General features: G+C 70.6%; 50 protein-coding genes and 1 pseudogene (1 of these 51 cut by a window edge). 22 read left to right on the top strand and 29 right to left on the bottom strand.

The window, feature by feature from the left end; genetic code table 11:
- The 6 genes from ACIQUR_RS25660 to dnaA form a co-directional block, all read right to left on the bottom strand.
- Positions 1 to 1,155: ATP-binding protein (locus ACIQUR_RS25660; RefSeq protein ID WP_403668539.1), on the bottom strand; the 1,155-nt coding region annotated here is incomplete at its 3' end.
- Between the two features lie 314 nt (positions 1,156 to 1,469).
- Positions 1,470 to 2,030 carry a DUF721 domain-containing protein gene (locus ACIQUR_RS25655; protein ID WP_403668536.1) on the bottom strand — a complete coding sequence of 187 codons (561 nt, stop codon included), beginning with the start codon at positions 2,028 to 2,030 and terminating at the stop codon, positions 1,470 to 1,472.
- Positions 2,027 to 3,163 (bottom strand): DNA replication/repair protein RecF, encoded by a 1,137-nt coding sequence (gene recF / locus ACIQUR_RS25650; RefSeq protein ID WP_403668533.1) that lies wholly within the window; start codon positions 3,161 to 3,163, stop codon positions 2,027 to 2,029. Before recF ends, ACIQUR_RS25655 begins: the two co-directional genes overlap by 4 nt.
- 62 nt (positions 3,164 to 3,225) lie before the next feature.
- Positions 3,226 to 4,104, bottom strand: coding sequence for a phosphogluconate dehydrogenase (NAD(+)-dependent, decarboxylating) (gene gnd / locus ACIQUR_RS25645; RefSeq protein WP_403668530.1), 879 nt, complete (start codon positions 4,102 to 4,104; stop codon positions 3,226 to 3,228).
- 103 nt (positions 4,105 to 4,207) lie between these two features.
- Positions 4,208 to 5,338 (bottom strand): DNA polymerase III subunit beta, encoded by a 1,131-nt coding sequence (dnaN, locus tag ACIQUR_RS25640; RefSeq protein WP_399944052.1) that lies wholly within the window; start codon positions 5,336 to 5,338, stop codon positions 4,208 to 4,210.
- Between the two features lie 958 nt (positions 5,339 to 6,296).
- Positions 6,297 to 7,781, bottom strand: a complete 1,485-nt coding sequence (gene dnaA, locus ACIQUR_RS25635) for a chromosomal replication initiator protein DnaA (RefSeq protein ID WP_403668567.1) — start codon at positions 7,779 to 7,781, stop codon at positions 6,297 to 6,299.
- Between the two features lie 614 nt (positions 7,782 to 8,395).
- Between dnaA and rpmH the strand changes: the two genes are divergently transcribed.
- The 9 genes from rpmH (at position 8,396) to ACIQUR_RS25590 (ending at position 14,907) form a co-directional block, all read left to right on the top strand.
- The gene (gene rpmH / locus ACIQUR_RS25630; protein ID WP_030457638.1) at positions 8,396 to 8,533 is read left to right on the top strand and encodes a 50S ribosomal protein L34; all 138 of its coding nucleotides are present in this window, start codon (positions 8,396 to 8,398) and stop codon (positions 8,531 to 8,533) included.
- Between the two features lie 21 nt (positions 8,534 to 8,554).
- On the top strand, positions 8,555 to 8,929 hold the full coding sequence (rnpA, locus tag ACIQUR_RS25625) for a ribonuclease P protein component (RefSeq protein WP_403668525.1): 375 nt from the start codon (positions 8,555 to 8,557) through the stop codon (positions 8,927 to 8,929).
- The gene (gene yidD, locus ACIQUR_RS25620) at positions 8,926 to 9,207 is read left to right on the top strand and encodes a membrane protein insertion efficiency factor YidD (protein ID WP_399944060.1); all 282 of its coding nucleotides are present in this window, start codon (positions 8,926 to 8,928) and stop codon (positions 9,205 to 9,207) included. Before rnpA ends, yidD begins: the two co-directional genes overlap by 4 nt.
- Before the next feature lie 3 nt (positions 9,208 to 9,210).
- Positions 9,211 to 10,311, top strand: a complete 1,101-nt coding sequence (gene yidC, locus ACIQUR_RS25615; RefSeq protein WP_403668522.1) for a membrane protein insertase YidC — start codon at positions 9,211 to 9,213, stop codon at positions 10,309 to 10,311.
- Between the two features lie 15 nt (positions 10,312 to 10,326).
- Complete coding sequence (locus tag ACIQUR_RS25610; RefSeq protein ID WP_403668519.1) at positions 10,327 to 10,839, top strand: protein jag; 513 nt, start codon at positions 10,327 to 10,329, stop codon at positions 10,837 to 10,839.
- A 118-nt stretch (positions 10,840 to 10,957) separates the two neighbouring features.
- A complete protein-coding gene (gene rsmG, locus ACIQUR_RS25605; RefSeq protein WP_403668517.1) occupies positions 10,958 to 11,677 on the top strand; it encodes a 16S rRNA (guanine(527)-N(7))-methyltransferase RsmG in 720 nt (239 codons plus the stop codon).
- 221 nt (positions 11,678 to 11,898) lie between these two features.
- A complete protein-coding gene (locus ACIQUR_RS25600; protein WP_403668514.1) occupies positions 11,899 to 13,005 on the top strand; it encodes an AAA family ATPase in 1,107 nt (368 codons plus the stop codon).
- On the top strand, positions 13,002 to 14,078 hold the full coding sequence (locus ACIQUR_RS25595) for a ParB/RepB/Spo0J family partition protein (RefSeq protein WP_403668511.1): 1,077 nt from the start codon (positions 13,002 to 13,004) through the stop codon (positions 14,076 to 14,078). Before ACIQUR_RS25600 ends, ACIQUR_RS25595 begins: the two co-directional genes overlap by 4 nt.
- Before the next feature lie 211 nt (positions 14,079 to 14,289).
- Positions 14,290 to 14,907, top strand: a complete 618-nt coding sequence (locus ACIQUR_RS25590) for a GNAT family N-acetyltransferase (RefSeq protein WP_403668509.1) — start codon at positions 14,290 to 14,292, stop codon at positions 14,905 to 14,907.
- Positions 14,908 to 15,020: 113 nt separating this feature from the next.
- On the opposite strand, the gene trxA is transcribed toward ACIQUR_RS25590, so the two are convergent.
- From trxA to ACIQUR_RS25555, 7 genes are all read right to left on the bottom strand, one after another.
- Positions 15,021 to 15,356 (bottom strand): thioredoxin, encoded by a 336-nt coding sequence (trxA, locus tag ACIQUR_RS25585; RefSeq protein WP_403668506.1) that lies wholly within the window; start codon positions 15,354 to 15,356, stop codon positions 15,021 to 15,023.
- A 46-nt stretch (positions 15,357 to 15,402) separates the two neighbouring features.
- Positions 15,403 to 16,362, bottom strand: coding sequence for a thioredoxin-disulfide reductase (gene trxB, locus ACIQUR_RS25580; protein ID WP_403668499.1), 960 nt, complete (start codon positions 16,360 to 16,362; stop codon positions 15,403 to 15,405).
- Between the two features lie 125 nt (positions 16,363 to 16,487).
- The gene (locus tag ACIQUR_RS25575) at positions 16,488 to 17,417 is read right to left on the bottom strand and encodes a hypothetical protein (RefSeq protein WP_403668496.1); all 930 of its coding nucleotides are present in this window, start codon (positions 17,415 to 17,417) and stop codon (positions 16,488 to 16,490) included.
- A complete protein-coding gene (sigM, locus tag ACIQUR_RS25570) occupies positions 17,414 to 18,103 on the bottom strand; it encodes an RNA polymerase sigma factor SigM (RefSeq protein WP_403668493.1) in 690 nt (229 codons plus the stop codon). Before sigM ends, ACIQUR_RS25575 begins: the two co-directional genes overlap by 4 nt.
- A 28-nt stretch (positions 18,104 to 18,131) precedes the next feature.
- A complete protein-coding gene (locus tag ACIQUR_RS25565; protein ID WP_403668489.1) occupies positions 18,132 to 19,853 on the bottom strand; it encodes a protein kinase family protein in 1,722 nt (573 codons plus the stop codon).
- 173 nt (positions 19,854 to 20,026) lie between these two features.
- Complete coding sequence (gene murJ, locus ACIQUR_RS25560; protein ID WP_403668487.1) at positions 20,027 to 22,189, bottom strand: murein biosynthesis integral membrane protein MurJ; 2,163 nt, start codon at positions 22,187 to 22,189, stop codon at positions 20,027 to 20,029.
- A 47-nt stretch (positions 22,190 to 22,236) separates the two neighbouring features.
- Positions 22,237 to 24,510 carry a DUF6049 family protein gene (locus ACIQUR_RS25555; RefSeq protein WP_403668484.1) on the bottom strand — a complete coding sequence of 758 codons (2,274 nt, stop codon included), beginning with the start codon at positions 24,508 to 24,510 and terminating at the stop codon, positions 22,237 to 22,239.
- A 184-nt stretch (positions 24,511 to 24,694) separates the two neighbouring features.
- Here ACIQUR_RS25555 and ACIQUR_RS25550 point away from each other — a divergent pair, with 184 nt between their 5' ends.
- Positions 24,695 to 26,137: a CCA tRNA nucleotidyltransferase gene (locus tag ACIQUR_RS25550; protein WP_403668481.1), complete on the top strand. Its 1,443-nt coding sequence runs from the start codon at positions 24,695 to 24,697 to the stop codon at positions 26,135 to 26,137.
- Positions 26,138 to 26,174: 37 nt separating this feature from the next.
- On the opposite strand, the gene ACIQUR_RS25545 is transcribed toward ACIQUR_RS25550, so the two are convergent.
- The 3 genes and pseudogenes from ACIQUR_RS25545 to ACIQUR_RS25535 form a co-directional block, all read right to left on the bottom strand.
- Positions 26,175 to 27,455, bottom strand: coding sequence for an MFS transporter (locus ACIQUR_RS25545; protein ID WP_403668478.1), 1,281 nt, complete (start codon positions 27,453 to 27,455; stop codon positions 26,175 to 26,177).
- Positions 27,456 to 27,561: 106 nt separating this feature from the next.
- On the bottom strand, positions 27,562 to 28,644 hold the full coding sequence (locus ACIQUR_RS25540; protein WP_403668475.1) for an inositol-3-phosphate synthase: 1,083 nt from the start codon (positions 28,642 to 28,644) through the stop codon (positions 27,562 to 27,564).
- Between the two features lie 52 nt (positions 28,645 to 28,696).
- Positions 28,697 to 29,296: pseudogene (locus tag ACIQUR_RS25535) on the bottom strand (helix-turn-helix transcriptional regulator); the annotation flags it as partial.
- A gap of 275 nt (positions 29,297 to 29,571) precedes the next feature.
- On the opposite strand from ACIQUR_RS25535, the gene ACIQUR_RS25530 reads away from it, so the two are divergent.
- Both ACIQUR_RS25530 and ACIQUR_RS25525 read left to right on the top strand, forming a co-directional pair.
- A complete protein-coding gene (locus ACIQUR_RS25530; RefSeq protein ID WP_403668472.1) occupies positions 29,572 to 32,205 on the top strand; it encodes a transglycosylase domain-containing protein in 2,634 nt (877 codons plus the stop codon).
- Positions 32,206 to 32,310: 105 nt separating this feature from the next.
- The gene (locus ACIQUR_RS25525; protein ID WP_403668469.1) at positions 32,311 to 33,771 is read left to right on the top strand and encodes a glycosyltransferase family 87 protein; all 1,461 of its coding nucleotides are present in this window, start codon (positions 32,311 to 32,313) and stop codon (positions 33,769 to 33,771) included.
- A gap of 25 nt (positions 33,772 to 33,796) precedes the next feature.
- Here ACIQUR_RS25525 and ACIQUR_RS25520 read toward each other — a convergent pair whose 3' ends face one another.
- From ACIQUR_RS25520 to ACIQUR_RS25510, 3 genes are all read right to left on the bottom strand, one after another.
- The gene (locus tag ACIQUR_RS25520) at positions 33,797 to 34,828 is read right to left on the bottom strand and encodes an alanine racemase (RefSeq protein ID WP_403668466.1); all 1,032 of its coding nucleotides are present in this window, start codon (positions 34,826 to 34,828) and stop codon (positions 33,797 to 33,799) included.
- Positions 34,829 to 34,875: 47 nt separating this feature from the next.
- On the bottom strand, positions 34,876 to 35,994 hold the full coding sequence (locus ACIQUR_RS25515; protein ID WP_403668464.1) for a lipid II:glycine glycyltransferase FemX: 1,119 nt from the start codon (positions 35,992 to 35,994) through the stop codon (positions 34,876 to 34,878).
- Between the two features lie 131 nt (positions 35,995 to 36,125).
- The gene (locus ACIQUR_RS25510; RefSeq protein WP_403668461.1) at positions 36,126 to 36,440 is read right to left on the bottom strand and encodes a hypothetical protein; all 315 of its coding nucleotides are present in this window, start codon (positions 36,438 to 36,440) and stop codon (positions 36,126 to 36,128) included.
- Between the two features lie 263 nt (positions 36,441 to 36,703).
- On the opposite strand from ACIQUR_RS25510, the gene rpsF reads away from it, so the two are divergent.
- The 4 genes from rpsF to rplI all read left to right on the top strand — a co-directional run bounded on the left by rpsF (position 36,704) and on the right by rplI (position 38,402).
- A complete protein-coding gene (gene rpsF, locus ACIQUR_RS25505) occupies positions 36,704 to 36,994 on the top strand; it encodes a 30S ribosomal protein S6 (RefSeq protein WP_004950685.1) in 291 nt (96 codons plus the stop codon).
- Between the two features lie 72 nt (positions 36,995 to 37,066).
- Entirely contained in the window at positions 37,067 to 37,657 is a 591-nt protein-coding gene (locus tag ACIQUR_RS25500; RefSeq protein WP_403668459.1) for a single-stranded DNA-binding protein, read from the top strand.
- A gap of 43 nt (positions 37,658 to 37,700) precedes the next feature.
- Positions 37,701 to 37,937 carry a 30S ribosomal protein S18 gene (gene rpsR, locus ACIQUR_RS25495; protein WP_005315025.1) on the top strand — a complete coding sequence of 79 codons (237 nt, stop codon included), beginning with the start codon at positions 37,701 to 37,703 and terminating at the stop codon, positions 37,935 to 37,937.
- Between the two features lie 18 nt (positions 37,938 to 37,955).
- Positions 37,956 to 38,402 (top strand): 50S ribosomal protein L9, encoded by a 447-nt coding sequence (gene rplI / locus ACIQUR_RS25490; RefSeq protein ID WP_403668456.1) that lies wholly within the window; start codon positions 37,956 to 37,958, stop codon positions 38,400 to 38,402.
- Positions 38,403 to 38,554: 152 nt separating this feature from the next.
- Here rplI and ACIQUR_RS25485 read toward each other — a convergent pair whose 3' ends face one another.
- Positions 38,555 to 39,892 (bottom strand): MATE family efflux transporter, encoded by a 1,338-nt coding sequence (locus ACIQUR_RS25485; RefSeq protein ID WP_403668453.1) that lies wholly within the window; start codon positions 39,890 to 39,892, stop codon positions 38,555 to 38,557.
- A 500-nt stretch (positions 39,893 to 40,392) separates the two neighbouring features.
- On the opposite strand from ACIQUR_RS25485, the gene dnaB reads away from it, so the two are divergent.
- Positions 40,393 to 41,856, top strand: coding sequence for a replicative DNA helicase (dnaB, locus tag ACIQUR_RS25480; protein ID WP_403668564.1), 1,464 nt, complete (start codon positions 40,393 to 40,395; stop codon positions 41,854 to 41,856).
- A gap of 59 nt (positions 41,857 to 41,915) precedes the next feature.
- Here the strand turns inward: dnaB and ACIQUR_RS25475 are convergent, their stop codons facing one another.
- From ACIQUR_RS25475 to ACIQUR_RS25465, 3 genes are all read right to left on the bottom strand, one after another.
- Positions 41,916 to 42,368 (bottom strand): pyridoxamine 5'-phosphate oxidase family protein, encoded by a 453-nt coding sequence (locus ACIQUR_RS25475; RefSeq protein WP_403668450.1) that lies wholly within the window; start codon positions 42,366 to 42,368, stop codon positions 41,916 to 41,918.
- 110 nt (positions 42,369 to 42,478) lie between these two features.
- Positions 42,479 to 43,045 (bottom strand): dihydrofolate reductase family protein, encoded by a 567-nt coding sequence (locus tag ACIQUR_RS25470; protein ID WP_403668447.1) that lies wholly within the window; start codon positions 43,043 to 43,045, stop codon positions 42,479 to 42,481.
- Positions 43,046 to 43,115: 70 nt separating this feature from the next.
- Positions 43,116 to 43,328: a hypothetical protein gene (locus ACIQUR_RS25465; RefSeq protein WP_403668444.1), complete on the bottom strand. Its 213-nt coding sequence runs from the start codon at positions 43,326 to 43,328 to the stop codon at positions 43,116 to 43,118.
- A 156-nt stretch (positions 43,329 to 43,484) separates the two neighbouring features.
- Here ACIQUR_RS25465 and ACIQUR_RS25460 point away from each other — a divergent pair, with 156 nt between their 5' ends.
- Genes ACIQUR_RS25460 through ACIQUR_RS25450 form a run of 3 tightly spaced genes read left to right on the top strand, consistent with a single transcriptional unit; the run spans position 43,485 to position 46,712 of the window.
- Positions 43,485 to 44,642: a sensor histidine kinase gene (locus ACIQUR_RS25460; protein ID WP_403668441.1), complete on the top strand. Its 1,158-nt coding sequence runs from the start codon at positions 43,485 to 43,487 to the stop codon at positions 44,640 to 44,642.
- Positions 44,639 to 45,307 (top strand): response regulator, encoded by a 669-nt coding sequence (locus ACIQUR_RS25455; RefSeq protein ID WP_403668439.1) that lies wholly within the window; start codon positions 44,639 to 44,641, stop codon positions 45,305 to 45,307. Before ACIQUR_RS25460 ends, ACIQUR_RS25455 begins: the two co-directional genes overlap by 4 nt.
- Before the next feature lie 16 nt (positions 45,308 to 45,323).
- Complete coding sequence (locus ACIQUR_RS25450) at positions 45,324 to 46,712, top strand: serine hydrolase domain-containing protein (RefSeq protein ID WP_403668436.1); 1,389 nt, start codon at positions 45,324 to 45,326, stop codon at positions 46,710 to 46,712.
- A gap of 18 nt (positions 46,713 to 46,730) precedes the next feature.
- Here the strand turns inward: ACIQUR_RS25450 and ACIQUR_RS25445 are convergent, their stop codons facing one another.
- From ACIQUR_RS25445 to ACIQUR_RS25435, 3 genes are read right to left on the bottom strand one after another with little or no spacing between them, the layout of a single operon-like run.
- The gene (locus tag ACIQUR_RS25445) at positions 46,731 to 47,906 is read right to left on the bottom strand and encodes a winged helix DNA-binding domain-containing protein (protein WP_403668434.1); all 1,176 of its coding nucleotides are present in this window, start codon (positions 47,904 to 47,906) and stop codon (positions 46,731 to 46,733) included.
- Positions 47,907 to 47,935: 29 nt separating this feature from the next.
- A complete protein-coding gene (locus ACIQUR_RS25440; RefSeq protein ID WP_403668431.1) occupies positions 47,936 to 48,397 on the bottom strand; it encodes a GNAT family N-acetyltransferase in 462 nt (153 codons plus the stop codon).
- 16 nt (positions 48,398 to 48,413) lie between these two features.
- Positions 48,414 to 49,310 carry a GNAT family N-acetyltransferase gene (locus ACIQUR_RS25435; protein WP_403668429.1) on the bottom strand — a complete coding sequence of 299 codons (897 nt, stop codon included), beginning with the start codon at positions 49,308 to 49,310 and terminating at the stop codon, positions 48,414 to 48,416.
- Between the two features lie 126 nt (positions 49,311 to 49,436).
- Between ACIQUR_RS25435 and ACIQUR_RS25430 the strand changes: the two genes are divergently transcribed.
- Positions 49,437 to 50,087, top strand: coding sequence for an HAD family hydrolase (locus ACIQUR_RS25430; RefSeq protein WP_403668427.1), 651 nt, complete (start codon positions 49,437 to 49,439; stop codon positions 50,085 to 50,087).
- Positions 50,088 to 50,150: 63 nt separating this feature from the next.
- Positions 50,151 to 51,566 (top strand): globin domain-containing protein, encoded by a 1,416-nt coding sequence (locus ACIQUR_RS25425; protein ID WP_403668424.1) that lies wholly within the window; start codon positions 50,151 to 50,153, stop codon positions 51,564 to 51,566.
- Between the two features lie 62 nt (positions 51,567 to 51,628).
- Here ACIQUR_RS25425 and ACIQUR_RS25420 read toward each other — a convergent pair whose 3' ends face one another.
- The 3 genes from ACIQUR_RS25420 to ACIQUR_RS25410 all read right to left on the bottom strand — a co-directional run.
- The gene (locus ACIQUR_RS25420) at positions 51,629 to 52,108 is read right to left on the bottom strand and encodes an NUDIX domain-containing protein (protein WP_403668421.1); all 480 of its coding nucleotides are present in this window, start codon (positions 52,106 to 52,108) and stop codon (positions 51,629 to 51,631) included.
- Between the two features lie 35 nt (positions 52,109 to 52,143).
- Positions 52,144 to 53,043: a LysR family transcriptional regulator gene (locus ACIQUR_RS25415; RefSeq protein WP_403668418.1), complete on the bottom strand. Its 900-nt coding sequence runs from the start codon at positions 53,041 to 53,043 to the stop codon at positions 52,144 to 52,146.
- A gap of 221 nt (positions 53,044 to 53,264) precedes the next feature.
- Positions 53,265 to 54,043, bottom strand: partial view of a cystathionine gamma-lyase gene (locus tag ACIQUR_RS25410; RefSeq protein ID WP_403668415.1) — the 3' portion only. It continues 361 nt past the right edge of the window; 779 of the gene's 1,140 nt are visible here — the last part of the coding sequence; its start codon lies off the right edge, out of view; it ends in the stop codon at positions 53,265 to 53,267.

Here is a 54,043-nt window from a genome sequence, read left to right as displayed (position 1 = left end):
CGTCTTCGTCTGGCCCTCGAACTGCGGCTCGCTCAGCTTCACCGAGATGATCGCCGTCAGACCCTCGCGGATGTCCTCACCCGTGAGGTTGTCGTCCTTCTCCCGCAGCAGCTTCTTGTCCCGCGCGTACTTGTTGACCAGAGACGTCAGCGCCGCACGGAAACCCTCCTCGTGCGTACCGCCCTCATGCGTGTGGATGATGTTGGCGAACGAGTACACACCCTCGGTGTAACCGTTGTTCCACTGCATCGCGATCTCGACCGAGAGCATGCGCTCCCGGTCCTCGGCCGCCACGTCGATGACGGTCGGGTGGATCAGCTCGCCCTTGCGCGAGTTGAGGTACTTCACGAAGTCGACGATGCCGCCCTCGTAGCAGTACGAGACCGTGCGCGCGACGTTGTCGTCGGCCTCCTCGGCCGTGTCGGCGCCGACGGTGGCCTTCGCGGACTCGCGCTCGTCCGTCAGCTTCAGGGTGAGGCCCTTGTTGAGGAAGGCCATCTCCTGGAAGCGGCGCGAGAGCGTCTCGAAGGAGTACTCGGTGGTCTCGAAGATGTCCGGGTCGGCCCAGAACGTCACCGAGGTCCCGGAGTCCGAGACCTCCTCGTGCTTGGCCAGCGGAGCGGTCGGGGCACCGAGCTTGTAGTCCTGGGTCCAGCGGTGGCCGTCGCGCTTGATCTCGACGGAGACGCGGCTGGACAGGGCGTTCACGACGGAGACGCCGACGCCGTGCAGACCGCCGGAGACGGCGTAGCCGCCGCCTCCGAACTTGCCGCCCGCGTGCAGGACGGTCAGGACGACCTCGACGGCCGGCTTCTTCTCCACGGGGTGGATGTCGACCGGGATGCCTCGGCCGTTGTCGATCACGCGCACGCCACCGTCGGCGAGGATGGTGACGTCGATGGTGTCCGCGTGGCCGGCCAGGGCCTCGTCGACGGAGTTGTCGACGACCTCGTAGACGAGGTGGTGCAGTCCTCGTTCACCGGTCGAGCCGATGTACATGCCGGGTCGCTTGCGGACGGCGTCCAGGCCCTCGAGGACTGTGATCGCGCTGGCGTCGTACGAGGTGGTGACCTCGCCGTTCTCGCCGGCTGTGGACGGAGTGTTCTCGTTGGGGTTGCCGGAATCGGCCACGAAGCGCCCTTTCTGGCACAGCACAGGCCAGACTCCGAGCAAGCACCGGTGCGAGCAGGAGCGGCTGCGTCGATCTGCGTTGTCAGCGTTTTCAGCGGGATCCCGCGAGCAGGGCGGGATTATCTACCAGTCTACCGGTAGCGCTGACATGAATGGGGGTTTGCCGGTACCTGAGTCCGCATGTGCCGCCCTGAACCTCCGTCGTCCGACTCCCCATATCCGGGAAGGGGCTCAAAGAGGCTCACACGGGCTTTCAGCGCTTCGGGCTGTCAACCTCCGGCTACCGTGAGGGACACCTCACTCCACAGGGGTCCCTCAGGTGTCCTGACGGGCTGGGTTCAGCCCCGGTTCCCGTCGTTCCGGGTGGTTCCGGGGGCCCTCAGCCGGCCCGAGTACGAGGGCCTGCCGGTGTTCGGCGACAGCACCTTGATCAGCCGTACCGTGCCCTGCCCGAGGTCCTCGTTCAGCCGCGCGACCAGCTGCGCGCTCAGCATCCTCAGCTGGGCCGCCCAGGCGTCCGAGTCGCACTGCACGTGCAGCTCGCGCTTGTCCGGGTCGTCCTCGTACTTCAGCGGTACGCAGTGCCGGGCCAGCTCCGGGCCCACCAGCTCCGGCCAGCGGCGCATCACGCCGGCCACCGCGAGGGGGTTCTCCCAGCCGTGCTCGGTCTGGAGCCGGGACAGCGCGGTGCCCAGCCGCATCGGGTCGCGGCCGTCCGCCCGGGCGCCCGAGCGCAGCCCGCCCCGCTGCTTCTTCCCGTCCCTGCCGACGGCCTGGCCGCGGGCCCGCGCCGCCTCCTTCGCGGCCGCCAGCGCCTGGCGCGCCAGGTCCACCCCGGAGGGCTCCGGGACCTTGCGGGGCTCCTCGCCGCCGCCCGCCGTGCCTTCCCCGTCCGTCACAGCCGGGTCACCTCGCCGTTCGAGACTGCGTACCGGGCGCCCACCAGGACGTCCGGCACGTCGTCGTCCACCGCCGCCGTCACCAGGACCTGCTCGCCCGGCGCCACCAGCTCCGCCAGCCGCTCGCGGCGCCGGGCGTCGAGCTCGGCGAAGACGTCGTCCAGCACCAGCACCGGCTCGTTCCCCTCGGAACGGAGCAGGTCGTACGAGGCGAGCCGGAGCGCCAGCGCGTACGACCAGGACTCGCCATGGCTCGCGTACCCCTTGGCCGGCAGGTCGCCCAGCCGCAGCAGCAGCTCGTCACGGTGCGGGCCGACCAGGGTGACGCCCCGCTCGATCTCCTGCTTGCGGGCCTCGCCGAGGGCGGCGACCAGGGCCTCGTACAGCTCCTCGCGGGTGCGGTGGACGGCCGCGTCCACCGGCTCGCCCACCGAGCTGCGGTACGTGAGCCCGAGCGGGCCGCCACCGGGGGCGAGCTGCTCGTACGCCTTGTCGGCGAGCGGCTGGAGGGTGGCGATCAGGTCGAGCCGCTGGGCCAGGAGCTCGGCCCCGGCCCGCGCCAGGTGCTGGTCCCACACGTCGAGCGTGGACAGGTCCATGGAGCGGCCGCCGTGCCGGCGGGCCATGGCCGCCGACTTCAGGAGGGTGTTGCGCTGCTTGAGGACCCGCTCGTAGTCGGAGCGGACGGCGGCCATCCGCGGGGAGCGCGCGGTGATCAGCTCGTCGAGGAAGCGGCGGCGCTCGCCGGGGTCGCCCTTCACCAGGGCCAGGTCCTCGGGGGCGAAGAGCACGGTGCGGACGATCCCCAGCACGTCCCGCGGCCTGACCTGCGAGGACCTGTTGATGCGGGCGCGGTTGGCGCGGCCCGGGTTCAGCTCCAGCTCGACCAGCTGCTGCCGTTCCCCCTGGGTGACGGCGGCGCGGATGACGGCGCGGTCGGCGCCCATCCGCACCAGCGGTGCGTCGGAGGAGACGCGGTGGCTGCCGAGCGTGGCGAGGTAGCCCACCGCCTCGACCAGGTTGGTCTTGCCCTGGCCGTTCGGGCCCACGAAAGCGGTGACGCCCGGGTCGAGGGGGACCTCGGCCCGGGCGTACGAGCGGAAGTCGGCCAGCGACAGGTGCGAGACGTGCATGGTGCGGCCGACCTCCCCCGGCTCCTGCTGTTCGTCCCCAGCCTGTGGACGGGGACGGCGTACTACTTCTTGGTCTCGACCGCGTGGCCGCCGAACTGGTTGCGCAGCGCGGCGATCATCTTCATCTGCGGGGAGTCGTCCTGGCGCGAGGCGAAGCGCGCGAACAGCGACGCGGTGATCGCGGGCAGCGGCACCGCGTTGTCGATCGCCGCCTCGACCGTCCAGCGGCCCTCGCCGGAGTCCTGGGCGAAGCCCTTGAGCTTGTCGAGGTGCTCGTCCTCGTCCAGGGCGTTGACCGCCAGGTCGAGCAGCCAGGAACGGATGACCGTGCCCTCCTGCCAGGAGCGGAAGACCTCGCGGACGTCGGTGACCGAGTCCACCTTCTCCAGCAGCTCCCAGCCCTCGGCGTAGGCCTGCATCATGGCGTACTCGATGCCGTTGTGGACCATCTTGGCGAAGTGGCCGGCGCCGACCTTGCCGGCGTGGACCGCGCCGAACTCGCCCTCGGGCTTGAGGGCGTCGAAGACCGGCTGCACCCGGGCGACGTGCTCCTTGTCGCCGCCGTACATCAGCGCGTAGCCGTTCTCCAGGCCCCAGACACCGCCGGAGACACCGCAGTCGACGAAGCCGATGCCCTTCTCGGCCAGCTCGGCGGCGTGCTTCTCGTCGTCCGTCCAGCGGGAGTTGCCGCCGTCCACGACGATGTCGCCCGGCGAGAGCAGGCCGGCCAGCTCGTCGACGGTCGACTGGGTCGCCTCGCCGGCGGGGACCATCACCCACACGACGCGCGGGGCCTGGAGACCGTCCACAAGCTCCTGGAGGCTGTGGACATCCGCGAGGTCCGGGTTGCGGTCGTATCCGATGACGGTGTGGCCTGCGCGGCGGATGCGCTCGCGCATGTTGCCGCCCATCTTGCCGAGACCGACGAGACCGAGCTCCATCAGGTGGTTCCTTAACTGTGTGTGCGGTTTCGTACCCGCGTCCGAGCCTACGCCCGGACGCGGATCCACACCTTCCCCCGGGCGCCGCCCGGGGTGCCCCGCGTCAGCCGGACAGACGCACCGGCATGATCAGGTACTTGTACGCCTCGTCCGCCTCGGCGTCGACGGCCGGGCGGCCGCTCAGCAGCGCGGGCTTCGTGGAGGTCGTGAAGGACAGCTGGGCGACCGGGGAGTCGATGGCGCTCAGGCCGTCGAGCAGGAAGGTCGGGTTGAAGGCGATCGAGATGTCGTCGCCCTCCAGCTGTGCGTCCACGCGCTCCACAGCCTGTGCGTCGTCGCTGGAGCCGGCCTCCAGGATCAGCACGCCCTGCTCGAAGCTCAGCCGGACCGGGGTGTTGCGCTCGGCGACCAGCGCCACGCGCTTGACGGCCTCGACGAACGGGGCGGTCTCGATCACGGCGACGGAGTTGAACTCGGTCGGGAAGAGCGTGCGGTACTTCGGCAGGTCGCCCTCGAGCAGGCGGGTGGTGGTGCGGCGGCCCGCGCCCTCGAAACCGATCAGGCCCTCACCGGCGCCGGAGCCGGAGAGCGCCAGCGTGACCGTGTCACCGCTGGTCAGGGACTTGGCGGTGTCCAGCAGGGTCTTGGCGGGCACCAGGGCGACGGCGGAGGCGTCCGGGCTCTCGGGCTTCCACAGGAACTCGCGGACGGCGAAGCGGTAGCGGTCGGTGGAGGCCAGGGTGACCCGGTCGCCCTCGATCTCGATGCGCACACCGGTGAGCACGGGCAGCGTGTCGTCGCGGCCGGCGGCGATGGCCACCTGGGCGGCGGCCGACGCGAAGACCTCGCCGGGGACGGTGCCGGTGGCGGTGGGCATCTGCGGCAGAGCCGGGTACTCCTCCACAGGCAGGGTGTGGAGTGTGAACCGCGAGGAGCCGCAGACCACGGTCGCCCGTACACCGTCTGTGGAAATCTCCACCGGGCGGTTGGGGAGGGCGCGGCAGATGTCGGCGAGCAGCCGGCCGGAGACCAGGACGGTGCCGTCCTCCTCCACGTCCGCCTCGACCGAGACGCGGGCCGAGACCTCGTAGTCGAAGCCCGAGAGGCTCAGCGAGCCCTCCTCGGCCTTCAGGAGAAGGCCCGCGAGAACGGGCACCGGCGGCCGGGCCGGGAGGCTACGGGCCGCCCACGCCACCGCCTCCGCGAGTACATCGCGCTCCACCCGGATCTTCACCGGAACCGCCTCCTGCTGTTGCTGGCTCGCCCTGCTGGCCTTCGTCGTCGGCTGAATGCCGGAGACCAGTCTGACGTACGGCGCCGACAGTCGGTGCTGCTGCCCGTCAAGTCGAGCCGAAGTCGTCGGGAGAGCCGAGAGGCGAGTTGTGCACAGGCCCTGCTTGAAAACCGATCCAGGCCTAACTGTCTATGGGGGTAGTAGTAGGGCCTGTGGATTCCGTGGATAACCGCGTCCGCGCAGGTCAGCAACCGTTTTTTGTCCACCGGTCCTGTGGGCGGCGGCGGTGGACAACAGGGGTCTCCTGTGGAGAAGCGAAAGTTCTGCACAGTCCGTCCCCAGGTGACCCGGGGTACTCCACAGCTCTGTCCCCAGCTTTACCCCGTTTCCCCACAGGCAAACCATCCACATCGGTGTGACGCCTTTCACTCGGGGCGGTGAGAGGGGCGGTGTGGTTGCCGAACAGTGGACAACCGTGTGGAGAAGCTGGGGAAAGCTGGGGACAACCGGCCCCGGGCTGTGGGCCACCGGTGGACAACCATGGGGACGGCCCTGTGGACGGCATGATCGTCCACAGCCTGTGGACTGTCGTCGCGCACAATTCCACAGCCCCCTGACCAGCCCTGATGCTCCATCAACAGGGCTGCCTGTGGACGGAATGTGGGTGGCGGAGCGAGTCCCCAGGGTGTGGACGGGAAAAAGTCCAAGATCTGTGGAGGACACCCGTAACCAGGCGGTTAATCGAACAGATCCTGCTGTTCACGCGAACGGCCTAGCGAATCGCCGAGGCCCGTGGGGAGGCCGGATCGGGCTCCGAAGGCCGCCCAGAGACCGCCCAGAGACCTCCCACGGACCGCTCAGAGACCTCGGCACGGCCCCCGGACGACCCCGCAGGGCCCCCGGGAACGGCGAAGGGCGCTCCGGGAGCGAGTCCCGGAGCGCCCCTGAGGCGGTGCGGTCAGCCGTTCTTGATGCGGTTGGTCAGCTCGGTGACCTGGTTGTAGATGGAGCGCCGCTCGGCCATCAGCGCGCGGATCTTCCGGTCGGCGTGCATCACGGTCGTGTGGTCGCGGCCGCCGAACTGCGCGCCGATCTTCGGCAGCGACAGGTCGGTGAGCTCCCGGCACAGGTACATCGCGATCTGCCGGGCGGTGACCAGCACGCGGCTCCGGGAAGAGCCGCAGAGGTCGTCCACCGTCAGCCCGAAGTAGTCGGCGGTGGCCGCCATGATGGCGCCGGCGGTGATCTCGGGTGCGGTGTCCTCGCCGCCCGGGATCAGGTTCTTGAGCACGTCCTCGGTCAGGCCGAGGTCGACTGGCTGCCGGTTCAGGCTGGCGAACGCCGTGACGCGGATCAGCGCGCCCTCCAGCTCGCGGATGTTCCGCGAGATCCGGGAGGCGATGAACTCGAGCACCTCCGGCGGTGCGTTCAGCTGCTCCTGCACCGCCTTCTTGCGGAGGATCGCGATCCGGGTCTCCAGCTCGGGCGGCTGGACGTCCGTGATCAGCCCCCACTCGAAGCGGTTGCGCAGCCGGTCCTCCAGGGTCACCAGCTGCTTGGGCGGCCGGTCCGAGGACAGCACGATCTGCTTGTTCGCGTTGTGGAGCGTGTTGAAGGTGTGGAAGAACTCCTCCTGCGTCGACTCCTTGCTCGCCAGGAACTGGATGTCGTCGACCAGCAGGATGTCCATCTCGCGGTACCGCTTGCGGAAGGCGTCGCCCTTGCCGTCGCGGATGGAGTTGATGAACTCGTTCGTGAACTCCTCCGAGCTCACGTACCGCACCCGGGTGCCCGGGTACAGGCTCCGCGCGTAGTGCCCGATCGCGTGGAGCAGGTGCGTCTTGCCCAGACCGGACTCGCCGTAGATGAAGAGCGGGTTGTACGCCTTGGCCGGCGCCTCGGCGACGGCCACCGCGGCGGCGTGCGCGAAGCGGTTCGACGCCCCGATGACGAAGGTGTCGAAGAGGTACTTGGGGTTCAGCCGCGCCGTCGGCTCGACCGGGCCCGAGGAGGAGCCGGACGAGGGCGGGGGCGGAGCGGCCTTCGGCTCGGCGCGCTGCTGCTCGTACGGCTTGGGCTCGTACGAGGGCTGCTCGAAGGACGGCTGCTCGTACGCGGGCTGCTCGTACTGCTGGGGCTCGTACGGCTTCGGCTCGTACGGGCGGGGCTCGTAGGACGGTCCCGGCTGCTCGTACCCGCCGGACCCGGAGGGCGACGCGTACGGGTCCCGCTCCTGGAAGCCGCCCAGGCGCGGCTGCTGCCAGCCGTACTCCTCCTGCTGGGAGGGGCGCGGCCAGGCGCCGGGCTCGGGGCGCTGCTGCTGGTAGTCCGGGTAGGCGGGACGGGCCGTGGGCAGCTGGTCGTAGCCGTCGTCGTAGCGCGGACGGTCCTGCGGGGCGGGCGGCGCGGGCGCCGGTGCCGGCTCGCCGACGGAGTCGTCCACCGTGATGGCGATCCGGATCGGGCGGCCGCACTCGCGGCTGAGGGTCTCGCTGATCAGCGGGGCCAGCCGGCCCTCCAGCACGCGCTTGCCCCATTCGTTGGGGACGGCCAGGAGGGCGGTGTCGGCGACCAGCGCGAGCGGCTGGCAGCGCTCGATCCACTGCTTGTCCTTGGCCTCGATGCCCTGCTGTCCCTCTCCCAGGAGCTGCTCGAGAACCCTCGGCCACACTGCGGCAAGATCGGCAGGTACGTCAGCCACAGGGCACGCTCTCTCACAGGTCCCACGAATGTGTGGTTCTTTGGGACGGTCGGGACAAAAAAATGCGGGGTCAAGCCAAGGTAGTCAGCGCGACCCGTGCGGTTCAAGTTGTTGTCCACAGGCTGTGCACAGTGCGGGTCGGGCTCGGCTCGGTTTGACCGGATGGACTAGTCCCGCGTACCGTAACCAGGTCGAGTTGTCGATGGCTGCTGCCGCCTGCCTACCGATGGGCGAAGATCACGGATTGTGATCGTTTAGCGGTGTCCACTCGGGCGATCACGCGATAGTTCCTCGTGGGCGCACGGTGACAGCCAGGCGATGTACCGCCACAACGATTCATTTTCTGGAGCCCCCGAGTGAGCAAGCGCACCTTCCAGCCGAACAACCGCCGTCGCGCCAAGACCCACGGCTTCCGTCTGCGTATGCGTACCCGTGCCGGCCGCGCGATCCTCGCGAACCGCCGCGCCAAGGGTCGCAGCGCCCTGTCCGCGTAATCGCGCACAGGTCATGACGTCGTGCTGCCTACCGAAAATCGGCTGAGGCGGCGCGAGGACTTCGCGACCGCGGTACGACGAGGCCGCCGGGCCGGCCGCCCGCTCCTCGTCGTCCACCTACGTACCAGCGGTGCAACGGACCCGCACGAGCCGGGGGACTCAGCTTCCCCGACGCGTGCGGGTTTCGTCGTCAGCAAGGCAGTCGGCGGCGCGGTCGTCCGCAACCAGGTCAAGCGCAGACTGCGCCACCTGGTGCGCGACCGGCTCGCCGAGCTGCCCCCCGGTAGCCTGGTGGTGGTACGTGCGCTGCCCGGATCGGGCGACGCCGACCACGAACAACTGGCCCGGGACCTGGATGCCGCCCTGCTGCGGCTGCTGGGAGGCGTGGCTCGATGAAGTACCCGCTGCTCGCTTTGATCAAGCTGTACCAGTGGACGATCAGTCCGCTGCTCGGGCCGGTGTGCCGCTACTACCCGTCGTGTTCGCACTACGGGTACACGGCCATCGACCGGCATGGTGCGGTGAAAGGGACGCTTCTGACCGCCTGGCGGATCCTGCGGTGCAATCCGTGGTCCCCCGGCGGAGTCGATCACGTCCCACCTCGCAAACGCCCGCGTTGGCACGAACAACTGCGCAGTGCGTTGCGTAGACCTCGCAATGCTCAAGGAGCCTGATTAGTGGACACGATTGCCAGTCTGTTCAGCTTTATCACCACGCCCGTGTCGTGGGTCATCGTCCAGTTCCACAGTCTGTACGGGGCGATTTTCGGTCCTGACACCGGTTGGGCCTGGGGACTGTCCATCGTTTCCCTGGTGATCCTGATCCGCATCTGCCTGATCCCGCTCTTCGTGAAGCAGATCAAGGCCACGCGGAACATGCAGGCGATCCAGCCGAAGATGAAGGCCATCCAGGAGCGCTACAAGAACGACAAGCAGCGCCAGTCCGAAGAGATGATGAAGCTGTACAAGGAGACGGGTACCAACCCGCTCTCCTCGTGCCTTCCCATCCTGGCGCAGTCGCCGTTCTTCTTCGCCCTGTACCACGTACTCAGCAACATCGCGAACAACAAGCCGATCGGCGTCATCGACCAGTCGCTGCTCGACAGCGCCCGTCAGGCGCACATCTTCGGCGCCCCGCTCGCCGCGAAGTTCACCGACAGCGCCGAGAAGGTCGAGGCCCTGGGCGCCTCGCTGACCGACGTGCGCATCGTGACCGCGGTCATGATCGTGCTGATGTCGCTGTCGCAGTTCTACACGCAGCGCCAGCTGATGCAGAAGAACGTCGACCTCACGGTCAAGACCCCCTTCATGCAGCAGCAGAAGATGCTGATGTACATCTTCCCGCTGATCTTCGCGGGCATGGGCATCAACTTCCCCGTCGGTGTCCTCGTCTACTGGCTGACCACCAACGTGTGGACCATGGGCCAGCAGATGTACGTGATCAACCAGAACCCCACCCCGGGTTCGAAGGCTCAGGACCAGTACCTCCAGCGCCTGCTCAAGCACGTCGCCTCGCACGGGAACGTCAAGGGTCGTCGTCGCAAGAACGTCGTCGCCGCGATCGTGGCCAAGGGCCCGGACCGCAACGACAACGAGCGGAAGTTCGTCTCCGCCCTGGCCAAGCAGGGCCTGGCCGCCCAGGCGGACGGCACGGTCTCCAAGAGCACCGTGGCCACCGCCGACGCGGACTCCGCCAGCAGCTCCGCCGCCAGGCGGCAGCAGCCCAAGCGGCAGAGCAAGTCGCAGCGCCAGACCCCCAAGACCTCTCCCAAGAAGTAAGAAGGAGTCCATCCCGTGACGGAAGGCACCACCTCCGCCGCCGCCGAGGGTGGCGACACCCTCACCCGCCTCGAGCAGGAGGGTGAGATCGCGGCCGACTACCTCGAGGGTCTGCTCGACATCGCCGACCTCGACGGTGACATCGACATGGACGTCGAGGCCGATCGTGCCGCTGTGTCGATCATCAGCGACTCGGGCAGCCGCGACCTGCAGAAGCTGGTCGGGCGCGACGGAGAGGTCCTGGAGGCGCTCCAGGAGCTGACCCGGCTCGCGGTCCACCGCGAGACCGGTGACCGCAGCCGTCTGATGCTGGACATCGCCGGCTTCCGCGCCAAGAAGCGCGAGGAGCTGACGGCGATCGGCGTCAAGGCCGCGGACGAGGCGAAGAGCTCCGGCGAGCCGGTGAAGCTCCAGCCCATGACGCCGTTCGAGCGCAAGGTCGTGCACGACGCGGTCGCGGCCGCGGGCCTGCGCAGCGAGTCCGAGGGCGAGGAGCCCGAGCGCTTCGTCGTTGTGCTCCCGGCCTGACCGGAATAGTGGAGTGGTCGGCCCCGTCTGTATCGCAGACGGGGCCGAAGTTTGTCAGCCTGGCATTTCAACCAGCACATGTGAGTCGACCGCAGTGCGTACGGAAGGACGGTCCCCCGTGACGGAGGCAGCAGCTGAGCTTCCCCCGGCGCCCGAAGAGGCGCGGACGGTGTTCGGTGAGTATTTCCCGGAAGCTGTCCGCTACGCGGAGCTGCTGGCGGACGCGGGGGTCAAGCGCGGCCTGATCGGTCCGCGTGAGGTGCCCCGCCTCTGGGAGCGGCACCTGCTGAACTGCGCCGTGCTGGCCGAGGTGGTGCCCGAGGGCGTCACCGTCTGCGACGTCGGCTCGGGCGCGGGACTGCCGGGCATTCCGCTCGCCCTGGTGCGGCCGGACCTGAAGATCACCCTCCTTGAGCCGCTGCTGCGGCGGACGAACTTCCTGCAGGAGGCCGTGGAGCTGCTGGGCCTGGACCACGTGACCGTGGTGCGGGGCCGTGCCGAGGAGATGCTGGGCAAGCTGCCGCAGGTGCACGTGGTGACCGCTCGTGCCGTGGCTCCGCTGGACCGACTGGCCGGCTGGGGTGTGCCGCTGCTGCGTCCGTACGGAGAAATGCTCCTGCTGAAGGGCGACACCGCTGACGAGGAGCTGCTCGCCGCGAAGACGGCGCTCTCCAAGCTCGGTGTGGTGAAGACCTCGGTGCTCCAGGTCGGTGAGGGCGTGGTGGATCCGATGTCCACCGTGGTCCGGGTCGAGGTGGGTGAGAGCCCCGGTGGCGTGCGGTTCGCGGCGAAGCGGGCCAAGGCCGCGCGCGTGGGGCGGTCCCGCAGGCGCCGTTGAGGTCCCGACGGTATGGATTTCGGAGTGTCGTAGCGGGATGAAGTGCCCGCGCGTGCATCGTGTTTCACGTGAAACGTCGCTCTCTGCTGCACGGAATCATCAGCCGCGGCCGAGCGGTTGCGTCCCCCCGCAACCGCCAGGAGACGGGGGTCGCGGAGTTGTCCACATCTGTGGATTCATCCACAGGAGTACGGGCCCCGCTGGTTCGCACCCCCGTAGACATGGGAGGCTCTGTTCATTCCGAGCCTGAAGTCGAGGAGAGTGAATCCGTGCGGTCCGACGCCAACCTCGCGGGGCCGGTGGCCGACCCGGTCCCCGGACCCCGCACCGAGTCCCCGGGGATGGGGGCATCCCCAGCGGACGCGGCGGGAGATGTTTCACGTGAAACACCGCCTCCGATGGACGACACCCCCATCGGCCGTGCGGCCCAGCTGGCGGTCGAGGCCCTGGGCCGTGCGGGTGAAGGACTTCCCCGTCCGGAGCAGACGCGGGTCATCGTGGTCGCCAACCAGAAGGGTGGCGTGGGCAAGACCACCACCACGGTGAACCTGGCGGCCTCGCTGGCGCTGCACGGAGCCCGGGTGCTGGTCATCGACCTGGACCCGCAGGGCAACGCCTCGACCGCGCTGGGCATCGACCACCACGCCGAGGTCCCCTCGATCTACGACGTGCTCGTCGAGAGCCGGCCGCTGCTGGAGGTCGTCCAGCCGGTGCCGGACGTCGAGGGCCTCTTCTGCGCGCCCGCCACCATCGACCTGGCGGGCGCCGAGATCGAGCTGGTGTCCCTGGTGGCTCGGGAGAGCCGACTGCAGCGGGCCATCCAGGCGTACGAGCAGCCGTTGGACTACATCCTCATCGACTGCCCGCCCTCCCTGGGCCTGCTCACGGTCAACGCCCTGGTGGCGGGGGCCGAGGTGCTGATCCCGATCCAGTGCGAGTACTACGCGCTGGAGGGCCTGGGGCAGCTGCTGCGGAACGTCGACCTGGTGCGGGCCCACCTCAATCCGGCCCTGCACGTCTCGACGATTCTGCTCACCATGTACGACGGCAGGACCCGGCTGGCCTCGCAGGTCGCCGAAGAGGTGCGCAGCCACTTCGGCAACGAGGTCCTGCGGACGAGCATCCCGCGCTCGGTCCGTATCTCGGAGGCGCCGAGCTACGGCCAGACGGTGCTCACCTATGATCCGGGCTCCAGTGGCTCCCTCTCCTACCTGGAAGCTGCGCGCGAGATCGCGCTGCGCGGAGTGGGGATCCAGTACGACGCCCAGCACGCCCATCTGGGCGGTGGCAGTAACAGCACGCAGAACATCTCGGAGGGGATCCAGTGAGTGAGCGACGTAGAGGGCTTGGGAGGGGGCTCGGCGCTCTGATCCCTGCGGCTCCGCAGGAACAGTCGGGTCCGGTGGTGGGTGCGGGGTCGACCTCGCCCGCGGCCGTACCGGTGCTGACGGCGGAGCGCGGAGTGGCGGCCGCCAAGGTGGCGACCCTGCCGCACGCGACTGTTTCACGTGAAACGGAGGTGCCGGAGCCGGCGGCCGTCGAGCCCGAGGCCGCTGCGGTGGCCGGTGCGACCTTCGCGGAGCTGGAGCTCGACTCCATCACCCCGAACCCGCGCCAGCCGCGTGAGGTGTTCGACGAGGACGCCCTGGCAGAGCTGGTCACCTCCATCCAGGAGGTCGGCCTGCTCCAGCCCGTCGTCGTGCGCCAGCTCGGCCCGGAGCGCTACGAGCTCATCATGGGTGAGCGCCGTTGGCGTGCCTGCCGTGAGGCCGGCCTGGAGCGGATCCCCGCGATCATCCGCGCGACGGACGACGAGAAGCTCCTCCTGGACGCGCTCCTGGAGAACCTCCACCGGGCGCAGCTCAACCCCCTGGAAGAGGCGGCCGCGTACGACCAGCTCCTCCAGGATTTCAACTGCACCCACGACCAGCTCGCGGACCGCATCGGGCGGTCCCGTCCGCAGGTGTCCAACACGCTGCGTCTGCTGCGGCTGTCTCCCCCGGTGCAGCGCCGTGTCGCCGCGGGCGTCCTGTCCGCGGGCCACGCCCGTGCGCTCCTGTCCGTCGAGGACTCGGAGGAGCAGGACCGCCTCGCGCACCGCATCGTCGCCGAGGGCCTCTCGGTCCGCGCGGTCGAGGAGATCGTCACGCTGATGGGGTCGCAGCCGACCAGCTCGGTGAAGCCGAAGGGTCCCCGCGCGGGGACCCGGGTCTCTCCCGCGCTGACGGAGCTCGCCTCGCGGCTCTCCGACCGCTTCGAGACCCGGGTCAAGGTGGACCTCGGGCAGAAGAAGGGCAAGATCACCGTCGAGTTCGCCTCCATGGACGACCTGGAGCGGATCCTGAGCACGCTGGCTCCTGGTGAGGGGCGTGTGCTCGCGCAGGGCGACAGCGAGAGCTGAGCCGCGGACGGATCAAAGGGCGGGCTGAGGCCCGCCCTTTGCTTTTCGTCGGTGTCGGCGCCAGGGCTCCGTGGCTACGATGCAATCAGCTATGGCGTATCCACTCGGAGACACCTCATGAAGAGGGGGCGGGGGCCATGCGATCGGTGAGACGCACCGGCCTGCTGACGGCGGGCCTGGGACTCGGAGCCGTAGGAGGGTTTGTCGGATCATGGGTCGTCGGCTTGTACCGCTCACGCTGGACAACCTCCAGGACCTCCCCAAGCGTTGCCGGGCTTGTGTCTTCTGGGAGCTCGACCCGGTCAGCGGCGAAGCCGCGATAAAGGCCGGCACCCCGGAGCTGGAGAAGGAGGCGTGGATCTCCGCCGTCCTGCTGGAGTGGGGCTCCTGCGGGCGGGTGGTCTACGTCGACGACGTGCCGGTGGGCTTCGTGCTCTACGCGCCGCCCGCCTATGTCCCGCGGGCCATCGCCTTCCCCACGAGCCCGGTCTCGCCCGATGCCGTCCAGCTGATGACGGGCTGGATCATGCCGGGCTACCAGGGACAGGGGCTCGGCAGGGTGATGGTGCAGACGGTCGCCAAGGATCTCCTGCGGCGGGGCTTCAAGGCCATCGAGGCATTCGGGGACGCCCGGTGGGATGGTCCGGCGTGCATGCTGCCGGCCGACCACCTTCTGGCGGTGGGGTTCAAGACGGTGCGCCCGCACCCCGTGCACCCGAGGCTGCGGCTGGAACTGCGCTCCACGCTGTCCTGGAAGGAGGACGTGGAGCTCGCCCTGGACCGTCTCCTGGGAGCGGCCCGCAAGGAGCCGGTGCTGCGTCCGCTCTGAAGGCTTCGGGGAGCGGGAGCCCCGGGCTCGGAACGCGAAAGGGGGCCGCCCTGGTGGGCGGCCCCCTTTCGATGTTTCACGTGAAACATGGCTCCACGTGAAACAGGAGGGTCTTACTTGGCCTCGATGAAGCCGTCCAGGTCGCGGAGAAGAGCGGCCTTCGGCTTGGCGCCGACGATCGTCTTGGCGATCTCGCCACCCTGGTACACGTTCAGCGTCGGGATGGACATGACGCCGTACTTCGCGGCCGTCGCCGGGTTCTGGTCGATGTTGAGCTTGACGATCTCGATCTGGTCGCCGTGCTCGGCCGCGATGGCCTCAAGGGACGGAGCGATCTGGCGGCACGGGCCGCACCACTCCGCCCAGAAGTCGACCAGGACGGGCTTCTCGCTCTTGAGCACAACCTCGTCGAAGTCCGCGTCGGTCACGTTCTTCAGGGTGCCGGCCACTGGGGCCTCCTTCTTCTTTACTGCGGTGGGGTGTGGGGGAAGGCGGTCAGACGGTCGCGGCCGCGTGCTCCGAGTCGGAGAGGGCCGCGAGGAAGCGCTCCGCGTCCAGCGCGGCGGAGCAGCCGGTGCCGGCGGCCGTGATGGCCTGGCGGTAGGTGTGGTCCACGACGTCACCGGCACCGAAGACACCGGTGAGGTTGGTGCGGGTCGAGGGGGCGTCCACCTTGAGGTAGCCCTCCTCGTCCAGGTCCAGCTGGCCCTTGAACAGCTCGGTGCGCGGGTCGTGGCCCACGGCGATGAAGAGACCGGTCACCGCGAGCTCGGAGGTCTCGCCGGTCTTGGTGTTGCGCAGCGTCAGACCCGACAGCTTCTGCTCGCCGTGGATCTCGGCGACCTCGCTGTCCCAGGCGAACTTGATCTTCGGGTCGGCGAACGCGCGCTCCTGCATGGCCTTCGAGGCGCGCAGGCTGTCACGGCGGTGGACGATGGTGACCGACTTGGCGAAGCGCGAGAGGAAGGTCGCCTCCTCCATCGCGGTGTCGCCGCCGCCGACGACGGCGATGTCCTGGTCCTTGAAGAAGAAGCCGTCGCAGGTCGCGCACCACGAAACGCCGCGGCCGGACAGGGCGTCCTCGTTCGGAAGGCCGAGCTTGCGGTGCTGCGAGCCGGTGGTGACGATCACGGCCTTGGCGCGGTGGACGGTGCCCGCGGTGTCGGTGACGGTCTTGATCTCACCGGTGAGGTCCACGGCGACGACGTCGTCCGGCACCAGCTCGGCGCCGAAGCGCTCGGCCTGGGCACGCATGTTGTCCATGAGGTCCGGGCCCATGATGCCGTCACGGAAGCCGGGGAAGTTCTCGACCTCGGTGGTGTTCATCAGCGCGCCACCGGCGGTGACGGCACCCTCGAAGACGAGCGGCTTGAGCGATGCGCGTGCGGTGTACAGGGCGGCGGTGTAACCGGCCGGCCCGGAGCCGATGATGATCACGTTACGGACGTCGCTCACGGGTGCTTTCCTCGTCTCTGCGGACTGCCTGCTGACTACCGGGGGGCCGGTCTCTGGTCTCACCCCACCCAACGGATCCTACGGCGCCCGCATTCCCCGGTTGTCCGCCCCGTGGACCGGGGCTGTCAGGTCCGGGGGTAGGTACCGGTCAGCAGGACCTGTCCGCGGCCGGTGGGATCGGAGACCGTGCAGGCCGAATCCACCACGTAGGCATCGGCACGAGAGGCGTCACCGCGGTGGGGGAGGAGCACCAGATAGGCGTCGTGCCCCTGGAAGATCCCCCGTTCGGCGGCGAGGGGCGGGTCCGTCCGGCCCGTGCCCGCGACCACACACGCCGGCAGCGTCCCGGCCATGGGCTTGCCGGTCTCCATGAGCTCGGGCTTCGGGGCCGTCCGCTCGTCGAAGGTGCTCGCGGTGCCGGAGGGTGCCTGGGCGTTCCGGTCGCCGCCCAGCAGCCGCTCGACGTCGGCGGGCAGGCGTGCGGCGCTGTACTCGCCCGGACCGTCCGCGGAGCTGACCGCGGTGGCGTCCTTCTTGGTGTCCGAGGCGCCGTTCATGCCGAGGTTCTGGAAGAGGAGGAGCCCGACGGCACAGGCCGCGGCGGTCGCGATGCCGGTGAGGACGGCCACCCTGCGACGGCTCCGAGCGCGGCCGGGCCCGGTCGCTCCTGCGGCGCGGCCTGCCGGACGGGTGGAGGGGGCCTTCTTCGGAGCCACGGGGGCGGCCGATGTTTCACGTGAAACATCCGCAGCGGTCCGCACGGGGGCGGAGGGCTCGTGGGCCGTGTCGCCGGGGGCGATGGTGTCCAGCAGCGCCTCGGCCGCCAGGGCGGCGTCGATGCGTCCGGCGATGTCCGCCGGCATGCGCTGTGGTCCCGGGAGGGTGCCCAGGAGGCCTCGGATCTCCTCCAGGGACGCCCGGACGTCCGCGCACAGCGGGCATGCGGTGAGGTGCGTGCGCACCTCGGTGGTCCTGGCCGGCGAAAGGAGGCCTTCGGTGAGATCGGAGATCTCCGAGACGTCCGGGTGCCGGATCGTGCCGGTCGTGGAAGTCACGCTCGCCCACCTCCGCCCTTCACAGCATCTGGGTCCCTGGATTCTGCTGCTGGTGGGACGGGTGTCCCCTGCGACCGGTTCCTTCCCCGGTCAGCGGCACTGTTATCCCCGGCATTCGAGCGCAGATGAGTGAGCAGGGGAAGAAGTCTTGCCCGGCCCCGGGCACAGCGGCTCTTCACGGTGCCGGTCGGGACGTCCAGCACCTGTGCCGCCTCGGCCACCGGGTAACCCTGCATGTCGACCAGGACCAGGGCGGCACGCTGCTCGGCGGGAAGGGTGTTGAGAGCGGCCAGCAGCTCACGGTGGAGGTCCTGGCGCTCGGCGGGCGCTTCGGCCGACTCATGGGGCTCCAGGAGCCTTTCGAAGGCCTCCGGATCGTCCACCGCGGAGGTCCTGCGCGAGGCCACCTTGCGGGCCCGGTCCAGGCACGCGTTCACGGTGATGCGGTGCAGCCAGGTGGTCACCGCCGACTGGCCCCGGAAGGTGTGCGCGGCGCGGTAGGCGGAGACGAGGGCGTCCTGCACGGCGTCCGCCGCCTCCTCACGGTCCCCGAGGGTGCGCAGGGCGACGGCCCAGAGCCGGTCGCGGTGACGGCGTACCAGCTCACCGAAGGCTTCGGGATCGCCGGCGACATGTCTGGCCAGGAGTTCCTGGTCGCCGATGCCCCCGGATGCGGCGTCGTCCAACGGTGAGCCCCCTCCCCCTGTCGTCCTGTCAGCCGGTGAACTTCACGTCGGTGATGCCCTGCTTGTAGCCGGACCGGCTGAACTCGTCGCTGCCGGACCTGGGCACGTCGGTCAGCCAGAGGACCACGTAGCGCGTCTTCTTCGGCTCCTTGGCCTTGAGTACCAGTTTGTCGCCCGACGTGGTACCCGATGCGATCTTCTTCTTCGGGTCGAGGGCGGCACTGGTGGACATCGAGTCGACCGCGTAGAGCGTGGCCGTGGTGTGGTCACCGCTGTAGCGGAGTGCTATCGACGCGGCGCTGACCTCCTTCTCGGAGCCCAGGTCGAAGACGAGGCCGACCCCCTCCTTGAAGGGGGCGAGCTTCGGTCCGTCGACGTAGCTCTTGGAGCGCCAGTAGGTGGAGGCGTCGCCGTCGTAGGCGTTGGCCACGCCGTCCCGGTTCTGTGACGTGCCGTCGGGGAAGTACTCGTCGGCACCCTTGACGGCGAGCGGGATGGGCTCCTTGTTCTTCGGGCCCTCCTCGCCCTCCTCCGTCTGGGACTGGGTGGTCCCTCCCCCGCTCTTGCGGTCGAGGATGGTGTCGGCCAGCTGCCAGCTGCCCAGGCCGAGCGCGGCGATCAGCAGCGCGGCCACGCCCCACTTGAGCACGCGGCCGGTGCCGCTCTGGAGCGGCGCGGGCGGCGGTGCCGTCGCGATGACCTGGGTGACGCCGCCGGGGCGGGCGGCGGCGCGCCCGTAGGTCCCCTGCTGGTAGGTGGTCTGCTGGTACTCGGGCGGGGCGGCGAAGGTCGGCTCCGGGGGGCGGATGCGCGGCATGGCGGCGACCGCCTTCGCCAGCTCCTCCGGGGTGGTGCAGGGCGGTTCCTGGCGAGAGGCGGTGGCGCCGTCGTTGGCGAGGGCCCGCATCGCGATCTCGGCCAGTCCCCGGTGCACCCCGGCCCGGACCTGGTCCGGGGGCAGCAGGCCGACGCCCTTGGGCAGGCCCGACAGGCCGTACGCGTCGTTCTCGTACGGCCAGCGCTGGGTGAGGGAGGCGTAGAGCAGCGCGCCGATCGCCTCGGTGTCCGCCCGTTGCGGGGTGTCGCTGCTGATCCCGCGCAGCGCGGCGTTCACGGCCAGTCCCCGGATCCGGTACTGGCCGGTGGACGTGCGGAGTATCGCGCTGGGCGTCAGCCGCAGGTGGGCCAGACCCTCCCGGTGGGCCGCGGCCATGGCCTGCGAGACCTGGGTGACCAGTTGGTACGACTCGTGGGCCTCCAGCGGGCCCGCGGCGAGCAGTGCGGTCAGCTCCGTGGAATCCGGCAGCCACTCGTGGACGACGTAGACGAGGTCGTTCTCCTCGACCGCGTCCAGGACCTGCACGAAGCGGGGATCCCCGAGCAGGGCGGAGGAGCGGGCGGCGGCGAGCACGGACCGGGCGCGGGGGTGGTCCGCGGGCAGCAGGTGGACCCCCACGGCCCGGCGCAGCTTCTCGTCCATGGCACGCCAGGAGCTGAAACCGTCCAGACGGGTGACGCACTCCTCGAGGCGGTAGCGTCTGGCCAGCTTGTGGCCGCTGTGCAGTTCGGGTGCGGAGGCCGCGCTCCTGCCGCGCTCGCCCTCCGTCTCGGCCGTGGTCTTGTCCGTCGCCTGCCGGGATTCCTGGGTGTCTGCCGCCCCGTCGGCCGTGGCCTTCTCCGCCTTGGCGGTCAGCGGCTCGCCGCCGCTGTTGTCGGCCACGTCGACGGCAGCCGTGCTACGTTCCGCCACCGTCGTTCCTGCCTCCCCATCCGTTGCGCGCTGTCGGCCAGTCTGCAAAGCCATGCCAATTGTGCCCACAGTCCGCCGCTATGCACGACACGCGTTGGCGGCGGAAGGTTGTGCTGGACCTACTCCCCGGGCCGCCGGCCGGGGACTACCCCGCCCGGCGGCAGCCGGAGCGTTCAGCGGCCCAGACGTCCGCGGACCATCCCGACCATCGCGTTGAGTTCCTCGATCCGCATGCGCTTGGCCGCCACGAAGAAGACGCCCATCAGCACGACCCCGCCGGCCAGCAGGGCGGCCAGGGAGGCCAGCGCTCCGCTGCCGAGCAGTCGGATGACGGCGAAGGCCACACCGCCGCCGAGCGCGGCCGCCGGGACGCAGGCGCCGGCGAGGCGCGCGTACGTCCGCACCACGTGGGAGCCGTCGAGGTCGCCGCCGAGGCGGGTGCGCAGGCGGCGCCAGGCGACACCCACGCCGACCGCGTAGGCGAGGCCGTAGGCGCCGGCCATGCCGACCACGGCCCAGCGGGCGGGCAGGACCACGAACGCCAGACCCGAGACCGCCGCGTTCACGGCGGCCACGATGACCGTGTTGTAGAAGGGGGTCCGGGTGTCCTCGTAGGCGTAGAAGCCGCGGAGCACCACGTACTGCACGGAGTACGGGATCAGGCCGAGGCCGAAGGCCATCAGCACGTAGCCGATGTTCTGGGCGCCGCTGCCGGAGCCCGCGTACAGCAGCGTGGCCATCGGAACGCCGAGCGCCAGGAAGGCGAACGCACAGGGCACGATCGCCACGGCCGAGGTGCGCAGGCCGTACGAGATGTCGTCGCGGACCGCCGCGGCGTCCCCGTCGTGGGCGGACCGCGAGATGCGGGGCAGGACCGCGGTCATCACGGAGACGGTGATGATGGCCTGGGGCATCTGCCAGAGCGCCAGCGCGTAGTTGTAGGCGGTGATGCCCGTACCGGAGTGGCCCTGCTTGTCCGCGACCGATCCCGCCCAGGTGGCGAGCTGGGTGACGACCACGAGGCCGACCTGGTTGGCGAGGACGAAGAAGAAGGTCCACTTGGCGAGGCCGACGGCCTTGCCGAGGCCGTGGCCGCGCCAGTCGAAGCGCAGCCGGGGCTTGAAGCCCGCCTCGCGCAGGTACGGGACCATGGCCAGGGCCTGGACGGTCAGGCCCAGCAGGGTGCCGATGCCCAGCAGCCGCACGCCCTCGGGGGTCACCGAGGCGGCGCTGACGTGGGTGCTGGTGAAGCCGCCGAAGGCCCAGATGAAGGCGCTGAAGGTGGCGATCACGACGATGTTGTTGAGGACCGGGGTCCACATCATCGCGCCGAAGCGGCCGCGGGCGTTGAGGATCTGACCCATCACCACGTGGACGCCCATGAAGAACATGGTCGGCAGGCAGTAGCGGGCGAAGGCGACCGCCACCTCGTTCTGCTGCGGGTCCGAGGCGATCTTCGGGGACATCATCGCGATGAACAGCGGGGCGGCCAGGACGCAGACGGTGGTGACGCCCGCGAGCAGCACCACGACCAGGGTCAGCAGCCGGTTGGCGTAGGCCTCGCCGCCGTCCTCGTCGTTCTTCATCGCCCGGACCAGCTGCGGGATGAAGACCGCGTTGAGCGCGCCGCCGCCGACGAGGATGTAGATCATCGTCGGCAGGGTGTTGGCGATCTGGTAGGTGTCGTTGAACGTGCCGACACCGATCGCGGTGGCCATGACCAGGGTGCGCAGGAAGCCGGTGATGCGGGAGACGATCGTGCCCGCGGCCATCAGCGCACTGGACTTCAGCAGGCTCGCCGCGCGGCCGGCCGGCTTGCTCGGGGCCGGGGCGGCCACCGGGGCGTCCTCGGCGGGCGCGGCCGGCGCCGCCTGCTGGTCGCGGTAGAGGTGCGCGAAGGCGTCCGGCTCGGGCCGGGCGTCCGTGGCCTTGGTCACCAGCGCGTCCACGCCCACGAACTGGGTGGTGGTGGCGTGGTCGCCGTACGGAAGGTGGCGGGACGGGCCGTCGGGCTCGGGCGGCGGGGTCTGGGCCCAGACGCGCGGGTCCGGTGAGTGAGCGGGCGCGGCCGGCCGGTCGTACAGCGGACCGGGCTCCCGGAACGTGCCGGGTGCCGGCGGCGGGTGCGCCGCGCGGTCGTACAGCGCCTCGGTCACCGGGTCCTGGGCGGCCAGGTCCTGGGCACGGTACGGGTCCTGTTCGTAGGCCTCCTGGACGTACGGGTCCTGGGCAGGAGCGGCGGGCGGCGGGACCTGCCCCGGTACGGGTGCGTCCTGGCCCGTCTCTCTGGTGCCGCTCGCGCCCTGCGCGCGGTCACCGTCGTACGGCGCGTTCATCGAAACCCCACCTCATCGTCCCCAGGCCCGGCCGGCCACGGTGTCGCTCAACGGTCCACTGTCTCACCCGTGCCGGAGGAGCTGTTGCTTTCCGGTCCGGTGTCCGGCGTCGGGTCACTCGGCTGCATGCTCTCCTCGGCGGCGGCCCTGGCCGCGACCCTCTTGCGGCTGGCGTACATCTTCACCCCGGCCAGCACGAGAAGCAGCACTCCGCCCGCGATGACGAGCAGCACGGTCGAGGTGATCTCCGTGGCCTCGACCTTGAAGCGGCGTTCCTCGCCGTAGGGGATGCCGTCCTTGGTGTAGAGCTGCGCCACGACCTCCACGGGACCGCTGGCGGTCGCGTTGGCCGTGAACTTCACGGACTGGCTGTGGCCGCCGCGGACGTCCACCTCCTGGTCCGCCTCGCCCTTGTCGCCGAACATCAGGCGGGTCGGGTTGGTGGACTTCAGCCGCAGGACCAGCCCGTGCACGTCCTGGACCAGGCCGTTCTGCACCGTCACCGGGATGGTCGCGCTGCGGCCCGAAAGGTGGGCCTTCGTCTTGGGGATCAGCTTGACCTGCCGGGTCAGCTCGATCAGGTAGTCCTGTACGCCGTCGCGGTACGCCCGCGCCTCGTCCGGACGCCCCCGCCACGAGGTGGACATCTCCCGGTTGAAGGTGTTCCCGAAGGGGATGTCGACCCGCTCGGGGAGCGAGAGGATCACCTTGAAGTGGTCGAGCGTGATCTGCGTGGTGCGGATCTTCTCGAACGCCGCCTGGGGCAGCTCCTGCCTCCGCAGGGAGTTCGGGTACTGGCCGGCTCCGGGGACCAGCGTGGTGGCCCGGGGGTCGGGCTTCGCCTTCGCCGCCGCCTCCAGGTCGCTCGCCTGCGTCCAGCGGCCGCCTCCGAGCACACCCAGGGCCTCCGCCATCGACTGCGCCTGGCTGGTCGTGGGCATCCGCTGGGGGGTGATCACGATGCTGCGCTGGGCGTCGACGTCCTGGAGGTTGACGGCGAGGCTCTGCGCCAGGAACTCCTGCACGGCGAGCGTCGACTTCTCCGAGCTCAGCATGTCGCCCTCGAAGGCCTTGGAGAGCCGGGCGTCGGCGACCACGGCCGTGGCCCCCGCGCCGATGGGGCGCGCGGCGGTGGGTGTGTATCCCAGGCCGCCGGTCTCCTGGAAGGTGTCGCTGCGGGCCAGCACGTTGTGCGCGCCCGCCGAGGTGGCCACGTTGACGATCGCCGGGTCCAGGGCGCCGTCGACGGGCCAGGCGAAGTCCGTCGACGGCTCGACGTGGAGCACCGTCTCGACGGCCTGCCGTGCCTTGTCGGTGGCCGGACGCAGCTGGCCGAGCGATCCGGAGACGTTCTTGCCGCGGTGGGCGAGCGAGGCCAGATCGGGATCGGCGAACGGCAGGGCGACGACCTTCTTGCCCTGCACCGCGGCTTCGAGTGCGGCCAGCCACCGCTTGGCGACCACCTGGTTCGTGCCCCGGACGGTCTCGCCGTCCTCCATGAGCACCTTGTAGTTGCCGGCCATGGCGGCCACGCTCGCGAGGAGGTCCGGGTCGATCACCCAGGTGACCGGGAGCTGGCTGCCGAGCGAGACGAGCTGTTCGAGACGGCCCCCGGGACGCAGCTCCGCCGCCAGGTCCTCGTTGCGGAAGACCGGGGTCTGGAGCTCGTCGGAACCGGTCTGCGCCAGCAGGTGCGTGGCGGAGACGAGCGGCCAGGCGTAGCTGACCTGGGTCTTCTTGGCGGCGGCCTCGGGCTGCCAGGGGAGGAAGGTCCGCTCGATGCCGAGCACCTGCTCGTCGGGCCGGCTGTCGGTCTCACCCGACACCGAGACGCCCAGCTGGTAGACGCCGTCCTCGCCGAGGCCGAGCTTGCTGACCGGGATCTTCAGGGTGAAGGGCTGGGCGACGTCCGGCGGCAGGGCCGAGATCTTCACCGCGGAGCCGGCGACCTCCGGGGAGTCGCTGCCCGGCCGGAAGCCGCCGCGCTCCGCCGCGTCGTCGATGGTCCCGCGGTCGGTGAGCCGCTGGCCGACCCGGAGGCCGACGTGCGCGTCGGTGACCGTCTCCTTGCCGCGGTTGGTCACGGTGCCGGAGATCGTGAGGGTGTCGCTCTTCACGGGCGCGCTGGGGGCCAGTGAGTCGAGGGAGACGTCGACCGAGGAGGAGCCGTTGGCGGCCGGTGCGGCCTGGGCCGGGGACTCCGCCGGCACGTAGATCAGACCGGCCAGGACGGGGGTACCGGCGAGCAGGACCACTGCTCGGCGCAGCCAGCGGCGGGCAGGGGCGGGGGAGTCCCCCAGGTTGTCTGCCGCCTCGGCCACGCGATCGCCCGTCCTCGTCGTGTCAGTGGTCGTCGGTTGTGCGTCCACGCATGGTAACGAGGCCCGCTGTGCCGGAGTGCCGCGGACTGCTCCACATGAACGGGTGGGCTCGGGGGGTGTCCGGGGCCTCACAGCGGGTAAACGGGGGAGCTCCTGGGGGGAGGGGCACGTACCCTTTTCTGTTGTGCCGAACGCCAACGAAGACAACCCCAGCGCCCTGAGCCAGGTGCAGCACCGCGCCGTGAGCGAGCTCCTGCGCGTCGCGCCCGTCGCCGACGATCTCGCCCGCCGTTTCAAGGAGGCGGGCTTCAGCCTCGCCCTCGTCGGCGGGTCCGTCAGGGACGCCCTGCTGGGGCGGCTCGGCAATGACCTCGACTTCACCACGGACGCCCGTCCCGAGGACGTTCTGAAGATCGTCCGCCCCTGGGCGGACTCCACCTGGGACGTGGGCATCGCCTTCGGCACGGTCGGGTCGCAGAAGGACGGCTACCAGATCGAGGTCACCACGTACCGGTCGGAGGCCTACGACCGGACCTCCCGGAAGCCGGAGGTCTCGTACGGCGACTCCATCGAGGAGGACCTGGTCCGTCGCGACTTCACGGTGAACGCGATGGCCGTGGCCCTGCCGGAGAAGGAGTTCATCGATCCGCACGGCGGTCTCGACGACCTCGCGGCCCGGGTCCTGCGCACCCCCGGCACCCCGGAGGACTCCTTCTCCGACGACCCGCTGCGCATGCTGCGGGCCGCCCGCTTCGCCGCGCAGCTCGACTTCGAGGTGGCCCCCGAGGTCGTCGCCGCGATGACCGCCATGGCGGACCGCATCGAGATCGTTTCTGCCGAGCGCGTGCAGGGCGAGCTGAACAAGCTCCTGCTCGCCTCCCACCCGCGCAAGGGCCTGGGGCTGCTCGTGGACACCGGCCTCGCCGGGCACGTCCTCCCCGAGCTGCCCGCGCTGCGGCTGGAGAGCGACGAGCACCACCGGCACAAGGACGTGTACGAGCACTCCCTGATCGTCCTGGAGCAGGCGATCGACCTGGAGGAGAACGGACCGGACCTGGTCCTCCGCCTGGCCGCCCTGCTGCACGACATCGGAAAGCCGCGCACGCGGCGCTTCGAGAAGGACGGGCGGGTCTCCTTCCACCACCACGAGGTGGTCGGCGCCAAGATGACCAAGAAGCGCATGACCGCGCTCAAGTACTCCAACGAGATGGTCAAGGACGTCTCCCGGCTCGTGGAGCTGCACCTGCGCTTCCACGGCTACGGGACGGGCGAGTGGACCGACTCCGCCGTACGCCGGTACGTGCGTGACGCGGGCCCGCTGCTGGACCGGCTGCACAAGCTGACCCGCTCGGACTGCACGACCCGCAACAAGCGCAAGGCGAACGCCCTGTCCCGTGCCTACGACGGGCTGGAGGAGCGGATCGCCCAGCTCCAGGAGCAGGAGGAGCTGGACGCCATCCGTCCTGACCTGGACGGCAACGAGATCATGGAGGTCCTGGGCGTCGGCCCCGGACCGGTGATCGGCAAGGCCTACCAGTTCCTGCTGGAGCTGCGGCTGGAGAACGGTCCGATGGAGCGCGACGCCGCCGTATCGGCCCTCAAGGAGTGGTGGGCCGGCCAGGGCTGAACCCGGGGCGATGTTTCACGTGAAACATCGCCCCGTTTCACGTGAAACATCGCTCGGGCCGTCGTCCCCGCCGTACGAGCGCCAGGGCCACCGCACCGTAGATCACGGCCACGGCCACGATCAGGGGGACGGATTTGCCGTCGGGCGGCAGCATGAGCGCGGCCACGCCCGCCGCCCCCACGAAGGCGACGTTGAACAGCACGTCGTAGACGGCGAAGACACGGCCGCGGAAGGCGTCGTCGACGCGGAACTGCACCTCCGTGTCGGTGGAGATCTTCGCTCCCTGGGTGACCACGCCCAGGAAGAACGCGGCGACCAGCATGGGCTCCGGTGCGAAGGGCAGTCCCAGGGCGGGCACGAGCACCGCCGCGACCCCTGCCAGCCCGGTGATCCAGCCGAGCGTGCCGAAGCGCCCCGCTCCCCAAGGTGTGATCACGGCCGCTATGAAGAAGCCGCCGCCGGAGACGCCGACCGCGATGCCGAGGAGGGCGAGCCCCTCGGACTCGGTCGTGGACCAGGCGTAGCGGCAGAGCATCAGCAGCATCACCGTGAGGGCGCCGTAGGCGAAGCGCATCAGCGTCATGGCGGTCAGCGCCCAGGCGGCCGGGCGGCGCTCCCCCAGGTGCCGCAGACCGGCGGCCATGCCGCGGACGGTCAGCACCACGGCGTCCAGCACGGAGGGATGGGAGTGTCCGAGGTCCCGGTCGGGGCCCAGCAGGGCGATGGGGAGCCGTAGCGAGGCCAGAGCGGCCCCGAGGTAGATGGCAGCGCCCACGAGGACGACCACGGCGTTGGAGTCGGCGGCCAGCAGCCGTACGGCGAAGGCCAGACCTCCGCCGGCCACGGCCGCCAGGGTGCCGGCGGTGGGAGAGACCGCGTTGGCCATCACCAGCCGGTCGGTGTCCACGACGCGCGGCAGCGAGGCGGAGAGGCCGGCCAGCACGAAGCGGTTCACGGCCGTCACCGAGAGGGCGGAGGCGTAGAAGAGCCAGTCGGGGACGGAGGCGAGGACCAGTCCGGCCGTGCCGCAGGCCAGGAGGGCCCGCAGGAGGTTGCCGTAGAGGAAGACCTGGCGCCTCCGCCAGCGGTCGAGCAGGACTCCGGCGAACGGTCCGATGACCGAGTACGGCAGCAGCAGGACGGCCATCGCCGAGGCGATGGCCGCGGGCGAGGTCTGCTTCTCCGGAGAGAAGACCACGTACGTGGCCAGGGCGACCTGGTACACGCCGTCGGCCGACTGGGAGAGCAGTCGTACGGCGAGCAGGCGGCGGAAATACCTCACGCGCAGGAGTACGCGCAGATCACGTACGACAGGCATGAGGGCAAGGGTCACACACGCGAGGGGTCCCCGGGCACATTGCCCGGGGACCCCTCGCGGAAGATCGGGTGAGGAGCCCGCACAGAGCGGGACACACCGGTCTTGCCTAGCGCTCGACCTCGCCCTTGATGAACTTCTCGACGTTCTCGCGGGCCTCGTCGTCGAAGTACTGGACCGGCGGGGACTTCATGAAGTACGAGGACGCGGAGAGGATCGGGCCACCGATGCCCCGGTCCTTGGCGATCTTCGCGGCGCGCAGGGCGTCGATGATGACACCGGCGGAGTTCGGGGAGTCCCACACCTCGAGCTTGTACTCGAGGTTCAGCGGAACGTCACCGAAGGCACGGCCCTCGAGGCGGACGTAGGCCCACTTGCGGTCGTCGAGCCACGCGACGTAGTCGGACGGGCCGATGTGGACGTTCTTCTCGCCCAGGTCCCGGTCGGGGATCTGGGAGGTGACGGCCTGCGTCTTGGAGATCTTCTTGGACTCCAGGCGCTCGCGCTCGAGCATGTTCTTGAAGTCCATGTTGCCGCCGACGTTCAGCTGCATGGTGCGCTCGAGGATGACACCGCGGTCCTCGAAGAGCTTCGCCATCACGCGGTGCGTGATGGTGGCGCCGACCTGCGACTTGATGTCGTCACCGACGATCGGGACACCGGCCTCGGTGAACTTGTCGGCCCACTCCTTGGTGCCGGCGATGAAGACCGGGAGGGCGTTGACGAAGGCGACCTTGGCGTCGATGGCGCACTGCGCGTAGAACTTCGCGGCGTCCTCGGAACCGACGGGCAGGTAGCAGACGAGGACGTCGACCTCGCGGTCCTTCAGGATCTGGACGACGTCGACCGGCGCCTCGGCGGACTCCTCGATGGTGGCCTTGTAGTACTTGCCGAGACCGTCGAGGGTGTGGCCGCGCTGGACGGTGACGCCCGAGGCGGGCACGTCGCAGATCTTGATGGTGTTGTTCTCGCTGGCGCCGATGGCGTCCGCCAGGTCGAGGCCGACCTTCTTCGCGTCCACGTCGAACGCGGCGACGAACTCGACGTCACGCACGTGGTAGTCGCCGAACTGGACGTGCATCAGGCCGGGGACCTTGGACGCCGGGTCGGCGTCCTTGTAGTACTCGACGCCCTGCACCAGCGAGGCGGCGCAGTTGCCCACGCCGACGATGGCTACGCGAACCGAACCCATTCCGGTTGCTCCCTGTTTGTTCTCGGACGAGGCCTGCACGACGCAGGCCTCACTTTGCAGTGTCGTCGGACGGGCCGGATCGCATCTGATCCTTTCCCGCCCGCTCGCTCTCGATGAGCTCGTTCAGCCAGCGCACTTCGCGCTCCACGGACTCCATGCCGTGACGCTGCAGCTCAAGCGTGTAATCGTCGAGCCGTTCTCGCGTCCTGGCGAGCGAGGCCCGCATCTTCTCCAGCCGTTCTTCAAGCCGGCTGCGGCGGCCTTCGAGGACCCGCATGCGGACTTCCCGCTCGGTCTGGCCGAAGAAGGCGAAGCGGGCGGCGAAGGACTCGTCTTCCCAGGTGTCGGGGCCGGTATGGGAGAGCAGCTCCTCGAAGTGCTCCTTACCTTCCGCCGTCAACCGGTAGACGATCTTGGCGCGGCGCCCTGCGAGTGAAGCGGCGAGAGCGTCTTCCGGGGCGCTGCCCGGCTCTTCGATCAACCAGCCGTTTGCGACCAGCGTCTTGAGGCAGGGGTAGAGCGTCCCGTAGCTGAACGCCCGGAACACCCCCAGCGAGGTATTGAGCCGTTTGCGCAGCTCATAGCCGTGCATGGGGGATTCGCGCAGCAGACCGAGGACGGCGAACTCAAGGATGCCGGAGCGCCTGCTCACCCGCCGATGCCTCCTCTGCCCCTAGTCCCTTATGCCGAGCTGATGTATCGGCTCGATACATCCAGACGATAGAACTGGGCGTCGCACTCGGCAAGGGGAGACATGGTGACCGGCGTCACATCATCAATTCGTTGGGGGCAAGTTGCCTGATTTGGGGTGAACTTCGGCACTGCGAGGGTTTTGACCGTGCGTAGTCTGTGCGCCATGACTCCGGTGGAACCGGAATTCACCTGCCGCTTCCAGGCGCACTCGCCTGTCCGAGGAGTAGTCGTTCGATGAGCGAGCACCGTCGCAAACCCCCGCAGCCGCAGGGCGGGGGACGCGCCGCCAACCGGCGGGCCGCCCAGCAGGGCTCCGGCCGCCGCGCCGCGACCGGGCGGGACGTGCCCACCGCGTCGCCCTCAGGTCCCTACGGGCAGCAGTCGTACGGACAGGATCCGTACGGCCGCCCTCCGCACGGGCAGGAGCCCGCGTACGGCGGCCGCGCCGAGGCCCGCCGGGCCGCGCAGCGCGGAAGTGGAAGCCGCAGGCGGGCGCCGGAGCAGGGCGCCGGGCGCGGCCGTACCCCGGACAAGCGGTTCATCAACTACCCCCGCTCCGACAAGGACGGCTGGAAGCGCTTCGTCCCGTCCTGGAAGCTGGTGGGCGGTACCGCGCTCGGCTTCTTCGCGGCCATGACCGCTGCCACGGGCATTGCGCTGGCCATGGTCGGCGAGCCCGACGTGAACGACCTGGCTGTCGCCGAGAACAACGTCTACTACTGGGCCGACGGCACCCAGATGGCCGCCGTCGGCGGCGAGCGCAACCGGCAGATCGTCCCGTACGAGAAGATCCCGAAGGAGATGCGGGACGCGGTCATCGCGGCCGAGAACGAGTCCTTCGACACCGACCACGGCGTCGACCCGATGGGCATCGCCCGTGCCGTGTGGAACATGGCCAAGGGCGGCTCGACCCAGGGCGGCTCGACTATCACCCAGCAGTACGTGAAGAACACCTTCCTCGACGCGGACCAGACGCTCACGCGCAAGGCCCACGAGCTGCTGATCTCGGTGAAGCTGGGCTACACCGGCGACAAGAACAAGGTCATGGCGGGGTACCTCAACACCGCCTACTTCGGGCGGGGCGCCTACGGCCTCCAGGCCGCCGCACAGGCGTACTTCAAGAAGAACGCCGAGCAGCTCGACCCCTCCGAGTGCGCCTTCCTCGCCCAGATGCTCAAGGGTCCCAACCTCTACAACCCGGACGGCGGCATCGGCGCCGCGGCCACCCCGAAGGCCAACACCGACCGCGCCAAGCGCCGCTGGGAGTGGGTGCTGGACCGGGAGGTGGAGGTCGGCCGGATGACGCAGGAGGAGCGCAACAAGTACCGGACCTTCCCCAAGATCCAGCCCCCCGCGGAGGCCCTGTCCCTCAGGGGCCAGACCGGCTACCTGGTCGAGATCGCCAAGCAGTACGTGCTCAAGAAGTCGGGCATGACGATCAACCAGCTCGACCACGGCGGCTACCAGATCCACACGACCTTCGACAAGAAGAAGGTCGACGCCCTCGCCAAGGCCGTGGACCAGACCCGCGAGGAGTTCCTGGACGAGAAGGAGCGCCCCGAGACGGACAAGTACGTCCAGTTCGGTGCGGCCTCGGTCGACCCCAAGAACGGTGCGATCGTCGCCATATACGGCGGCGCCGGCATGGACAAGAAGCACTTCACGAACAACGCCAACACCTCCGGTGTCCCGGTCGGCTCGACCTGGAAGCCGTACGTGCTGGCCGCGGCCATGGAGTACGGCACCCAGAACACCGACGGCGAGGGCCTCTCCCCGGAGAGCAAGTACAACGGCAACGACCTGATCGTCATCAAGAACCGCGACGGCGACCCGGTCATGGGCAGCAACGGCCGTCCGTTCCGGCAGAAGAACGAGAGCCCGACCCGCTACGGCATGGTCACGCTCGACGAGGCCATGCAGAAGTCGATCAACACGCCGTTCGTGCAGCTCGGCTTCGACGTCGGCCACAGCAAGGTCCGCGAGGTCGCCGAGTCCACCGGCATCCTCGAGGAGTCGATGAACCCGAACAACGACGCCTCGTTCATGCTCGGCACCTCGACCCCGAGCGCGATCCGCATGGCCGACTCGTACGCCACCTTCGCCGCGTCCGGCACGCACCACGAGCCCTACTCCGTCACCAAGGTGGAGACCAAGGACGGCCCCCTGGAGGGCTTCGAGAAGCCCGCGGCCAAGCGCGCCATGGACAACTCCGTCGCGGACAACATCACCAAGGTGCTCGAGAACGTGGTGAAGCAGGGCACCGGTACCAAGGTCAAGAAGCTGGGCCGGCCGGCCGCCGGCAAGACCGGCACCACCGACAAGAACAAGTCGGCCTGGTTCGTCGGCTACACCCCGCAGCTGTCCACGGCCGTGACGCTCTTCCGTACCGACCCCACCAGCGAGGACAAGGAGCTGATGTCGATGAACGGCACCGGCGGCGTCTCCTCGATCCACGGTGGTGACATCCCGGCCGAGATCTGGACCACGTACATGAAGGCGGCCCTGAAGGGCCAGCCCGAGCTGGACTTCCCCGAGGCCGAGGACATCGGCGTCGAGGCCGACGGCGACGGCGGTCCCACGCCGTCGCCGACCCCCTCGATGACCGTCTCCGAGTCCCCCTCGCCGGAGCCGAGCGAGTCCCCCTCGCCCACCGCGACCCGCACCCGCAAGCCCGGCAAGCCCACCTGTGGCCCGCAGGACTGGAACTGCGGTGAGGACGGCGGCACCGACTCCGGCACCACCGAGGGCAACGACGGCGGCGGGGACGGCGACCCCTCCGGCTTCCCGAGCCCGACGTTCAGCAAGCCGAGTGGCGGACGGAACGGCGGAGGGAACAACGGCGGCCTCCTCGGCGGTACGGACAACTAGTCCCCCGCCGCCGGCAGCCGGCACGGCGCAACACGTACGAGGGCCGTCGCACCACCCGGTGCGACGGCCCTCGGCGTTCCGAAGCCGGTACGGCAGGATGAGCGCATGACGAAGGTGCACGAGGACCGCCCCGTACTGCCCACCCAGCAGGACGAGGTCGCCGCCGCCGGCAGCGTGCTGTTCGGCGGCCCGCTGGGACGCCGCGCGCTGCTCGGCGGCCATTGGCTCACCCCGGTCCGCGTCATCGCGCTCGTGACCATCGGGATGTTCGCGCTGGGCATGGTCCAGAAGGTGCCCTGCTACGACTGGGCGTGGTTCCGCGGGGCCACGGCGCAGTACACCCACGCCTGCTACTCGGACATCCCGCACCTCTACGTGGCGCGCGGCTTCTCCGACGGCCTCACCCCGTACTTCGACCGGCTCGCCGGCGACATGCAGTACCTGGAGTACCCGGTGCTCACGGGTCTGTTCATGGAGGTCGCCTCCTGGCTGACCCCCGGCAGCGGCTCCATGCAGCACCGCGAGCAGATCTACTGGATGGTCAACGCGGGCATGCTGATGGCCTGCGCCGTCGTCATCGCCGTCTGCGTGGCGCGCACCCACCGGCGCCGGCCCTGGGACGGCCTGCTGGTGGCCCTGGCCCCCGCCTTCATGCTCACGGCGACGATCAACTGGGACCTGCTCGCCCTGGCCCTCACGGCCGCCGCGATGCTGATGTGGTCCCGGAGCCGGGCGCTGGCCGCCGGAGTCCTGATCGGCCTGGCGACCGCCGCGAAGCTGTACCCCGTCCTGCTCCTCGGCCCGCTGTTCCTGCTCTGCTGGCGGACCGGGAAGTGGCGCGAGTTCGGCCGGACCGCCCTCGGCGCGGCCACGGCGTGGCTGCTGGTCAACGTGCCCGTGATGATGCTGGCACCGGAGGGGTGGAAGAAGTTCTACACCTTCAGCCAGGAGCGTCCGGTCGACTTCGGCTCGCTCTGGCTGATCATCTCGCAGCGCACCGGGAACCCGCTGGAGGACGTGAACACGTACGCCACGCTGCTCATGCTGGGCCTGTGCGGTGCGATCGGCCTGCTCACGCTGACCGCGCCGCGCCGTCCGCGCTTCGCCCAGCTGGCCTTCCTGGTCGTCGCCGCCTTCATCCTGACCAACAAGGTGTACTCGCCGCAGTACGTGCTCTGGCTGGTCCCGCTCGCGGCGCTGGCCCGGCCGCGCTGGCGCGACTTCCTCGTCTGGCAGGCCGGCGAGGTCCTCTACTTCCTGGGCATCTGGTTCTACCTGGCGGGCACGACCGGTGGCGAAGGGGCGAAGGGGCTGCCGCTGGAGGGCTACCACCTGGCCATCGCCGCCCATCTGCTCGCGACGCTCTACCTCTGCGCCGTCGTCGTGCGCGACATCCTGCTGCCCGAGCGGGACGTCGTACGCCGGGACGGCTCCGACGACCCCTCCGGGGGCGTGCTGGACGGGGCACCGGACGTGTTCGTGCTCGGACACGCCGCGAGGGCGCCGCACGACGCGGCGCCCTCGGAGGGACAGCGGGTGGACTGGGGGGCCTCCGTACGCGACTGACGTACGGCGGGCCCGCCCGCCCGGGTCAGCGGTCGACCAGCCGGTCCGGCTGCGTGGTGGTGTGCCGGAGGTGGGCCACCAGCTCGTCGCCCACCGTCGGCTCCGTGGCGTCGGAGGGCACGAAGAGGATCGAGACCTGCATGTGCGGGGGCTCGGCGAACCAGCGCTGCTTGCCGGCCCAGACGAAAGGCGAAAGGTTCCGGTTGACGGTCGCGAGGCCGGCCCGGGCGACGCCCTTGGCCCGGGGCATCACGCCGTGCAGGGCCTTGGGGGCCTCCAGGCCCACGCCGTGCGACGTGCCGCCGGCCACGACGACCAGCCAGCCGTCCGAGGCGGCCTTCTGCTGCCGGTAGCCGAAGCGGTCGCCCTTCGAGACCCGCGTGACGTCGAGGACCGCGCCGCGGTACTCGGTCGCGTCGTGGTCGCCCAGCCAGAGCCGGGTGCCGATGCGGGCCCGGAAGCGGGTCTGCGGGAACTGCTGCTGGAGCCTGACCAGCTCCTCCGCCCGCAGGTGGCTGACGAACATGGTGTGCAGCGGCAGCCGGGCCGCGCGCAGCCGGTCCATCCAGCCGATGACCTCCTCGACGGCGTCGGAGCCGTCGGGGCGGTCGAGCGGCAGGTGGAGGGCGAAGCCCTCCAGACGGACGTCCTCGATGGCGGCCGCGAGCTGGCCCAGCTCGTGCTCGGCGACGCCGTGCCGCTTCATCGAGCTCATGCACTCGATCACCACGCGGACGCCCACCAGGGCGCGGACGCCGTCCACGGAGGACACCGAACGGATCACCCGGTCCGGCAGCGGCACCGGCTCCTCGCCCCGCCGGAACGGGGTGAGGACCAGCAGGTCGCCGCTGAACATGTCCTTGATCGAAGCGGCCTCGTACGTCGTGCCGACCGCCAGGACGTCGGCGCCCAGCCGCGTCGCCTCCTCGGCGAGCCGCTCGTGACCGAACCCGTAGCCGTTGCCCTTGCAGACGGGGATCAGTCCGGGGAACTGGTCCAGCACCTGCTTGTGGTGCGCACGCCAGCGCGCGGTGTCGACGTAGAGCGTGAGCGCCATGCCCGACCGGAACCTTTCTCGAGTGTGTGAGGGGTGGGGTGCTGTGGTCAGCGCCGCGACATGTAGATGTCGAGGGCCTTGTGCAGCAGCTTGTTGAGCGGGAAGTCCCACTCGCCGACGTACTCGACGGCCTCGCCGCCCGTGCCGACCTTGAACTGGATCAGGCCGAAGAGGTGGTCGTTCTCGTCGAGGGAGTCGCTGATGCCGCGCAGGTCGTAGACGCTCGCGCCCAGGGCGTAGGCGTCGCGCAGCATGCGCCACTGCATCGCGTTCGAGGGGCGGACCTCGCGCTTGTGGTTGGCGGACGCGCCGTACGAGTACCAGACGTGCTGGCCCACCGTCAGCATGGTGGCGGCGGCGACCGCTTCGCCCTCGTGCTTGGCGAGGTAGAGCCGCATCCGGTTCGGGTCCTCGGAGTTGAGGGCCGTCCACTGGCGCTGGAAGTAGCTGAGCGGGCGGGGGCGGAACTTGTCGCGCTCCGCCGTGATCTCGTACAGGCGCTGCCACTCCGGCAGGTCGTCGTAGCCGCCCTGGACGACCTCGACGCCGGCCTTCTCGGCCTTCTTGATGTTGCGGCGCCAGAGCTGGTTGAAGCCCTTGAGGACGTCGTCGAGCGAGCGGTTGGCCAGCGGCACCTGGAAGACGTACCGGGGCTGGACGTCGCCGAAACCGGCGCCGCCGTCCTCACCCTGCTGCCAGCCCATCCGGCGCAGCTTGTCGGACACCTCGAAGGCTCGCGGCTCGATGTGCGTGGCCTCGACGTCACGCAGGCGCTTGACCTCGGGGTCCTGGATGCCCGACTTGATCGCGGCCGCGTTCCAGCGGCGGATGACGACCGGCGGGCCCATCTTCACCGTGAAGGCGCCCTGCTGCTTGAGGTGGGCCAGCATCGGCTGGAGCCACTCGTCCAGATTGGGGGCGTACCAGTTGATGACGGGGCCCTCGGGGAGGTACGCGAGGTAGCGCTTCACCTTGGGCAGCTGGCGGTACAACACGAGGGCCACGCCCACGAGTTCGCCGCTCTTGTCGAACCAACCGAGGTTCTCCGAACGCCACTCGTTCTTCACGTCGGCCCACGCCGGGACCTGGCAGTGGCTCGCCGAGGGCAGGCTCTGGATGTAAGCCAGATGCTGCTCTCGGCTGATGGTCCTCAGGGACAGGCTCATGCGGGGCGTCTCCTCCGGCGGCTTCGCTGGTATGGCGCGAAGCCTACTGCGACAAGGGCGCCACCCATCTGGGGGACGTCCCGTGCACGTGTCCGGCCGTCCGGTGGCGCCCCGCCGCGGAGGAGCCCCGGTCAGCCCATGAGGCCGCCGAAAAGGCCGCCGTGCGCCATGCCGAGGCCGAAGCCGATCGCGGACGCACCCAGCCCGAGAACCATGCCGAAGCGCTCGCGTGTCGTCTCGGAGATGAACTGTCCGTACGCGCCCGTCACGATGCCGATCAGGCCGGCCCACGAACTCAGCAGGTGCAGGTTGTGGAAGAACGCGGTGACGAACGCCACGGCGCCGAGCACCAGCGTGATCGCGAGAAGGGTGTCCTGGAGCGGGTGCGGCTTGCCGTCGGTCGCGAAGAGGGAGATCTGGGACTGGGGTCGCATTGCCTGTGCCATGGGGGCACCTCCCGGCGATGGAGAGTGGTGCCGCGGGGCCGCCCGGCCGTCTGCCGGGCATAGCACCGCGCACACCCGTTGTGTACAGATTGTGGCCCCTCGCTGCCGGATTTCAACCGGAAGGAGGTGAGCAGGTACTCTGTACGGTCTGCGCGGTGTCTGCTCTCAGGCCATTCGGTCCTGGGGACGCCGCGCGGCACGCATCACGACCCTCCTGCCACGGAACGACCGTGGCCGCTGAGTCCAAAGGAGGTGGGTTCCACATGCGTCACTACGAGGTGATGGTCATCCTCGACCCCGATCTCGAGGAGCGCGCTGTCTCCCCGCTGATCGAGAACTTCCTCTCCGTCGTCCGTGAGGGCAACGGAAAGGTGGAGAAGGTCGACACCTGGGGCCGTCGTCGTCTCGCTTACGAGATCAAGAAGAAGCCCGAGGGCATCTACTCGGTCATCGACCTGCAGGCCGAGCCTGCGGTCGTCAAGGAGCTCGACCGCCAGATGAACCTGAACGAGTCGGTCCTCCGGACCAAGGTCCTCCGCCCCGAGACCCACTGAGCTTCCGCTCAGAGGTAATCGGGTTCGAGTAGCACAAGCAGCCAGCAGCAATCCCCGCCGAGAGGTTCATCCATGGCAGGCGAGACCGTCATCACGGTCGTCGGCAATCTCGTCGACGACCCCGAGCTGCGCTTCACCCCGTCCGGGGCGGCAGTCGCGAAGTTCCGTGTCGCGTCCACCCCCCGCACCTTTGACCGCCAGACCAACGAGTGGAAGGACGGCGAGAGCCTGTTCCTGACCTGCTCGGTGTGGCGGCAGGCGGCCGAGAACGTCGCCGAGTCGCTTCAGCGCGGCATGCGCGTCGTCGTGCAGGGCCGGCTGAGGCAGCGGTCGTACGAGGACCGCGAGGGTGTCAAGCGCACGGTCTTCGAGCTGGACGTCGAGGAAGTCGGCCCCAGCCTGCGCAACGCCACGGCCAAGGTCACCAAGACCGCCGGCCGTGGTGGTCAGGGTGGCTACGGCGGTGGCGGCCAGCAGGGCGGCGGCGGTGGCGGCGGCTGGGGCGGAGCCCCCAGCGGCGGTCCGCAGGGCGGCGGAGCTCCCTCCGACGACCCGTGGGCGTCCAGCGCGCCGGCCGGTGGCCAGCAGGGCGGCGGCGGTGGCGGCTGGGGCGGCAGCTCCGGCGGCAACGGCGGTGGCTACTCGGACGAGCCGCCCTTCTAGGGCAGCCCGTACCCAAACTTCTTGATCACACAGGAGAAACACCATGGCGAAGCCGCCTGTGCGCAAGCCTAAGAAGAAGGTCTGCGCGTTCTGCAAGGACAAGACCGCGTACGTGGACTACAAGGACACGAACATGCTGCGGAAGTTCATTTCCGACCGCGGCAAGATCCGTGCCCGTCGCGTGACCGGCAACTGCACGCAGCACCAGCGTGACGTCGCCACGGCCGTCAAGAACAGCCGTGAGATGGCGCTGCTGCCCTACACGTCCACCGCGCGATAAGGGAAGGGTGACCAACCAATGAAGATCATCCTGACCCACGAGGTCTCTGGCCTCGGCACCGCCGGCGATGTCGTCGACGTCAAGGACGGCTACGCTCGCAACTACCTGGTCCCGCGTGGCTTCGCCATCCGCTGGACCAAGGGCGGCGAGAAGGACGTGGCGCAGATCCGCCGCGCCCGCAAGATCCACGAGATCGCGACCATCGAGCAGGCCAACGAGGTCAAGGCCCAGCTCGAGGGTCTGAAGGTCCGCCTGGCCACCCGCTCGGGTGACGCCGGTCGCCTCTTCGGTTCCGTCACCCCGGCCGACATCGCCACGGCGATCGAGTCCTCCGGTGGCCCGAAGGTCGACAAGCGCCGCGTCGAGCTGGGCTCGCCGATCAAGACCCTGGGTGCGCACCAGGTCTCCGTGCGTCTGCACGCCGAGGTTGTCGCGCAGCTCGGTGTCGAGGTCGTCGCCGCCTAAGTGCCGCGCACGAAGGGCCGCACCCTCCGGGGTGCGGCCCTTCGTCGTTTCACGTGAAACATCGCCCGTCGGTGTCCGCCCGTCCTCCGTTTCACGTGAAACATCCGAACCGGCGGACAGCGGGACGCCGGGGAGGGCGGCCGTGACCGGCCTCAGCGGGTGGCGCCGGTGACCAACCAGCGGCCCGACCGGGCGCGCAGCTGGAGGGTCGCCATCCTCACCAGCATCATCAGCGTCATGGCCCACCACAGTGCTGTGAGGCCGCCGCCGAGGGCGGGCACGAGCAGCGCGGCCGGGGTGAACACGGCCAGGGTCAGCAGCATGGCCCAGGCCAGGTAGGTGCCGTCCCCCGCGCCCATCAGCACACCGTCGAGAACGAACACGATGCCCGAGACGGGCTGTGAGACGGCGACCACCAGGAGGGCGGGCAGCAGGGCGCTCTCGACACGGGGATCGCTGGTGAACAGCGGGATGAAGAGCGGGCGGGCGACGACGACCAGCAGGCCGAGGACCACGCCCGAGACGATCCCCCATTGCACCATCCGACGGCACACCGCCTTGGCGCCCGTGGTGTCGCCGGCTCCGAGGTAGCGGCCGATGATGGCCTGTCCCGCGATGGCGATGGCGTCGAGGGCGAAGGCGAGCAGGCTCCACAGGGACAGCAGGATCTGGTGGGCCGCGATCTCGGCGTCACCCAGCCGTGCCGCCACCATGGTCGCGATCACCAATACGGCCCGCAGGGAGAGCGTGCGGACCAGGAGGGGCGCGCCGGCCTGCGCACAGGCCCGGATGCCGGCCGGATCGGGGCGCAGCGAGGCGCCGTGGCGCCGGGCGCCGCGCACGACCACGACGAGGTAGGCGACGGCCATGCCGCACTGGGCGATCACGGTGCCCCAGGCGGAGCCCGCGATGCCCAGTCCGGCACCATAGACGAGGCCCACGTTCAGGGCGGCGTTGGCTGCGAACCCGCCGATGGCGACGTACAGGGGCGTACGGGTGTCCTGGAGGCCGCGCAGCACCCCGGTGGCGGCCAGCACCACGAGCATGGCCGGGATGCCGAGGGCGGAGATCCTCAGGTAGGTCACGCCGTACGGCGCCGCGGTGTCGGAGGCACCGAGCAGACCGATCAGCCAGGGTGCCGTGGGCAGGACCACGGCGATGACCGCGGCTCCGAGCAGCAGGGCGAGCCAGATGCCGTCCATGCCCTGGCGGATCGCCGCGCCGAGATCGCCGGCACCGACGCGTCGGGCGACGGCCGCGGTGGTCGCGTACGCGAGGAAGACGAAGACGCTGACGGCTGTGGTGAGGAGCGCCGCAGCCACGCCGAGGCCCGCCAGCTGGGACGTCCCGAGGTGGCCCACGATGGCGCTGTCGGCCATCACGAAGAGCGGCTCGGCGACGAGCGCGCCGAAGGCCGGGAGGGCGAGCGCGAGGATCTCGCGGTCGTGCCGCCGGGGCCTTGCCTCGGGTGCTGGGGGCGCTTGTGTCATGTGCTCAATCTAATCTTCCACAGGTAATAGACGCAATGGCCAAGTGACCATTACTTCAGGGTGTCGTGCGACACTCCTCGTGCGCCGTTCGCGCCGATCTTGAAACCCTCGCCAAACTTTTTGTCCCCCACAGGCGCCGTGTGGGGAAAGTCCAGGTCAGGTGGGGTGCGATGGGATCCGGTATGAGTTTGTCCACAGTGCCGTCCCCCGGTCCGTACACAGGATCCGGAGAGTTACCCACAGACTTGGCGCGCTCATCCACACAGCCTGTGGATAACCAGATTGGCTGACGGTGCCCGCGGGCCTACCGTTGTCCGTCGTCCCGCCTCTCTTCCGGTACCTGCCGGCCGGGGCCCACCCCCCGCCGGAAGCCGGGGAGAGTGCCCCGGAGGAGCGCGATTCGGACGCCTGAAATGTCAGAGCCGTGTCGTAGAAAGAGTGACACGGCGAGGTCCGCGCGGCGGACGGGAGGAGACGGCCCGGTGAGCATTCCCGAGCCCATGGACGACCCCTGGGCCGACAGCGGACCCAGCGACGTTCTCCCGGTCTCCCGGCCCCGCCGGGCCAACGGCGCGCGCCGTGGCGAGGAGCAGCACGAGCGCGGCCGTGAGGGCGGCTCCTGGGACGGCGGCGGTGGCGGCTTCGAGCGCGTGCCCCCGCAGGACCTCGACGCCGAGCAGTCCGTGCTCGGCGGCATGCTGCTGTCCAAGGACGCCATCGCCGACGTGGTCGAGGTCCTCAAGGGCCACGACTTCTACCGGCCGTCGCACGAGACGATCTACCAGGCGATCCTGGACCTCTACGCCAAGGGCGAGCCCGCCGACCCGATCACCGTCGGCGCCGAGCTCACCAAGCGCGGCGAGATCACCAAGGTCGGCGGCGCGGCCTACCTGCACACCCTCGTGCAGTCGGTGCCCACCGCGGCCAACGCCGAGTACTACGCCGAGATCGTCCACGAACGGGCGGTGCTGCGCCGGCTGGTGGCCGCCGGCACCAAGATCACGCAGATGGGCTACGCGGCCGACGGCGACGTCGACGAGATCGTCAACAGCGCCCAGGCCGAGATCTACGCCGTCACCGAGCAGCGCACCTCCGAGGACTACCTTCCGCTCGGCGACATCATGGAGGGCGCCCTCGACGAGATCGAGGCGATCGGCTCCCGCAGCGGACAGATGTCCGGTGTGCCGACCGGCTTCACCGACCTCGACTCCCTGACCAACGGCCTCCACCCCGGCCAGATGATCGTCATCGCGGCCCGCCCCGCGATGGGCAAGTCCACCCTGGCGCTCGACTTCGCCAGGGCCTGTTCGATCAAGAACAACATGCCCAGCGTGATCTTCTCCCTCGAAATGGGCCGCAACGAGATCGCGATGCGCCTGCTGTCCGCGGAGGCCCGGGTCGCGCTGCACCACATGCGTTCCGGCACGATGACCGACGACGACTGGACCCGGCTCGCCCGCCGGATGCCCGACGTCTCCGCCGCGCCCCTCTACATCGACGACTCCCCCAACCTGTCGATGATGGAGATCCGCGCCAAGTGCCGCCGCCTGAAGCAGCGCAACGACCTCCAGCTCGTCGTCATCGACTACCTCCAGCTGATGCAGTCCGGGGGCGCGCGGCGCCCCGAGAGCCGCCAGCAGGAGGTCTCGGACATGTCGCGAAACCTCAAGCTGCTCGCGAAGGAGCTCGAGGTCCCGGTGATCGCGCTCTCGCAGCTGAACCGTGGTCCCGAGCAGCGCACCGACAAGAAGCCGATGGTCTCCGACCTGCGTGAGTCGGGATCCATCGAGCAGGACGCCGACATGGTCATCCTGCTGCACCGCGAGGACGCCTACGAGAAGGAGTCGCCCCGCGCGGGCGAGGCCGACCTGATCGTCGCCAAGCACCGAAACGGTCCGACGGCGACGATCACCGTGGCCTTCCAGGGCCACTACTCCCGCTTCGTCGACATGGCCAACACCTGACCCGACCCGCCCCAGGGTCGCGGTCTTCGTGGTCTCCGGCTCCGCCGGGGCGCGGTTCCTCAGTCCTTGGCGGGGACGTCCAGGGCGGTCCCGTACAGGCGCGAGACCCGGAGCAGGATGGTCACGCGCCGGTCCGGCAGCGGCTGCTCGCCGGGGGCCGCCCCGTCGGCCGGATCCGCGATCTCCGCCTCTCCCTCCGCTACGGCGAACGACCAGACGTCCGGGCCGCTGACGTGCAGTGCGGCGTGCGGATCGCGGCGCAACTGGCGGACCTTGAGGCGGTCGGCGGTGGAGGAGACCCTCAGGACGCGCTCCTCGGCGTTCCAGTCGTAGAGGACGGTCGACAGGTGCGGGTGGCCGGTGCTCCTGACGCTCGCGAGGACGCCGAACTGCTGCCGGCCCAACAGCCGGGAGAGCTCCTGGTCGGTGAGCACCCGAGGGGCCGGGCCGTCGTTCCGGGTGGTGCCGGTGGTGGTGCCGGTGGTGGTCCCCGTGGCGGTCTGCTCGCTCATGTCGGTCAGCCTCTCGTTGCCCGTCGTCGCAATAAAGGGGACCGTAGCAGATAGTTTCGTTGCAGACTATCTATTTCGGCTCCACCCCGTCCGGGGGCCGCCGTCGCCGCTCAGCTCCTCGTCCCGTACCTGGTCAGGACCACGCCGCCGGCAACCGTCCGCGTCTCCAGCAGGTCCAGGTTCATCCATGCGTCCAGCGCGGGGAAGAACGGCGTGCCGCCGCCCACCAGGACCGGGTGGGTGGCAATCACGTACTCGTCGATCAGCCCGGCGCGCATGACCGACCCGGCGAGCGTCGCGCCGCCGATGGTCATCGGGGCGCCGTCCCCCGCCTTGAGCCGGGTGATCTCGGCGATCGCGTCGCCGGTGACCAGGCGGGCGTTCCAGCCGACCTCGCGGAGCGTCGAGGAGAACACCACCTTCGGGGTGTCCCGCCAGTTCCGCGCGAACTCGATCTCGTCCGGGGTGGCACCGGGCTGCCGGTCGCCGGTCGGCCAGTACGCGCTCATCGTCTCCCACAGCTTGCGCCCGTACAGCGTCAGGCCGCTCGCCAGCTCGTGGTCGAGCCACCACCGGAACAGCTCGTTGCTCGGCGGTCCGCTCCAGCCGATGTCGTCGCCGGCAGCGGCGATGTAGCCGTCCAGGGTCAGGTTCATGCCGTAGATCAGTTTCCGCATGGTCCGGCCTTCCGTCCGTGGGTTCCCGGCGTACGGACCAGCGTGGTGCATGCGGCCGCACCCCGTCCCCTCAACGGGACGGCGTGTCCTTGAGCGAGTCCGCGTACAGGGCGACGGCGACGCCGACCACGACGTAGGCGATGTTCACGTAGGGCTCGTAGCCGGCCGGGCTGAGGTACCGGAGGAAGCCGAAGAGGCGGAAGCCGCCGAACCACTCGTGGACCAGCCCGCTGATGCCGCCGGCGATGAGGACGAAGGCGAGGAAACCGAGGATCTTCTTCATGTCCCCGACGCTAGGGAGCCCCGCCGGATGCCGGTATCGGGCGGTGGGTGACGCCGGTGCGACCAAAGTGCCTGCGGGCCGCCGGGCTGTCGTCCGAAGGTATCGGCCTCGCCCCTGGGGCGGCCCACGCCTCCGGGGGCGGCCTAGATTGCCGGCATGACCCGTCCCACCGCCCGAGACCGTCTGGCCGACCTCGGCTTCGTCATCTTCGCTGCGGTCTTCTCCCTGGTCACGGCGGAGGAGGCGCTGGCCGGCCGGGAACTCTCCGAGCAGGCGTTGTTCCACGACTCGCTGGTCGGAGGTCTCGCCTGCGCGGCGCTGTTCCTGCGCCGCAGCCGCCCGGTCCCGCTGGCCGTCGCACTCCTCGTCGCCGGCATGTTCTCGCACTTCGTCACGGGGCCCGCCCTGGTGGCCGTGTTCACCGTCGCGGCGACGCAGCCGCTGCGGGTCACGCGCTGGGTCGCCGCCGTCGCGGTCGCCCCGCTGCCGGTGTTCCTGATCCGGCGGCCTGACGCCCCCCTGCCCGTCTTCACCTCCGGCGTGGTCTACTTCGCGCTGGTCGCCGCCGCCTGCGGCTGGGGACTGTACGTACGCTCCCGGCGCGGCCTGATCACCGAACTGCGGGACCGCGCCGAGCGCGCAGAGGCGGAGGCGCAGCGCACCGCGCGCGAGTCCATCGCCCGTGAGATGCACGACGTGCTGGCCCACCGGCTGTCCCTGCTGAGCGTCCACGCGGGGGCACTGGAATACAACGCCGGTGCGTCGCCGGACGAGGTGCGCCGGGCCGCCGGAGTCATCCGGGACAGCGCCCACCAGGCGGTGGAGGACCTGCGCGAGATCATCGGCGTCCTGCGGGCCCCGGCGGGTGCGGACGCGGGTGAGCGCCCCCAGCCCACGCTGGCCGACCTGCCGCGGCTCGCCGCCGAATCCCGTGAGGCCGGCGCGTCCGTCGGACTGGACCTGGCGGTGGACGACGCCGGCGAGGTCCCCGCGCCGACCGGCCGCACCGCGTACCGGATCGTCCAGGAGGGCCTCACCAACGCCCGCAAGCACGCACCGGATTCCCGGGTCGGCGTGCGGGTCGGCGGGGCCCCCGGCACCGGACTGGAAGTGGAGGTGCGCAACCCCTTGGGCGCGGCCGGCCGGGAGCGGGCCATCCCGGGGACGGGACACGGCCTCGTCGGGCTGGCCGAGCGCGTGCGGCTGGCGGGCGGCCGGCTGGAACACGGCACGGAGGGCAGCGAGTTCCGGCTGTACGCGTGGCTACCGTGGAACCCGCCCCGTACGCAGCCCACCCCTGGAGTCCCCTCGTGACCGAGCCGTCGGCGATCCGCGTCCTCCTCGTCGACGACGATCCGCTGGTGCGCTCGGGCCTGCGCCTGATGCTCGGCGGCGCGTCCGACATCCAGGTGGTCGCGGAAGCGGCCGACGGGGCCGAGGTGGCCGCGCTGGTGGACGCGCAGGCCCCCGACGTGGTGCTGATGGACATCCGGATGCCCGGGGTGGACGGGCTCGCCGCCACGGAGGCGCTGCGCGCCCGGCCCCGGCCGCCGGAGGTGATCGTCCTGACCACCTTCAACACCGACGAGCACGTGCTGCGCGCCTTGCGCGCGGGAGCCGCAGGCTTCGTCCTCAAGCACACCCCGCCCGCGCAGATCGTCGATGCGGTCCGCCGCGTGGCCGCGGGGGAGCCGGTCCTCTCCCCGGCCGTCACGCAGCAGTTGATCGCCCAGGTCGCGGGCCGCTCCGGGCAGCCGGGACGCGCGGCCCGGGCCCGTGAGCAGCTCGCCGGACTGGGCGCCAGGGAGCGGGAGGTGGCGGTCGCGGTCGGTACGGGGAAGACCAACGCCGAAATCGCCGCGGAGCTGTACATGAGCCTGCCGACCGTCAAGACCAACATCTCCCGGATCATGGCGAAGCTGGGTCTCGGCAACCGCGTCCAGATCGCCCTCCTCGTGCACGACGCCGAGGAGGTCTGATGCGAAGCTCGGGGGCATGACTTCCGTACCTGAAGAGCTGCTGCCCACGACCCGGCGCGCCCTGCTGCACCGGATCGCCGTCGCCCAGGCCGAGGGGCGGGCGCCCTCGCTCGTCGCCGCCGTCGTCCGGGGCGGCGCGACCGTGTGGGAGGGGGCCAGGTCGTGCGTCGAGGACCACGCCCCGGACGGCGGGGTGCAGTACCGGATCGGCTCGATCAGCAAGACCTTCACCGCCGTGCTGGTGCTGCGGCTCCGCGACGAGGGGCTGCTCGACCTGTCGGACCCGCTGGAGAAGCACCTGCCGGGTACGGGGGCGGGCGAGGTGACCATCGGTCAGCTGCTCTGCCACGCGGGCGGCCTGGCGGCCGAGACGCCCGGACCGTGGTGGGAGCGCTCGCCGGGATCGCTGCGGCCGGAACTGGCCGACGTACTGGGGGGAGACCCGTTCAAGCACGCCCCGGGGCGACGGCACCACTACTCCAACCCGGGGTACACGCTCCTGGGCGCGCTGGTCGCCGCGGTGCGGGGGCGGACGTGGGAGGAGGTGCTGCGGGCCGAGGTGCTGGAGCCGCTGGGCCTGAGCCGTACGAGCGCGCTGCCCGAGGCCCCGCACGCGGGCGGCTGGGCCGTGCACCCGTGGGCCGACGTGATGCTGCCCGAGCCGCTGGAGGACCTCGGTCTGATGGCGCCGGCCGGGGCGCTGTGGTCGACCACCGAGGACCTGGCGCGGTTCGCCGCCTTCCTGCTCAGGGGCGACGACCGGGTGCTGGGTGCCGAGACGGTACGGGAGATGCGGGTGGCCCTGTCGCCGCCGGAGCCCGGCCTGGCCGACCTCGGGTACGGGCTGGGGCTCCAGATCCAGCGGTCCGGCGACCGCACGCTGGTGGGCCACGGTGGCTCCCTGCCCGGGTTCGTCGCCGGCCTCTGGCTGAGTGAGGCGGACGACGTGGCGGCCGTGGTGCTGGCCAACTGCACCTCGGGGCTGCCGGCTTCGACCCTCGCCACCGATCTCGTACGGATCGTCGCCGAGGCGGAGCCGCGGATCCCGGAGCCCTGGCGCCCCGCGCCCGAGGCCGATCAGGCGCTGCTGGAGCTGACCGGCCCCTGGTACTGGGGCACCGCCCCCTTCCTGCTGCGCCTGACGCGGGACGGGAGTCTGGAGCTGGCCCCCCTCGGCGGGCAGGGCCGTGCCAGCCGGCTGCGCGCCGGGCAGGACGGCACCTGGACGGGGGTGAACGGCTACTACGCGGGCGAGACCCTCCGCGCGGTGCGGCGACCCGACGGCACCCTGAGCCATCTCGATCTCGGCTCGTTCTGCTTCACGAGGACGCCGTACGACGAGACCGCTCCGGTCCCGGGCGGGGTGGACCCCCGCGGCTGGCGCGGCTCGCAGCAGGGCCTGTAGACCGCCGAAGCGGGCGTGCTAGGCGACCAGTTCGCGTTCGAGCGGGGTCCGGAAGCGCGGGGTGACCCGGGCCCCGCCCAGCCAGGTGCCGAGGCGGGCGGCCTCGGCGCCGATCCGGGCCGCGGCCTCGGACCCGCGGTCCGACAGCAGCCGCCACACGACCTCCCCGTCGGCGCGCTGCGCCCAGCCGCCCACCACCTCGCCGTTCCACCAGACCGAGGGGCCGATGTTGCCGGCCCGGTCGAAGAGCGCGGCGCGGTGGCCGGGGTCGAAGTGGAAGCCCCGGCCGGCCCAGCCCATCCCGCTGGGGTCCAGCGCGGGGAGCAGGGCGGCCCACGCTTCGGGGGCGGCCACGGGGCCGGCGTCGCCCGGTGCCACCAGGGCACCGGCGCCGCCGTCGAGCAGCACCTCCTCCGCGCCGGCGGCGGCCAGGGCCCTGCGCGTCTCGGTGAGCGTCCAGCCGGTCCACCACTTCAGGTCCGCCTCGGTCGCCGGGCCGTAGGCCCACAGCCAGCGGCGGGCGAGTTCGGCCCGGGCCTGCGCGACGGGGAGCGCCGGCCACGGCTCGGAGTGCGTCCAGCGGAACTGGCTGGAGGTCCAGGTACCCCGGGGCCGGTCCCGCCGGATCCGGCCCTCGGCGGCGAGCACCCGGAGGACCCGGGTGGCCACGCCCTGGACGGTCTCGTACTTCTTGCCGGGGAACACGGTGATCTTCCGGCGGAGGTCCTCCACGGACGAGGACAGCTGGGTGCCGGTCAGCGGGCCCCGCGCGTCGAGCTCCGCCAGCGTGGCGGCCTCGGCCCGGGCGAGCCAGGCGGCGTCCAGCCCCTGGCCGTCCTCCTCGAAGTGCTTGAGCAGCGTCGAGCGTTCCTTGGCGGCGATCGCCCGGGCCGTGGACGCGTCCACGTACGGGGCCAGTTCGCGCGAGACGGCGAAGAGGGTGTTCCGCATGCTCAGCAGGCGGACCACCGCGAGGTCCTCGTAGAACTCGCGCTCCATCGCGGTGACGTCGGGGTCCGTCAGCCTGGCCCGGGCCGAGAGGAAGACCGTCGCCGCATCCGTGGCGTGCAGGGCGACGACCGCGTCCGCCGCCGCGGCCACGGTCGCCGCACGGGTGGAGGGCGCCAGGCGGTGGCGGACGCCGAGCCGCGCCCGGCGCTCGGCATCGGTGATCGTGCGGAGGCTCTTGCCCATGCCCAGGATGGTAGGGGTGGAGGGCCCGGTCAGAGCTGGAGCTTGAACCCGACGTGCGAGGCCGTGAACCCGAGCCGCTCGTAGAAGCGGTGGGCGTCGGCGCGCGTCGCGTCCGAGGTGAGCTGTACCAAGGCGCAGTCCTGCCGGCGGGCCTCGGCCACCGCCCACTCGATCAGCTCGGTGCCCAGCCCGCTGCCGCGTTCGTCGGCGTGCACCCGGACGCCCTCGATCAGCGCCCGGGTGGCCGCGGTCCGGGAGAGCCCGGGGATCACCGTCAGCTGGAGGGTCCCCACCACCCGGTCTCCGCGCACCGCGGCGACGAGGTGCTGGTTCGGGTCGTCCGTCAGCCGCCGCAGGGCCGTACGGTACGGACCGAGGTCGTCCGGGGTCTCGCGGCTCGCGCCCAGTGGATCGTCCGCCAGCATCGCGACGATGGCCGGCAGGTCGGCCTCACGGACGGGGCGGATCTCCAACTGCTTCGATTCGTTCATGATCGCGAGCCTAGGCTCATCCCGCCGCCACGGTCAGGGGGGCGAAGCGACGGCTCCAGTCCCCGGGCAGGTCCGGGAGGCCCTTGGTCATCACCGCGTTGAAGGCGATCGATTCCAGACCCCGGGCCTTGAGCCAGTCCCGCAGCTCCTCGTGGCGCACGTCCACGTCCGTGCGCAGTGGCCGGTCCGTTCCGGCGGCCAGCCCGCTCACCAGCGCCTTTGCCGTCTCCGTGTCCCGGGCGATCAGCGGACCCACGACGTGGGTGTCCATGTTGGGCCAGGCCGACGCGTAGCCGATGAGGTTCCCCGCCCCGTCCTCGGCGACCAGCAGCCGGTCCGAGAACGCGGGGAGGCGCGTGATCATGTGGGTGCGGTCGGCGCCGAACACCTCGGCATCCAGCCCCAGGATGGCGGGCAGGTCCCCCGCGACCGCCGGCCGGACTCTCACGCCCGACCGGGCGCCCGGGCCGGCCGGGGCCTCGAAGTGACCCATCAGCATCTCCGCGCGCCCGGGGGTGGCGAAGCCCAGTTCCTCGTAGAGCGGCCGTCCGTAGGGCGTGGCGTGCAGGGTCAGCGGTACCGGAGCGAGTTCCTCGCAGACCGCGGTCATCAGCCACCGCCCCAGCCCTTGTCGTGCGAAGCGTTCGGCGACCAGCACCATGCCGATGGCCGCCAGCTCGGGGCCGGTGCCCGTACTGCCGTACCGGGTCACGACGCAGGCGGCGGCCAGGCCCCGGCCGTCCGGGGCATCGACGCCGTAGCCGGTGCCCGCCGCGAGCAGCAGCCCCCATTTGTGCTCCTCGCGAGGCCAGCCGCGGTCCTCGGAGAGGTCGGCACAGCGGGGCACGTCCTCCACGGTCAGCGTGCGGATCGTCAGGGTCGGCAGCGGTGTGGACAGCGATGATGAGGGCATCCGATCAGCCTGGATCACCACCGGGTGGCAGTCCAGCCGATTTCACCCGCGTCCCGCGAGTCTTCTTCCAAGATCACGATGTTTCACGTGAAACACGACGGCGGGCAGCGTCTAGCCTCGACTGCCATGACGGCACTCCACCTCTTCGATCTCGACGGCACGCTCATGCACGGGACGGCCGCCCCCGCCGAGATCTCCCGCCAGCTCGGTCTCTCGGCGGAGATCGCGGTCCTGGAAGCGGAGTTCAGCGCCCGCCGGATCGGACCCCCCGACTTCGCGGTACGCCTGCACGCGCTCTGGACCGAGCTCACGGCGGAGCACGTCCGTGCCGCCTTCGACGGGGCGCCCTGGCTCCTGGGCATCAGGGAGGTCTGGCAGGAGATCCGCGAGCGGGGCGACTACTGCGCCGTGATCTCGCTGTCCCCGTCGTTCTTCGTGGAACTCCTCCTGGAGTGGGGAGCCCACGCCGCCCATGGCTCGGTCTTCCCCTCGGTCCCCTTCACCCGGCCCATGGACATCGCCGGAATCCTCACGCCCGCGCGCAAGGTGGAGGTGGCCGACCGCCTCTGCGCCCGCTTCGGCGTGAGCCGGCAGGACTGCGTGGCCTACGGGGACTCCGCCACGGACGCGGCGCTCTTCGAGGCCGTTCCGGTCTCGGTGGCGGTCAACGCCCGACCCCACCTGGCGGCCGTCGCCACCCATGTCTACCAGGGCTTCGACCTGCGGGAGGCGTACCGCCTGGTGCAGGCGCCGAGGCGTGCGGGGGACGGATCCTAACCCCAAATTCGGCGTGAAACGCGGAGTTTCCGCGTTTTGCGCCGACTGCGGTAGTGGGCTGGCATGCTGCGAAAGCCCGGAATCACGGATTCGAGGCCGAGGCGCGCGCATACGAACGAGTTGCTACCGACCGAGTTGCTCGAAGCGAGGCACCGCATGGACGCTCCGCCCACCAGACCGGCCAGGGGTATGGCCCAGATACGCAAGGTGGGCCGCCCGCAACCCAGGCCCGCCTCCCGCCCTTCCCCCGTCGTGCCGTCCCCCGCGGCCGAACCGCTCCTGCCGCCCCCGACGGGCGCCGGGCGGGACGCCACGGAGGGCGCCGCGCCCGACGAGCCGGCCGACCCCCTGGCGGGCGGAACCGAGCCCTCGCCGGACGCCGTGCTCATCCGCCGCACGCTGGCGGAGATCGCGCCCATCGCCGACAAGGTCACCTCGTACTTCTACGCGCTGGTGTTCACCCGGTACCCCGACCTCCGCTCGATGTTCCCGGCGGCGATGGACGCCCAGCGGGACCGCCTCCTCAAGGCGCTGCTCACCGCGGCCGAGCACATCGACAACCCGGCCGTCCTCGCCCCGTACCTGCGCCGTCTCGGCAGCGGCCACCGCAAGTACGGAACCCTCCCCGACCACTACCCGGCGGTCGGCGAGGCCCTGATCGGCGCGCTGTCCCGGTACGCCGCGGACACCTGGGGCCCGGGAGCCGAGGCCGCCTGGGTGCGGGCGTACACCGCGATCTCCCAGATCATGATCGACGCGGCGGCGGAGGACGAGCGGGAGCGGCCGGCGTGGTGGCAGGCCGAGGTGGTCTCGCACGAGCTGCGCACCCCCGACATCGCCGTCGTCACCGTCCGCCCGGACCAGCCGTACCCGTTCCTGGCCGGGCAGTACACGAGCCTGGAGACGCCCTGGTGGCCCCGGGTCTGGCGGCACTACTCCTTCGCCTCCGCGCCGCGCGGCGACAACCTGCTGTCCTTCCACGTGAAGGCGGTCCCGGCCGGCTGGGTCTCCAACGCCCTCGTCCGGCACGCCCGTCCCGGCGACGTCCTGCGCCTGGGGCCGCCCGCCGGATCCATGGTGGTCGACCACACCACCGACAACGGCATGCTCTGCCTCGGCGGAGGCACGGGCATCGCTCCGATCAAGGCGATGATCGAAGACGTCGCCGAGCGCGGCGAGCGCCGCCCGGTCGAGGTCTTCTACGGGGCGCGCAGCGATGTCGACCTGTACGACATCGACACGCTCCTCGGCCTCCAGCAGTCCCACCCGTGGCTGTCCGTGCGCCCGGTGGTCTCCGACGGCCTGACGGGCCAGCTGCCGCAGGCGATGGGCGAGCACGGGCCGTGGAACTCCTACGACGCCTACATCTCCGGACCTCCCGCCATGATCCGCAGCGGAGTGGCCGCCCTCAAGCGCATCGGCATCCCGGGCGAGCGGATCCGGCACGACGCCGTCGAGGAACTGGTGTCCGCGGACTGAGCGGTCCGGGCGGCCCGGCCGCCCGACGAGCCGGCCGGCCTACCGGGGACGCCCGGGCCGCGTCAGCCCAGGTCGAGCGCGTGCATGGCGCGCACGCCCTCGATGTTGCCGTCGAGGTAGTGCCGCAGGGACAGCGGGACGAGGTGTACGGCGGCGATCCCGACGCGGCTGAAGGGCACGCGCACGATCTCGTACTCGCCCTGCGGCTCGTCGACCTCGGGGCCGTGCCGCTTCGAGAGGTCCATGGACTCCAGGCGGCAGACGAAGAAGTGCTGCACCTTGACCCCGGTCACGCCACCCTCGGCGATGTGCTCCACGGTGTCCACGAAACAGGGCACGACGTCGGTGATCTTCGCGCCGAGTTCCTCGTGCACCTCCCGGTGCAGGGCGTCGACGACGGTGGCGTCGGTGGGTTCGACTCCTCCGCCTGGTGTGACCCAGTAGGGATCGACCCCGGGCTTGGTGCGCTTGATCAGGATCAGGTCTTCACCGTCGAGCAGGATGGCGCGGGCGGTGCGTTTGACCACGGGACGTTCGGTCATGGGAGAAGAGTGGCCCAGGACACCCCGTCTGAAACTCACCAGGCCCCAGCTTCCGTCAGCAGTCGCTCGTGGGCGCGGGCGAGGTGCGGCAGTCCGAGCGTCCCCGCCCGCGCGACCAGGAAGTACGTCCGCAGCGGCGGTACGGGCGGCTCGATCAGCGCCACCACCTGTCCCCGTGCCAGCGCCTCCTCGCAGAGGTACCGGGGCAGCACGGCCAGCCCCGCTCCCGCCGTCACGCACGCCAGCACCCCCCGCAGGTCGGGGACCACCACGGAGGCGGGCGAGCCCGGCAGGGCGTCGAAGACGGCCGCCCAGTAGCGGGTGACCAGCGGCAGCGATTCGTGCACCTCGACGAGCGGGAGCCCGGCCAGCACCCCGGGGCCCTTCTCGCGCAGGGCGACCGGGTCGGCGTACGCGGCCCAGTCGGGGGCGCCGACCAGCACGTGCTCCTCGTCGCACAGGGCGTGCACCGTGAAGAGCGGCCCGCGGGGCCGGGCCGTGGTGACGACCAGATCGTGGTGTCCTGCGGCCAGGCCCTCCAGGATCTCGTCGGCGTCCGCGAGTAACGAGGTCCGCAGCGTCTGGCCCGCCTCGACCAGCGGGGCGAGCGCGGGGATCACCCGCAGGGAGACGAACTCGGGCGGCCCGGCCAGGTGCAGGGAGCGCAGGCCCGGGCCGGCGGCGTCGGCACCCGTGCCGGTGATCTCCAGCAGCGCGTCCAGGTGCGGGGCGGCCCGGTGCGCCAGCTCGTCCCCGACCGCCGTCGGGGTGACCCCGCGGGCCCGGCGCAGGAACAGCGGCCGGCCCAGCTGCCGCTCCAGGGTGCGGATCTGGGAGGTCACCGCGGGCTGGGACAGGCCGAGGAGCGCGGCGGCCCTGGTGAACGACCCGGCGCGGTGAACGGCGACGAAGGTGCGCAGCAGGGAGAGGTCCATGGCTGCCCCTCTGCGGTAGACGTCGCCCCACGGGCTCCCGGCGGACTCCCCACTATAAATATGTCGATAGGTCGCTGTCGTTAACGTGATTGGACTCTGACGCAGAGTCAACTAGCCTTGTCCGCGTGGTTCTTAGCGCCCTGACCGCGCGGGACCCCGGACGCTCCGAGCCATGAGGGGGGAGGCTCGGAGCGTCCTGCCGTGCTGGGCGTGTCCGCAGGTCAGCGGGGGCCGGCCGCGTCCAGGGCCCTGAGCACGTCCGCGACCAGGTCCTCGGTGTCCTCGACGCCGGCGGAGAAGCGGATGAACCCTTCCGGCACGGCGTCCCCGCCCCAGCGGCCGCGCCGCTCGGCGGTGGACCGCACGCCCCCGAAGCTGGTGGCGTCCTCGACCAGCCGCAGGGCGGTGAGGAACCGCTCGGCGGTGGCGCGGTCGGGGAGGGTGAAGGACACCACCCCGCCGTAGCCCCACATCTGCCGGGCGGCCACCTTGTGGGAGGGGTCGGAGGGCAGCCCGGGATGGCGGAGACCGCTGACGTCGGCCCGCCCCTCCAGGGCCTCGGCGACGGCGAGGGCGTTGGCCCACTGCCGCTGGACGCGCAGCTGGATCGTGGCGATCGAGCGGTGCGCCAGCCAGGCTTCCATGGGGCCGGGGATCGCGCCGACCACCTTGCGCCAGCGCCGCACCCGCGCCGCCGGCTCCGGGTCGCGGCAGGTGACGTAGCCGAGCAGCAGGTCGCCGTGGCCGGTCAGCCCCTTGGTCCCGCTGGCGACGGAGAAGTCCGCGCCCAGCTCCAGGGGCCGCTGCCCCAGCGGCGTGGCCAGGGTGTTGTCGACCGCGACCAGGCAGCCCCGCTCGTGTGCGGCCTCGGCCAGCCGCCGGACGTCGCAGACGTCCAGGCCCGGGTTGGACGGCGTCTCGATCCACAGCAGTGCCGCGCCGTCCAGGACGTCCAGCTGCGCTTCGCCGGCGGTGGGTGCGGTGCGCACGTGCACGCCGT

It is taken from the genome of Streptomyces sp. NPDC101132, from assembly GCF_044759225.1.
In the GTDB taxonomy this organism is placed as follows: Bacteria; Actinomycetota; Actinomycetes; order Streptomycetales; family Streptomycetaceae; genus Streptomyces.
Note: the sequence above shows the minus strand (reverse complement) of the source record. Positions and strands in the feature narration are given on the sequence as shown.

What these genes read in the sequence shown, in the direction of transcription:
- recF (WP_403668533.1), bottom strand. Translation starts at nt 3,163, where the DNA reads ATGCACGTCTCGCACCTGTCGCTGGCCGACTTCCGCTCGTACGCCCGG.
- gnd (WP_403668530.1), bottom strand. Translation starts at nt 4,104, where the DNA reads ATGGAGCTCGGTCTCGTCGGTCTCGGCAAGATGGGCGGCAACATGCGC.
- yidD (WP_399944060.1), top strand. Translation starts at nt 8,926, where the DNA reads ATGAAGTACCCGCTGCTCGCTTTGATCAAGCTGTACCAGTGGACGATC.
- ACIQUR_RS25600 (WP_403668514.1), top strand. Translation starts at nt 11,899, where the DNA reads ATGGGAGGCTCTGTTCATTCCGAGCCTGAAGTCGAGGAGAGTGAATCC.
- ACIQUR_RS25590 (WP_403668509.1), top strand. Translation starts at nt 14,290, where the DNA reads ATGGGTCGTCGGCTTGTACCGCTCACGCTGGACAACCTCCAGGACCTC.
- murJ (WP_403668487.1), bottom strand. Translation starts at nt 22,189, where the DNA reads ATGAACGCGCCGTACGACGGTGACCGCGCGCAGGGCGCGAGCGGCACC.
- ACIQUR_RS25545 (WP_403668478.1), bottom strand. Translation starts at nt 27,455, where the DNA reads ATGCCTGTCGTACGTGATCTGCGCGTACTCCTGCGCGTGAGGTATTTC.
- ACIQUR_RS25540 (WP_403668475.1), bottom strand. Translation starts at nt 28,644, where the DNA reads ATGGGTTCGGTTCGCGTAGCCATCGTCGGCGTGGGCAACTGCGCCGCC.
- ACIQUR_RS25530 (WP_403668472.1), top strand. Translation starts at nt 29,572, where the DNA reads ATGAGCGAGCACCGTCGCAAACCCCCGCAGCCGCAGGGCGGGGGACGC.
- ACIQUR_RS25525 (WP_403668469.1), top strand. Translation starts at nt 32,311, where the DNA reads ATGACGAAGGTGCACGAGGACCGCCCCGTACTGCCCACCCAGCAGGAC.
- ACIQUR_RS25520 (WP_403668466.1), bottom strand. Translation starts at nt 34,828, where the DNA reads ATGGCGCTCACGCTCTACGTCGACACCGCGCGCTGGCGTGCGCACCAC.
- ACIQUR_RS25515 (WP_403668464.1), bottom strand. Translation starts at nt 35,994, where the DNA reads ATGAGCCTGTCCCTGAGGACCATCAGCCGAGAGCAGCATCTGGCTTAC.
- ACIQUR_RS25510 (WP_403668461.1), bottom strand. Translation starts at nt 36,440, where the DNA reads ATGGCACAGGCAATGCGACCCCAGTCCCAGATCTCCCTCTTCGCGACC.
- rpsF (WP_004950685.1), top strand. Translation starts at nt 36,704, where the DNA reads ATGCGTCACTACGAGGTGATGGTCATCCTCGACCCCGATCTCGAGGAG.
- ACIQUR_RS25500 (WP_403668459.1), top strand. Translation starts at nt 37,067, where the DNA reads ATGGCAGGCGAGACCGTCATCACGGTCGTCGGCAATCTCGTCGACGAC.
- rpsR (WP_005315025.1), top strand. Translation starts at nt 37,701, where the DNA reads ATGGCGAAGCCGCCTGTGCGCAAGCCTAAGAAGAAGGTCTGCGCGTTC.
- rplI (WP_403668456.1), top strand. Translation starts at nt 37,956, where the DNA reads ATGAAGATCATCCTGACCCACGAGGTCTCTGGCCTCGGCACCGCCGGC.
- ACIQUR_RS25485 (WP_403668453.1), bottom strand. Translation starts at nt 39,892, where the DNA reads ATGACACAAGCGCCCCCAGCACCCGAGGCAAGGCCCCGGCGGCACGAC.
- dnaB (WP_403668564.1), top strand. Translation starts at nt 40,393, where the DNA reads ATGGACGACCCCTGGGCCGACAGCGGACCCAGCGACGTTCTCCCGGTC.
- ACIQUR_RS25475 (WP_403668450.1), bottom strand. Translation starts at nt 42,368, where the DNA reads ATGAGCGAGCAGACCGCCACGGGGACCACCACCGGCACCACCACCGGC.
- ACIQUR_RS25470 (WP_403668447.1), bottom strand. Translation starts at nt 43,045, where the DNA reads ATGCGGAAACTGATCTACGGCATGAACCTGACCCTGGACGGCTACATC.
- ACIQUR_RS25465 (WP_403668444.1), bottom strand. Translation starts at nt 43,328, where the DNA reads ATGAAGAAGATCCTCGGTTTCCTCGCCTTCGTCCTCATCGCCGGCGGC.
- ACIQUR_RS25460 (WP_403668441.1), top strand. Translation starts at nt 43,485, where the DNA reads ATGACCCGTCCCACCGCCCGAGACCGTCTGGCCGACCTCGGCTTCGTC.
- ACIQUR_RS25450 (WP_403668436.1), top strand. Translation starts at nt 45,324, where the DNA reads ATGACTTCCGTACCTGAAGAGCTGCTGCCCACGACCCGGCGCGCCCTG.
- ACIQUR_RS25445 (WP_403668434.1), bottom strand. Translation starts at nt 47,906, where the DNA reads ATGGGCAAGAGCCTCCGCACGATCACCGATGCCGAGCGCCGGGCGCGG.
- ACIQUR_RS25440 (WP_403668431.1), bottom strand. Translation starts at nt 48,397, where the DNA reads ATGAACGAATCGAAGCAGTTGGAGATCCGCCCCGTCCGTGAGGCCGAC.
- ACIQUR_RS25435 (WP_403668429.1), bottom strand. Translation starts at nt 49,310, where the DNA reads ATGCCCTCATCATCGCTGTCCACACCGCTGCCGACCCTGACGATCCGC.
- ACIQUR_RS25430 (WP_403668427.1), top strand. Translation starts at nt 49,437, where the DNA reads ATGACGGCACTCCACCTCTTCGATCTCGACGGCACGCTCATGCACGGG.
- ACIQUR_RS25425 (WP_403668424.1), top strand. Translation starts at nt 50,151, where the DNA reads ATGCTGCGAAAGCCCGGAATCACGGATTCGAGGCCGAGGCGCGCGCAT.
- ACIQUR_RS25420 (WP_403668421.1), bottom strand. Translation starts at nt 52,108, where the DNA reads ATGACCGAACGTCCCGTGGTCAAACGCACCGCCCGCGCCATCCTGCTC.
- ACIQUR_RS25415 (WP_403668418.1), bottom strand. Translation starts at nt 53,043, where the DNA reads ATGGACCTCTCCCTGCTGCGCACCTTCGTCGCCGTTCACCGCGCCGGG.